This window comes from Streptomyces sp. A012304, assembly GCF_026008495.1.
Classification (GTDB): Bacteria; Actinomycetota; Actinomycetes; order Streptomycetales; family Streptomycetaceae; genus Streptomyces.
The window spans coordinates 1-56,249 of the sequence record NZ_BQUN01000092.1; the positions used below are offsets into that span (position 1 = coordinate 1).

52 protein-coding genes and 1 pseudogene (1 of these 53 running past the window's edge) are annotated in these 56,249 nt (G+C 72.1%); 23 read left to right on the forward strand and 30 right to left on the reverse strand.

What is annotated here, in order from left to right:
• Positions 1-128: 128 nt before the first annotated feature.
• The 3 genes from ALMP_RS19245 to ALMP_RS19255 form a co-directional block, all read right to left on the reverse strand.
• Positions 129-890, reverse strand: a complete 762-nt coding sequence (locus ALMP_RS19245) for a class I SAM-dependent methyltransferase (RefSeq protein WP_264929906.1) — start codon at positions 888-890, stop codon at positions 129-131.
• 238 nt (positions 891-1,128) lie between these two features.
• Complete coding sequence (locus ALMP_RS19250; protein WP_264929907.1) at positions 1,129-1,650, reverse strand: EamA/RhaT family transporter; 522 nt, start codon at positions 1,648-1,650, stop codon at positions 1,129-1,131.
• Between the two features lie 54 nt (positions 1,651-1,704).
• Positions 1,705-2,034, reverse strand: coding sequence for an SH3 domain-containing protein (locus tag ALMP_RS19255; RefSeq protein ID WP_264929909.1), 330 nt, complete (start codon positions 2,032-2,034; stop codon positions 1,705-1,707).
• Between the two features lie 181 nt (positions 2,035-2,215).
• Between ALMP_RS19255 and ALMP_RS19260 the strand changes: the two genes are divergently transcribed.
• A complete protein-coding gene (locus ALMP_RS19260) occupies positions 2,216-4,378 on the forward strand; it encodes a serine/threonine-protein kinase (protein WP_264929911.1) in 2,163 nt (720 codons plus the stop codon).
• A 44-nt stretch (positions 4,379-4,422) separates the two neighbouring features.
• Here ALMP_RS19260 and ilvD read toward each other — a convergent pair whose 3' ends face one another.
• From ilvD to ALMP_RS19280, 4 genes and pseudogenes are all read right to left on the reverse strand, one after another.
• Positions 4,423-6,276, reverse strand: a complete 1,854-nt coding sequence (gene ilvD / locus ALMP_RS19265) for a dihydroxy-acid dehydratase (protein WP_264929912.1) — start codon at positions 6,274-6,276, stop codon at positions 4,423-4,425.
• 197 nt (positions 6,277-6,473) lie between these two features.
• Positions 6,474-7,073, reverse strand: a pseudogene (locus ALMP_RS19270) (TetR family transcriptional regulator); the annotation flags it as partial.
• A gap of 176 nt (positions 7,074-7,249) precedes the next feature.
• Positions 7,250-8,074: a sugar phosphate isomerase/epimerase gene (locus ALMP_RS19275; RefSeq protein WP_264929914.1), complete on the reverse strand. Its 825-nt coding sequence runs from the start codon at positions 8,072-8,074 to the stop codon at positions 7,250-7,252.
• Positions 8,075-8,505: 431 nt separating this feature from the next.
• Positions 8,506-9,438, reverse strand: coding sequence for a Ppx/GppA phosphatase family protein (locus tag ALMP_RS19280; RefSeq protein WP_264929916.1), 933 nt, complete (start codon positions 9,436-9,438; stop codon positions 8,506-8,508).
• A 97-nt stretch (positions 9,439-9,535) separates the two neighbouring features.
• Between ALMP_RS19280 and ALMP_RS19285 the strand changes: the two genes are divergently transcribed.
• The gene (locus ALMP_RS19285; RefSeq protein WP_264929917.1) at positions 9,536-10,441 is read left to right on the forward strand and encodes a hypothetical protein; all 906 of its coding nucleotides are present in this window, start codon (positions 9,536-9,538) and stop codon (positions 10,439-10,441) included.
• Between the two features lie 363 nt (positions 10,442-10,804).
• Here the strand turns inward: ALMP_RS19285 and ALMP_RS19290 are convergent, their stop codons facing one another.
• Entirely contained in the window at positions 10,805-12,532 is a 1,728-nt protein-coding gene (locus ALMP_RS19290) for a hypothetical protein (RefSeq protein WP_264929919.1), read from the reverse strand.
• 229 nt (positions 12,533-12,761) lie between these two features.
• Here ALMP_RS19290 and radA point away from each other — a divergent pair, with 229 nt between their 5' ends.
• The gene (radA, locus tag ALMP_RS19295; protein ID WP_264929921.1) at positions 12,762-14,171 is read left to right on the forward strand and encodes a DNA repair protein RadA; all 1,410 of its coding nucleotides are present in this window, start codon (positions 12,762-12,764) and stop codon (positions 14,169-14,171) included.
• A gap of 81 nt (positions 14,172-14,252) precedes the next feature.
• Entirely contained in the window at positions 14,253-15,377 is a 1,125-nt protein-coding gene (gene disA, locus ALMP_RS19300; RefSeq protein WP_264929923.1) for a DNA integrity scanning diadenylate cyclase DisA, read from the forward strand.
• Between the two features lie 118 nt (positions 15,378-15,495).
• Here disA and ALMP_RS19305 read toward each other — a convergent pair whose 3' ends face one another.
• Complete coding sequence (locus tag ALMP_RS19305) at positions 15,496-16,326, reverse strand: hypothetical protein (RefSeq protein WP_264929925.1); 831 nt, start codon at positions 16,324-16,326, stop codon at positions 15,496-15,498.
• Positions 16,327-16,788: 462 nt separating this feature from the next.
• Here ALMP_RS19305 and ALMP_RS19310 point away from each other — a divergent pair, with 462 nt between their 5' ends.
• The 5 genes from ALMP_RS19310 to cseC all read left to right on the forward strand — a co-directional run bounded on the left by ALMP_RS19310 (position 16,789) and on the right by cseC (position 21,554).
• Positions 16,789-17,742 carry an A/G-specific adenine glycosylase gene (locus ALMP_RS19310; RefSeq protein ID WP_264929927.1) on the forward strand — a complete coding sequence of 318 codons (954 nt, stop codon included), beginning with the start codon at positions 16,789-16,791 and terminating at the stop codon, positions 17,740-17,742.
• 282 nt (positions 17,743-18,024) lie between these two features.
• Positions 18,025-18,567, forward strand: coding sequence for a SigE family RNA polymerase sigma factor (locus ALMP_RS19315; protein ID WP_264929930.1), 543 nt, complete (start codon positions 18,025-18,027; stop codon positions 18,565-18,567).
• Positions 18,552-19,214 (forward strand): hypothetical protein, encoded by a 663-nt coding sequence (locus ALMP_RS19320; RefSeq protein WP_264929932.1) that lies wholly within the window; start codon positions 18,552-18,554, stop codon positions 19,212-19,214. Before ALMP_RS19315 ends, ALMP_RS19320 begins: the two co-directional genes overlap by 16 nt.
• A gap of 279 nt (positions 19,215-19,493) precedes the next feature.
• Positions 19,494-20,195, forward strand: coding sequence for a two-component system response regulator CseB (gene cseB / locus ALMP_RS19325; RefSeq protein WP_264929934.1), 702 nt, complete (start codon positions 19,494-19,496; stop codon positions 20,193-20,195).
• Positions 20,196-20,210: 15 nt separating this feature from the next.
• The gene (cseC, locus tag ALMP_RS19330) at positions 20,211-21,554 is read left to right on the forward strand and encodes a two-component system sensor histidine kinase CseC (protein WP_264929936.1); all 1,344 of its coding nucleotides are present in this window, start codon (positions 20,211-20,213) and stop codon (positions 21,552-21,554) included.
• Between the two features lie 61 nt (positions 21,555-21,615).
• Here cseC and ALMP_RS19335 read toward each other — a convergent pair whose 3' ends face one another.
• Positions 21,616-23,205 carry an MDR family MFS transporter gene (locus ALMP_RS19335; RefSeq protein WP_264929938.1) on the reverse strand — a complete coding sequence of 530 codons (1,590 nt, stop codon included), beginning with the start codon at positions 23,203-23,205 and terminating at the stop codon, positions 21,616-21,618.
• 170 nt (positions 23,206-23,375) lie between these two features.
• Here ALMP_RS19335 and ALMP_RS19340 point away from each other — a divergent pair, with 170 nt between their 5' ends.
• The gene (locus ALMP_RS19340; protein ID WP_264929940.1) at positions 23,376-23,972 is read left to right on the forward strand and encodes a TetR/AcrR family transcriptional regulator; all 597 of its coding nucleotides are present in this window, start codon (positions 23,376-23,378) and stop codon (positions 23,970-23,972) included.
• A 25-nt stretch (positions 23,973-23,997) separates the two neighbouring features.
• Here ALMP_RS19340 and ALMP_RS19345 read toward each other — a convergent pair whose 3' ends face one another.
• The gene (locus ALMP_RS19345) at positions 23,998-24,609 is read right to left on the reverse strand and encodes a M23 family metallopeptidase (RefSeq protein ID WP_264929942.1); all 612 of its coding nucleotides are present in this window, start codon (positions 24,607-24,609) and stop codon (positions 23,998-24,000) included.
• 520 nt (positions 24,610-25,129) lie between these two features.
• On the opposite strand from ALMP_RS19345, the gene ALMP_RS19350 reads away from it, so the two are divergent.
• Complete coding sequence (locus tag ALMP_RS19350) at positions 25,130-25,771, forward strand: HAD family acid phosphatase (RefSeq protein WP_264929943.1); 642 nt, start codon at positions 25,130-25,132, stop codon at positions 25,769-25,771.
• 69 nt (positions 25,772-25,840) lie between these two features.
• Here the strand turns inward: ALMP_RS19350 and ALMP_RS19355 are convergent, their stop codons facing one another.
• On the reverse strand, positions 25,841-28,366 hold the full coding sequence (locus ALMP_RS19355) for an ATP-dependent Clp protease ATP-binding subunit (RefSeq protein ID WP_264929944.1): 2,526 nt from the start codon (positions 28,364-28,366) through the stop codon (positions 25,841-25,843).
• A gap of 430 nt (positions 28,367-28,796) precedes the next feature.
• Here ALMP_RS19355 and ALMP_RS19360 point away from each other — a divergent pair, with 430 nt between their 5' ends.
• Positions 28,797-29,420 (forward strand): SCO3374 family protein, encoded by a 624-nt coding sequence (locus ALMP_RS19360; RefSeq protein ID WP_264929946.1) that lies wholly within the window; start codon positions 28,797-28,799, stop codon positions 29,418-29,420.
• Here ALMP_RS19360 and ALMP_RS19365 read toward each other — a convergent pair.
• From ALMP_RS19365 to ALMP_RS19410, 10 genes are all read right to left on the reverse strand, one after another.
• A complete protein-coding gene (locus ALMP_RS19365) occupies positions 29,399-29,734 on the reverse strand; it encodes an Lsr2 family protein (RefSeq protein ID WP_264929948.1) in 336 nt (111 codons plus the stop codon). The genes ALMP_RS19360 and ALMP_RS19365 overlap by 22 nt on opposite strands.
• Before the next feature lie 226 nt (positions 29,735-29,960).
• On the reverse strand, positions 29,961-30,494 hold the full coding sequence (locus tag ALMP_RS19370; protein WP_264929950.1) for an amino-acid N-acetyltransferase: 534 nt from the start codon (positions 30,492-30,494) through the stop codon (positions 29,961-29,963).
• 9 nt (positions 30,495-30,503) lie between these two features.
• Positions 30,504-30,926, reverse strand: coding sequence for a BlaI/MecI/CopY family transcriptional regulator (locus tag ALMP_RS19375; RefSeq protein ID WP_264930161.1), 423 nt, complete (start codon positions 30,924-30,926; stop codon positions 30,504-30,506).
• Positions 30,927-31,069: 143 nt separating this feature from the next.
• Positions 31,070-31,249 carry a hypothetical protein gene (locus ALMP_RS19380; RefSeq protein ID WP_264929953.1) on the reverse strand — a complete coding sequence of 60 codons (180 nt, stop codon included), beginning with the start codon at positions 31,247-31,249 and terminating at the stop codon, positions 31,070-31,072.
• A 77-nt stretch (positions 31,250-31,326) separates the two neighbouring features.
• On the reverse strand, positions 31,327-32,013 hold the full coding sequence (locus ALMP_RS19385) for a hypothetical protein (protein WP_264930163.1): 687 nt from the start codon (positions 32,011-32,013) through the stop codon (positions 31,327-31,329).
• A gap of 130 nt (positions 32,014-32,143) precedes the next feature.
• Entirely contained in the window at positions 32,144-32,941 is a 798-nt protein-coding gene (locus ALMP_RS19390; protein WP_264929954.1) for a type III pantothenate kinase, read from the reverse strand.
• A gap of 15 nt (positions 32,942-32,956) precedes the next feature.
• Positions 32,957-33,955 (reverse strand): carboxylating nicotinate-nucleotide diphosphorylase, encoded by a 999-nt coding sequence (nadC, locus tag ALMP_RS19395; protein ID WP_264929955.1) that lies wholly within the window; start codon positions 33,953-33,955, stop codon positions 32,957-32,959.
• Between the two features lie 5 nt (positions 33,956-33,960).
• On the reverse strand, positions 33,961-35,676 hold the full coding sequence (locus ALMP_RS19400) for an L-aspartate oxidase (RefSeq protein WP_264929957.1): 1,716 nt from the start codon (positions 35,674-35,676) through the stop codon (positions 33,961-33,963).
• Positions 35,673-36,665, reverse strand: a complete 993-nt coding sequence (gene panC / locus ALMP_RS19405; protein WP_264929959.1) for a pantoate--beta-alanine ligase — start codon at positions 36,663-36,665, stop codon at positions 35,673-35,675. The genes ALMP_RS19400 and panC overlap by 4 nt, the downstream gene beginning before the upstream one ends.
• On the reverse strand, positions 36,662-37,591 hold the full coding sequence (locus tag ALMP_RS19410; RefSeq protein WP_264929960.1) for a Rossmann-like and DUF2520 domain-containing protein: 930 nt from the start codon (positions 37,589-37,591) through the stop codon (positions 36,662-36,664). Before ALMP_RS19410 ends, panC begins: the two co-directional genes overlap by 4 nt.
• A gap of 199 nt (positions 37,592-37,790) precedes the next feature.
• On the opposite strand from ALMP_RS19410, the gene ALMP_RS19415 reads away from it, so the two are divergent.
• Positions 37,791-38,996: a low specificity L-threonine aldolase gene (locus tag ALMP_RS19415; RefSeq protein WP_264929961.1), complete on the forward strand. Its 1,206-nt coding sequence runs from the start codon at positions 37,791-37,793 to the stop codon at positions 38,994-38,996.
• On the opposite strand, the gene ALMP_RS19420 is transcribed toward ALMP_RS19415, so the two are convergent.
• The gene (locus ALMP_RS19420; protein WP_264929963.1) at positions 38,956-39,171 is read right to left on the reverse strand and encodes a hypothetical protein; all 216 of its coding nucleotides are present in this window, start codon (positions 39,169-39,171) and stop codon (positions 38,956-38,958) included. The genes ALMP_RS19415 and ALMP_RS19420 overlap by 41 nt on opposite strands.
• Positions 39,172-39,331: 160 nt before the next feature.
• Between ALMP_RS19420 and ALMP_RS19425 the strand changes: the two genes are divergently transcribed.
• The gene (locus ALMP_RS19425) at positions 39,332-40,438 is read left to right on the forward strand and encodes a DUF5937 family protein (RefSeq protein ID WP_264929964.1); all 1,107 of its coding nucleotides are present in this window, start codon (positions 39,332-39,334) and stop codon (positions 40,436-40,438) included.
• A 20-nt stretch (positions 40,439-40,458) separates the two neighbouring features.
• Here the strand turns inward: ALMP_RS19425 and ALMP_RS19430 are convergent, their stop codons facing one another.
• The 3 genes from ALMP_RS19430 to ALMP_RS19440 form a co-directional block, all read right to left on the reverse strand.
• Positions 40,459-41,103: an AAA family ATPase gene (locus tag ALMP_RS19430; protein ID WP_264929965.1), complete on the reverse strand. Its 645-nt coding sequence runs from the start codon at positions 41,101-41,103 to the stop codon at positions 40,459-40,461.
• Between the two features lie 98 nt (positions 41,104-41,201).
• Entirely contained in the window at positions 41,202-41,870 is a 669-nt protein-coding gene (locus ALMP_RS19435; RefSeq protein WP_264930166.1) for a response regulator transcription factor, read from the reverse strand.
• A gap of 74 nt (positions 41,871-41,944) precedes the next feature.
• A complete protein-coding gene (locus ALMP_RS19440) occupies positions 41,945-43,147 on the reverse strand; it encodes a sensor histidine kinase (protein ID WP_264929967.1) in 1,203 nt (400 codons plus the stop codon).
• A 118-nt stretch (positions 43,148-43,265) separates the two neighbouring features.
• Here ALMP_RS19440 and ALMP_RS19445 point away from each other — a divergent pair, with 118 nt between their 5' ends.
• On the forward strand, positions 43,266-44,282 hold the full coding sequence (locus tag ALMP_RS19445) for an SAM-dependent methyltransferase (RefSeq protein WP_264929969.1): 1,017 nt from the start codon (positions 43,266-43,268) through the stop codon (positions 44,280-44,282).
• Between the two features lie 124 nt (positions 44,283-44,406).
• Here the strand turns inward: ALMP_RS19445 and ALMP_RS19450 are convergent, their stop codons facing one another.
• Positions 44,407-45,558, reverse strand: coding sequence for an NADH-quinone oxidoreductase subunit D (locus ALMP_RS19450; protein ID WP_264929971.1), 1,152 nt, complete (start codon positions 45,556-45,558; stop codon positions 44,407-44,409).
• 31 nt (positions 45,559-45,589) lie between these two features.
• Between ALMP_RS19450 and ALMP_RS19455 the strand changes: the two genes are divergently transcribed.
• Complete coding sequence (locus ALMP_RS19455; protein ID WP_264929972.1) at positions 45,590-46,108, forward strand: PH domain-containing protein; 519 nt, start codon at positions 45,590-45,592, stop codon at positions 46,106-46,108.
• A complete protein-coding gene (locus ALMP_RS19460; RefSeq protein WP_375803504.1) occupies positions 46,105-47,448 on the forward strand; it encodes a PH domain-containing protein in 1,344 nt (447 codons plus the stop codon). Before ALMP_RS19455 ends, ALMP_RS19460 begins: the two co-directional genes overlap by 4 nt.
• A gap of 1 nt (position 47,449) precedes the next feature.
• Here the strand turns inward: ALMP_RS19460 and ALMP_RS19465 are convergent, their stop codons facing one another.
• On the reverse strand, positions 47,450-49,000 hold the full coding sequence (locus ALMP_RS19465; protein ID WP_264929975.1) for a hypothetical protein: 1,551 nt from the start codon (positions 48,998-49,000) through the stop codon (positions 47,450-47,452).
• 244 nt (positions 49,001-49,244) lie between these two features.
• Complete coding sequence (locus ALMP_RS19470) at positions 49,245-50,369, reverse strand: esterase family protein (protein ID WP_264929977.1); 1,125 nt, start codon at positions 50,367-50,369, stop codon at positions 49,245-49,247.
• Between the two features lie 233 nt (positions 50,370-50,602).
• On the opposite strand from ALMP_RS19470, the gene ALMP_RS19475 reads away from it, so the two are divergent.
• The 6 genes from ALMP_RS19475 to ALMP_RS19500 all read left to right on the forward strand — a co-directional run bounded on the left by ALMP_RS19475 (position 50,603) and on the right by ALMP_RS19500 (position 55,779).
• Positions 50,603-52,414: a phosphatidylglycerol lysyltransferase domain-containing protein gene (locus ALMP_RS19475; RefSeq protein WP_264929979.1), complete on the forward strand. Its 1,812-nt coding sequence runs from the start codon at positions 50,603-50,605 to the stop codon at positions 52,412-52,414.
• Positions 52,415-52,472: 58 nt separating this feature from the next.
• Entirely contained in the window at positions 52,473-53,483 is a 1,011-nt protein-coding gene (folP, locus tag ALMP_RS19480) for a dihydropteroate synthase (protein ID WP_264929981.1), read from the forward strand.
• Positions 53,480-53,983, forward strand: coding sequence for a nuclear transport factor 2 family protein (locus ALMP_RS19485; RefSeq protein ID WP_264929982.1), 504 nt, complete (start codon positions 53,480-53,482; stop codon positions 53,981-53,983). Before folP ends, ALMP_RS19485 begins: the two co-directional genes overlap by 4 nt.
• A gap of 292 nt (positions 53,984-54,275) precedes the next feature.
• Positions 54,276-54,635, forward strand: a complete 360-nt coding sequence (folB, locus tag ALMP_RS19490) for a dihydroneopterin aldolase (RefSeq protein ID WP_264929984.1) — start codon at positions 54,276-54,278, stop codon at positions 54,633-54,635.
• Positions 54,632-55,243 (forward strand): 2-amino-4-hydroxy-6-hydroxymethyldihydropteridine diphosphokinase, encoded by a 612-nt coding sequence (gene folK / locus ALMP_RS19495; protein ID WP_264929986.1) that lies wholly within the window; start codon positions 54,632-54,634, stop codon positions 55,241-55,243. The genes folB and folK overlap by 4 nt, the downstream gene beginning before the upstream one ends.
• 47 nt (positions 55,244-55,290) lie before the next feature.
• Positions 55,291-55,779 (forward strand): DUF3180 domain-containing protein, encoded by a 489-nt coding sequence (locus tag ALMP_RS19500; RefSeq protein ID WP_264929988.1) that lies wholly within the window; start codon positions 55,291-55,293, stop codon positions 55,777-55,779.
• 46 nt (positions 55,780-55,825) lie between these two features.
• On the opposite strand, the gene folE is transcribed toward ALMP_RS19500, so the two are convergent.
• Positions 55,826-56,249 carry the 3' portion of a GTP cyclohydrolase I FolE gene (gene folE / locus ALMP_RS19505; RefSeq protein WP_264929990.1) on the reverse strand. 182 nt of this gene lie beyond the right edge of the window, so the window shows 424 of its 606 coding nt (coding positions 183-606); the start codon falls outside the window, past its right edge; it ends in the stop codon at positions 55,826-55,828.

Below are 56,249 nucleotides of genomic sequence, written 5' to 3' on the forward strand. Positions count from 1 at the left end.
CGGCCCGGGACTGGTGGAGGGTCGGGGGGTGGTGAGGGGTCGGGACTGTAATTCATCATGTGATGAATAGTCCTCCTGGGGGCGGGAGGGCGTCAAGTGGGGGGTGAGGGGGGCGAGGGGGTGCCTGGTCAGGGGCGGGTGGCGAGCAGGAGTTCCACGTCGTAGGTCTCCTCGACCGTGCCGTCGGGGAAGGCGGCCAGCAGGTGGTGGCGTTCCTCGGTGACGAAGGCGGCGGTGCGCTCCTCGCCGTGGACCAGGAAGATCGAGTGGCTGGTGATGTTGGCGAGGTGGGTGTCGAGGGGGACGCGACGGCTCCAGCGGACGCGGCGGCCGGTGAAGTCGAAGCCGCTGGTGGGGGCGGTGTGGGTGCCGTCGCCGTTGATGCGGACGACATTGTCGATGCCGAAGTGACGCTGGACGCGGGCGGTCTGCGCGGCGATCCACGGCACGTCGAGGGCGCTCGTGTTCCACCACAGCGCGAGGGCGCCGCCGGGACGCAGTACGCGCAGGGCCTCCGGGCTCGCGCGGGCCGGGTCGGTCCAGTGCCAGGACTGCGCGTAGGTGAGGAAGTCGAGGGAGGCGGTGGCGAGGGGGAGGTGGTTGCCGTCGCCGCGGACGATCGGCACCTCGGGGAGGGCGCGGCGGAACTGCGCCGCCATGCCGTCGCCGGGCTCCACGGCGACGACGTTCGCGCCGCGGGCGTGCAGGAGGGCGGTGGCGATGCCGGTCCCGGCCCCGACGTCGGCGACCCGCGCACCGGCGAGGGGGCGGCCGGCCATGTCCTCGATCGCGTCCAGGAGGGCGGACGGGTAGGAGGGGCGGTTGGTGGCGTACTGGGCGGCGGCGGAGTTGAAGGAGTGGGCCCGGGCGGCGTCGGAGGGGCGTGTCATGGGGTCATGATGGTGGGCGGGTGTGGGGAGGGGAATGGGACGGGGTGCGGGGGGCGGGGCCCGGGTGCGGGGCCCGGGTGCGGGGTGAATCCTCTGGTCCGCCGTCGGAGCAGCGGGGGCATCGTCATGGCCGGGAGGGCGGCGGGCCGCGCTGCGGGCGGCGGGGCCGACGGAGCCGGAAACAGGCAGGTCGGGCGGCGGGGCCGATGGAGCCGGAAACAAGCAGGTCGGGCGGCTCTCAGGTGCGGTGGCGCTTTTTGGCGGGGTTGCCGGTGCGGCGGGTGGTGCGGCGTTCGTGACGGGTGCGGGCCTCGTCGTACTCCTGGCGGTGGAGTTTCTCGCCGGGGGCCTCGGTGAGCGAGCGGAAGAAGTAGGCGAGGAGGGAGCCGACGAAACCGATGGCCAGCAGGCCGCGCAGGGAGGCCTGGCGGTCGGGGTCGGGGCGCCTGGAGAAACTGTCCCAGGTGTGCCGGAAGGCCAGCGCGCTGCAGATCGCGAACATGACGACGACCAGCACGGTCACGAAGCCGCCGATGTCGGCGATGGCCAGGCCCTGGTAGGCGAAGCGCAGGACCAGGCAGGAGACGGCCGCGGCGGCGAGCGAGCCGACGGCCACGGCGATGCGGCGGGCCGGGTAGCCGCCGTCGTGGTCGACCCAGGTGGTGCCGAAGAAGCGGAGGGGTTCGGGGCGCGGGCCCGTGGGGGTACCCGAGCCCGGGGAGCCCGCCGAGGTGTCCGAGGTGCCGTTTTCGTCGCTCACGGGACGATTATGGCTCCGGACGGAGGGCGGGCTCCCGGGTGGGTCGCGCGTGGGTCAGGCGCAGCGCGGTGCGATGTAGCCGTCGCTGCCGGTCTGCACGTACGCGTCCGAGACGAACTGGCTGTCGGCGATGTTGTCCCAGATGTTCGTCGTGCCGTACGGGCCGGACACCAAGGTGCCCGAGGTCTGGCAGAAGATCGGCACGCGCGTGCCCTCGGGCAGCACCTTGACGATCGGGTAGCTGGTGCCCGGACCGCTGCGGACGTTCAGCCGGACACCCGGTGCGATCGGGTAGTACGTCACCGCCACGGCCGCTGTCGTGGTGACGCCCGCCTGGGCCTCGTCGCCGTCGCCGGCGGTCTCTTCGACATGCTCGACAGACATGTTTGACCTCCCCCGTTGGACCCCATGACTGCCATGGGGCCACGTTGATTCCCCCGAACCGCGTCATGAAACACCTCTACGCGACTCGCACGCGGAGGCTAGCAAGCCGCCTCGGTCTCATACGAGTCATCGACTAGGCTCCGTGCGTCGCGCGCGCGGCGGAACAGCACGGGGGTGGTCCATGGCGCCACAGCGCAACACCGGAGCGAACGCGGAAGCGGAACTTCCGGATTACGCCGGCCACTACCGGTTGGAGTCCTGCCTGGGCTCCGGCGGCATGGGTGTGGTCCATCTGGCCCGCAGCACCTCCGGGATGAAGCTCGCGGTGAAGGTGGTGCACGCCGAGTTCGCGAAGGACCCCGAGTTCAGGGGCCGTTTCCGGCAGGAGGTGGCGGCCGCGCGTCGAGTGAGCGGCGCGTTCACGGCGCCCGTCGTCGACGCCGACCCGGAGGCCGAACGGCCTTGGATGGCCACCCTGTTCATTCCCGGCCCCACGCTGTCGGATCAGGTGAAGCGGAACGGGCCCATGAACGCGGGCGAGTTGCGGCGACTGATGGCCGGACTCGCGGAGGCGCTGCGCGACATCCACCGGGTGGGGGTCGTGCACCGGGACCTGAAGCCCAGCAACGTGCTGCTCGCCGAGGACGGTCCGAAGGTGATCGACTTCGGCATCTCCCGGCCGAAGGACAGCGAACTGCGCACCGAGACCGGCAAGTTGATCGGTACGCCGCCGTTCATGGCGCCGGAGCAGTTCCGGCGGCCGCGTGAGGTGGGGCCGGCCGCCGACATCTTCGCGCTCGGCTCGGTGCTGGTGCACGCGGCCACGGGACGCGGGCCGTTCGACTCGGACAGCCCGTACGTCGTCGCCTACCAGGTCGTGCATGACGAGCCGGACCTGACGGGCGTACCGCAGAGTCTCGCGCCGCTGGTGCTGCGGTGTCTGGCGAAGGAGCCCGAGGAGCGGCCGACGCCGGACGAGTTGATGCGCGAGCTGCGGTCGGTGGCGGCCTCGTACGACACGCAGGCGTTCATACCGGCGCAGCGGGAGATCGGCGGGGGCGGCGCGGCGGACGTGCCCGCGGCGGACGTGCCCGCGGCGGACGTACCGGAGGGAGGAGCGGTCTCGTCCGGACCGCTGCGGGACGGGGGTGCGCGGGCGGCTCGTAAGCGGCGGCGGCTCGCGCTCGCCGTGGGCGCGCTGGTGCTGGTCGCGGGTGGTGGGCTCGGCTCGCTGCTGTGGCTGGGCGGGGACGGCGCGGAGGGCGCCGGGCGGGATCCGGGCGGCGGATCTCGGTCGGCGGGCACGTTCACGCCCTGGGCGACGAAGCCCGTCGCCGGGGGCGTCGGCGGGGTTCCGCAGTGCGCGTACGACGCGAAGCGGCTGCTGTGCGCGCAACCTGGGCTCGTGTCGGCGCTCGACGCGTCGGACGGGCGCGTGCTGTGGCGGCACGCGCTCTCCCCCGGTGACCGGCCGGGCGAGGCGCCGGTCCTCGCGGGCGGGCTCGTGCACGTCCTCACCCACTCGGGCAAGCGCGTGCAGGCCCTGGACCCGGCGTCCGGTTCCCTGCGCTGGCAGCGGGACGTCTCGGCGTACCCGGGCATCCGGTACGCCGGCGGCACGCTGCTGCTGACCGCCGCCGACGGCGAGGTGACCGGTGTGGACGCCGCGTCGGGCCGTACCGAGTGGACGCGGCGGATCGCGGGGGCGGGCGAGGCGTTCTTCCTGTCGTTCCCGGAGGACCCGCTGGCCTATGCGACGAGCACGTCCGACGACGGGCGGACCCGCGTCACGGCCGTCGACCCGGCCACCGGGGAGGTGCGCTGGGACGAGCGGCTCGACGGCGAGCTGACGCTGGTGGGCACCGCGCGCGACAGCCTGGTGCTGCTGGCCGGGAGCGGCGAGTACGGCAAGGCCGACGCCGTGGTCCGCTTCCACCCCGGGACGAAGGTGACGCAGCGGGTGGCGCTGACCGTCGCGCTCCAGCAGACGCGCGTCGCCGTGCACGGGGACCGGGTGTACCTGCTGGCCCTCGACGGTGCGCTGGTGGCCGTCGACACGCGCGAGGGCGAGCGGCTGTGGTCGTTGCAGACGGCGGTGAGCCGGGGGTCGGTGCCGGCCGCCGACGGCCGGCATGTGTATTTCAGCGCCGCCGACGGCCGTCTCCTCGCCGTGGACACGGACGCGGGGAAGCTGGTCGGGCAGACCGCGCTGCGGCTCGGTGCGAACTCCGGCGAGGTCGTGACGGCGCTGCCCGCGCCGGGGGTGGCCGGCGGCCGGGTCTACGCGGGCGCACCCGACGGGACCGTCTTCGCGGTGGACGGACGGGACCCGTCGGGCTGGTGACCGGCGCAGGTTCGGCCTCGGGCCAGCCCAACTTCGGCCTCGGGTCAGCCCAGCTTCGACACGTCCCGCACCGCGCCCTTGTCGGCGCTCGTCGCCATCGCGGCGTAGGCGCGCAGTGCGGCGGAGACCTTCCGTTCGCGGTTCTTCGGGGCGTACACGCCGTTCAACGTCTCCTTGCGGCGTGCGAGTTCCGCGTCGTCGACGAGCAGCTCGATCGTGCGGTTCGGGATGTCGATGCGGATGCGGTCGCCGTCCTCGACGAGGGCGATGGTGCCGCCGGCGGCCGCCTCGGGGGAGGCGTGGCCGATGGACAGGCCCGAGGTGCCGCCGGAGAAGCGGCCGTCGGTGATCAGCGCGCAGGCCTTGCCCAGGCCGCGGCCCTTCAGGTACGAGGTCGGGTAGAGCATCTCCTGCATGCCGGGGCCGCCCTTGGGGCCCTCGTAGCGGATGACGACGACGTCGCCCTCCTTGACCTGCTGGGTCAGGATCTTCTGGACGGCCTCCTCCTGCGACTCGCAGACGACCGCGGGGCCCTCGAAGGTCCAGATCGACTCGTCGACGCCGGCCGTCTTCACCACGCAGCCGTCGACGGCGAGGTTCCCCTTGAGGACCGCGAGGCCGCCGTCCTTGGAGTAGGCGTGCTCGGCGGAGCGGATGCAGCCGCCCTCGGCGTCGTCGTCGAGGGCCTCCCAGCGCTCGGACTGGGAGAAGGCCTCGGCGGAGCGGACGCAGCCGGGGGCCGCGTGCCACAGCTCGACCGCCTCGGGGGACGGGGAGCCGCCGCGGACGTCCCAGGTCTTCAGCCAGTCGGCGAGGGATGGGCTGTGGACGGCGTGCACGTCCTCGTTCAGCAGGCCCGCGCGGTGCAGCTCGCCGAGGAGGGCGGGGATGCCGCCGGCGCGGTGCACGTCCTCCATGTAGTACGTGCGGTCCTTCGCGACGTTGGGCGCCACCTTGGCCAGGCACGGCACCCGGCGGGAGACGGCGTCGATCTCGTCGAGGCCGAAGGGGACGCCCGCCTCCTGGGCCGCCGCCAGCAGGTGCAGGATCGTGTTGGTCGAGCCGCCCATCGCGATGTCCAGCGCCATCGCGTTCTCGAACGCGGCGAACGTGGCGACGTTGCGGGGCAGGACCGTCTCGTCGTCCTGCTCGTAGTAGCGGCGGGTGATGTCCATGACCGTACGGGCCGCGTCGACGTACAGCTGCTTGCGCGCGGTGTGCGTGGCGAGGACCGAGCCGTTGCCGGGGAGGGACAGGCCGATGGCCTCGGTCAGGCAGTTCATCGAGTTGGCGGTGAACATGCCGGAGCAGCTGCCGCAGGTGGGACAGGCGTTCTCCTCGATGCGGAGGATGTCCTCGTCCGAGATCTTGTCGTTCACGGCGTCGGAGATCGCGTCGACCAGGTCGAGCGTGCGGACGGTGCCGTCGACGAGGGTGGCGCGGCCGGACTCCATCGGGCCGCCGGAGACGAAGACCGTGGGGATGTTCAGCCGCAGGGCGGCGTTGAGCATGCCCGGGGTGATCTTGTCGCAGTTGGAGATGCAGATCAGGGCGTCGGCGCAGTGGGCCTCGACCATGTACTCGACCGAGTCCGCGATGAGGTCGCGGGAGGGCAGGCTGTAGAGCATGCCGCCGTGGCCCATGGCGATGCCGTCGTCGACGGCGATCGTGTTGAACTCGCGCGGGATGCCGCCGGCCTCGACGATCGCCTCGCTGACGATCCGGCCGACCGGCTGGAGGTGCGTGTGGCCGGGCACGAACTCGGTGAAGCTGTTGGCCACGGCGATGATCGGCTTCCGGCCGATGTCCGCACCGGGTACACCGGAGGCGCGCATAAGGGCGCGGGCGCCCGCCATGTTGCGGCCGTGGGTGACTGTGCGGGACCTCAGCTCGGGCATCGTCGCTCGCTCCTTCAGACAGATCTGGCTGTTATTGAGCGTACGCCGGTCATCCAGGGGGCGGGACGAGGTGTCCGGTATGCGGGATGAGTGTCTCGCCGGGGGTGGGGACCGGGGGTGCGCTGGCGGGGACGGGGATGGGGAGTGTCGGGGGTCGAGAGTAGCGGGGCTCGGGAGTGGTGGGGTGGTGGGACCGGTCAGAGGCCGGTCAGGTGTCGTTGTACGACGGGCGCCACGCGCGCGATGATCTGCTCCGGGTCGGCCGACGCCAGCGGCTCCACCTTGATGACGTACCGGAGCATCGCGGTGCCGACCAGCTGCGCGGCGGCCAGTTCCGCGCGCAGTTCCGCGTCCGGGAGGTCGATCCGGGCGGAGATGCGGCGCAGCACCTGCGAGGCGATCAGGCGGCGGAAGACGGCGGCCGCGGTGTCGTTGTTGACCGCCGAGCGGATGATCGCCAGCACGGGTGTGCGGGTGGTCGGGTTCTCCCAGATGCCGAAGACGAAGCGGGTCAGGCGCTCGCCCACGCCCTCCAGCGGCCCGTCGGCGATCGCCTCGGGCGCGTTCAGCGCGGGCGCGAAGGCGACCTCGATGGCCGCCGCGAAGACCTGCTCCTTGGTGCCGAAGTAGTGGTGCACGAGCGCCGAGTCGACCCCGGCTGCCTTGGCGATGCCCCGCACGGACGTCTTCTCGTAGCCCCGCTGGGAGAACTCCGCGCGGGCGGCGGTGAGGATCCGGTCCCGGGTGTCCGAGGCTTCGGTGCGCGGGGGGCGGCCTCGACGGCGGGGGGTGGGGTCGGTGCCGGTGGGGTCCGGGTGGCTGGTGCCGACAGGGCCTGGCGCGGTCGGTGCGGGGCTGGTGCCGGTGGGGCCCGGGGCGGTCGGTGCGGGGCCGGCCGTGCCGTTGGTGTCCCTGTCCGCGGGCTCGGGGTCGCCGGGGCGGTCGTGGTCGTGGTGGCGGGTGCCGGGGTTCGTCACCTGCGGGGGACCTTGAGGGCGGAGGCCAGGTGGAGGCGGGTGAAGGCGAGGGCCTCCGCCAGGTCGGCCTCGCGTTCGACGCCGGACATGGCGCGTCGGGTGTTGACCTCGATGACGACATGGCCGTCGAAGCCGCTCAGCGCGAGCCGCTCCAGCAGCTCGGCGCAGGGCTGGGTGCCGCGGCCGGGCACCAGGTGCTCGTCCTTGTTGGAGCCCATGCCGTCGGCGAGGTGGACGTGGCCGAGGCGGTCGCCCATGCGGTCGAGCATCTGCATCGCGTCCGTACGGGCCGTCGCGGCATGGCTGAGGTCGATCGTGAAGTGCCGGTAGTCGTCCTTCGTCACGTCCCAGTCGGGCGCGTACGCGAGCATCTCGCGGTCCCGGTAGCGCCAGGGGTACATGTTCTCGACGGCGAACCGCACGTCCGTCTCGTCCGCCATCCGCCAGATCCCCCGCACGAAGTCGCGCGCGTACTGGCGCTGCCAGCGGAACGGCGGGTGGACGACGACGGTGGACGCCCCGAGCTTCTCGGCCGCCGCGCGGGCCCGCTGGAGCTTGACCCACGGGTCGGTCGACCACACCCGCTGCGTGATGAGCAGGCAGGGGGCGTGCACGGCCAGGATCGGAACCTGGTGGTAGTCGCTCAGCCTGCGCAGCGCGTCGATGTCCTGGCTGACCGGGTCGTTCCAGACCATGACCTCGACACCGTCGTACCCGAGGCGCGCGGCGATCTCGAAGGCCGTCGCCGTCGACTCCGGATAGACCGAGGCCGTCGACAGGGCGACCTTCGCATCCGGGATGCGCACCACTGGTTCTGCCACGAGGGACAGGGTACGGTCCTCCGCTTCCCACCGGGGGAGAGTGGCCGTGCCACTCCCGCGGGGGCGCGCCGGTCGGCCACGCGCGCGTGAGGAGCGGGGAGGACGCCGAGGGATGGCCATAACGGCCGATTGTGGTGCCTTACGGGCAGGTGAGGGCCGGGTGGAGACGCGCGGACGGCCACTCGGCGGCGGCGTCAACGATTCGTGCGGCGCGGTTGTTCAGGAACGAGGAGGTGGTGCACCTCACGCGATTCACGCGATCGGCGCGCACACCGGCGCACGGATCGACGCACGGACCGGCATATCGACGCGCGAACCGGAATGCGAGACTCCGGTGCACCGGAGCCCTACCGGCACACGGGGCTCAGCCGCACCGGAGCCCTACCGGCACGGGACTCAGCCGCACCGGAAGTCCCACCAGTACGCGGGCTTCAGTCCCCCACCATGTGATCCAGTCGCCGCAGGATCACGCCCTCCCGCAGGGCCCACGGGCAGATCTCCAGCGTCTCGACGCCGAACAGGTCCATCGCGCCCTCGGCGACCAGCGCGCCCGCCAGCAGCTGCCCCGCGCGGCCCTCGGAGACGCCCGGCAGCTCCGAGCGCTGGGCGGCGGTCATGCCGGCCAGGCGTGGCACCCAGGCCTCCAGGGACTCCCGCTTCAGCTCCCGCTGGACGTACAGGCCCTCGGTGGAGCGTGCGGCGCCGGCGATGCGGGCGAGTTGCTTGAACGTCTTCGACGTGGCGACGACGTGGTCGGGAGCACCGAAGCGGCTGAACTCGCCGACCGTACGGGCTATCTCCGTGCGCGCGTGGCGGCGCAGCGCGCGTATGTCCCCCGGGTCGGGCGGGTCGCCGGGAAGCCAGCCGGCCGTGAGCCGGCCCGCGCCGAGCGGGAGGGAGACGGCCGCGTCGGGCTCCTCGTCGATGCCGTAGGCGATCTCCAGGGAGCCGCCGCCGATGTCCAGGACCAGCAGCTTGCCGGCGGACCAGCCGAACCAGCGGCGGGCGGCGAGGAAGGTGAGCCGGGCCTCCTCCGCGCCGGTGAGGACCTGGAGCTCGACGCCGGTCTCCTCCTGCACGCGCGCGAGGACGTCGTCGGCGTTGCTCGCCTCGCGCACCGCGGAGGTCGCGAAGGGCAGCAGGTCCTCGACACCCTTGTCCTCGGCGGCCTGGAGCGCCTCGTGGACGACCCCGATCAGCCTGTCGACGCCCTCGGGGTGGATCGCCCCGTCTCCGTCGAGGAGTTGGGCGAGGCGCAGTTCCGCCTTGTGCGAGTGCGCGGGCAGCGGGCAGGCGCCGGGGTGCGCGTCGACCACCAGCAGGTGCACCGTGTTCGATCCCACGTCGAGGACACCGAGTCTCATGGACGGAACGCTACTGCCACCTGCGGCGTCCCCGGCCCGCCGGTGCGGATCCTGAGACGGTTCCCGCGTGCGGTCCGGGGCGACTTACCCTGGACGCGTGCCAAAGACGAAAAAGGCGAAGGACGAAAAGGCCGACAAGACCGCCAAGGTGGACAAGGTTCACATCGCGGTCACGCCCGAGACGGCTTCCTCGCAGGCGACGTCACCGTCATCGAAGAAGTCCCGCAAGGCCCTGGCGGACAAGACCCGGCCGGCCGACGAGAAGGGCCTCGACTTCGCGCGCGCGTGGGTGGAGTTTCCCGACCCCGCGGACGACGACCAGGTCTTCCGGTGCGATCTGACCTGGCTGACCTCCCGCTGGAACTGCATCTTCGGCAGCGGCTGCCAGGGCATCCAGGCCGGCCGCGCGGACGACGGATGCTGCACCCTGGGCGCCCACTTCTCCGACGAGGACGACGAGAAGCGGGTCGCCGAGCATGTGGCGCGGCTCACCCCCGACATCTGGCAGCACCACGACGAGGGCACACGCAACGGTTGGGTCTCGGAGGACGAGGAGGGTTCCCGGCAGACCCGCCCGTTCCAGGGCTCGTGCATCTTCCAGAACCGTGCCGGCTTCTCGGGCGGCGCCGGCTGCTCGCTGCACATCCTTGCTCTGAAGGAAGGCCGCGAGCCGCTGGAGACCAAGCCGGACGTCTGCTGGCAGCTTCCGATCCGGCGCACGTACGACTGGATCGACCGGCCCGACGACACCCGCGTGCTCCAGGTGTCGATCGGCGAGTACGACCGGCGCGGCTGGGGTCCGGGCGGCCACGACCTGCACTGGTGGTGCACCTCGGCCACCTCCGCGCACGGCGCGGGCGATCCCGTGTACGTCTCCTACCGGGCCGAGCTGACCGAGCTGATGGGCAAGGCCGGGTACGACCGTCTCGTCGAGCTGTGCGAGGAGCGGCTGGCCTCGCAGCTCCCGCTGTTGGCACCGCATCCGGCCGATCCGGTGGTCTGAGGGGCGGCGTCCCGTGGGCTGAGGGATGGTGTTCCGTGGACTGCGGGGGCGGCGTCCCGTGGCCTGACCGCTGACGTGCGGCCTGCCGGACGACCGTCCCGTGCCTGACCGCTGACGTGCCGCCTGACGGACGACCGTCCCGTGGCCTGACGACGGTCCCACGGCCTTACCACCGCCCCACGGCCTGACGACCGCGTCCCGTGGGCCTGACGGCCCCGCCGGGCCCTCCGACGCCCCCGAAGGCTCTTCGGGGGCGTCTACGGCCTTCCAGGGCCTCCCCACGGTCGTCCCGGCGCGCGCGGCCCTCCCATGGCGCCCTCCCACGGTCCTTCTGGGGCCGCCTCGCGCGGCCCCCGCCGCCCCCTATGGCACAGCCGGGCTGGGTTCCCCGCCGCCGCCCCCGGAGGGCGGTGCGGAGCCTCCCGGGTCGGACGGCGACGGGTCGCTGGGTGTGGGGTCCGGCTCGGGCGAGGTCGGCGGATCGCTCGGCGTGGGCTCGGTGGACGGCGAGGCGGTAGGGGTCGGCTCGGGCTCCGGGTCGGAGGAGGGCGGCGGGTCGCTGGGGCGGCTGGGGTCGGGGTCGGCAGGGCCGGGCGCGATGCCGTAGCCCTCGATGGTGACGACCGCGCCCGCCGGGGAGATCGCCACGTGCGCGTTCCAGTGCCGGGACGGCTCGCGCAGGTGGTCGACGTACACCTTGACGGTGACGGACTCGCCGGGCCGGAGCGTGCCCGCGGAACGGCTCAGGTAGAGCCAGGGGGCGCCGGTGGACGCCGACCAGTGGACCGGCTCGCCGGCGTTCGGGGAGGCGGTGAGGGTGATCAGGGTCGTGTCGCCGCTGTTGCCGGCCGTCACGGAGAGGCGGTCGGCGCCCTTGGTGTCGAGTCCGGTGACGCTGACGACCTCCACCGAGACGTCCGTCTCGTCGTCCTGGGCGGAGCCGGCGCCGGGCCGGATGCTGGCGTTGCCCGCGTTCTGGTAGCCGCTCGCGGCCTCGCCGCCGAGGCCGCCGGAGTCGTGCGTGTCGCTGGCGCTGGCCGAGCGGCCGTCGGCCCCGTCGGCGGTCGGTGTGCCCCGGTAGGCCGCCCACAGAGCAAGCACGGGCGCGGCGACGACGGTGGCGACGACGGTCGTGGTGACGGCACGCGCGCGGAAGCGGTCCCGGCGGGCGGCGTGGTCCTTGGGGTCCATCGGGAAGCCGCGCCGGTCGAAACGCGGCGCGGCGGCGCCACGCGCGCGTGGGAGGCGCGTCATGAGCCCGTGGAGTTCCGCGCGGGGCGCCTCCAGGACGGGCAGCTCGGCCGGGGTGACGCCGGCGCCGGGCCAACGGCCGGGGGCCGCGCGCCCGGCGGCCCGGCGGCAGCGCGGGCAGTCGTCGACGTGCCGGACGAGTTCGCGGCGCAGGGCGGCGCCGAGCACAAGCTGGTGGTCGCCGGTGAGACGGGCCACACCGGGACAGCCCCCGGTCTCCACGACGGCGAGGGCCGCGCGCGTGCGCTCGACCTCGCAGGCGGCGGAGGCCAGCAGTTCGCGCGCGGCGGCGTGGTCCATGCCGAGGACGGCGGCGATCTCCTGGGCGGTGAGGTGGTGGCGTACGGCGAGTTCCAGCGCCTCGCGCTGCTCCGGGGTTGTGCCGGCGGCCTCCGGCCAGGCGAGCAGGGCGAGTTCGCGCCGTCGGCGCTCCTGGTCCTCGTCGGAGACGGACGGGTCGGCGGACTTCGCGCCGTTCTCCCGGTGGCCGGGACGGCCCGCCGCGTGAGTGCGCTGACGTTTCTGCTTGGCCTCGGCCAGCTTGCGCAGGCACGCCCAGCGGGCCAGCGCGTACAGCCAGGCCCTGCGGTCGCCGGCGGCGTCCGGGATCCGCTGCCCGCGCCGCTCGGCGAGCGCGAGAACGTGCCCGAGGGCCGTCATGGCCGCGTCGTGGTCGCACAGGACGGAGAGGCAGTAGGTGAACAGGCCGTCCAGGTACGGCTCGTAGGGCGCGGGCGGGCGCTGCGCCAGAGTGCGCCCCGCAGCGCGGTCGCGCGCCTCCCGGTGTGCCCGGTGCGCGCCGGTCGTGCGGGTCGAGGTTTCCGGGCTGCTGCTTGTCACCCGTGCGACCGTAGGCGTCCCGGAACTGCCGCTTCTGCCCCGTTGAGCCCTTTTAATCCGTATGGGTGAAACGATCCCTCATACGGGGACAGGAACGGGGCGTTCCGTGGCTCGTTCGTGAGGGGGCGGCCGATTCACAGGGGGTGCCCCCCCTCTTCCCGGCGCCCGCGGGCCCCCGCTCGTCCACAGGCCCCGCCCGTTGTCGGTGGCGGCGGTTACGGTTTCTCCCATGGCTGCCCGTACGAAGACCACCAAGGACCGCCCGTCCTACCGCTGCACCGAATGCGGCTGGCAGACGGCGAAGTGGCTCGGCCGCTGCCCCGAGTGTCAGGCCTGGGGCACGGTCGAGGAGTACGGCGCGCCCGCGGTCCGTACGACGACGCCGGGGCGCGTCACCACCTCGGCGGTGCCCATCGGACAGGTGGACGGCCGTCAGGCCACCGCCCGCCCCACCGGCGTGCCCGAGCTGGACCGGGTCCTGGGCGGTGGGCTGGTGCCCGGCGCGGTCGTGCTGCTGGCCGGTGAGCCGGGTGTCGGCAAGTCGACGCTGCTGCTCGACGTGGCCGCCAAGTCCGCGAGTGACGAACACCGCACCCTCTATGTCACCGGTGAGGAGTCCGCGAGCCAGGTCCGGCTGCGCGCCGACCGCATCGGCGCGATCGACGACCACCTCTATCTGGCGGCGGAGACCGATCTGGCGGCCGTCCTCGGCCACTTGGACGCCGTGAAGCCGTCCCTGCTGATCCTCGACTCGGTACAGACGGTGGCCTCGCCCGAGATCGACGGGGCGCCCGGCGGCATGGCACAGGTCCGCGAGGTGGCCGGCGCCCTCATCCGCGCCTCCAAGGAGCGCGGCATGTCGACGCTGCTCGTGGGCCATGTCACCAAGGACGGCGCGATCGCCGGCCCGCGCCTGCTGGAACACCTCGTGGACGTCGTCCTGCATTTCGAGGGCGACCGGCACGCGCGCCTGCGGCTCGTCCGCGGCGTGAAGAACCGCTACGGCGCCACCGACGAGGTCGGCTGCTTCGAACTACACGACGAGGGCATCACGGGCCTTGCGGACCCAAGCGGACTTTTCCTGACCCGTCGTGACGAACCGGTACCGGGCACCTGCCTGACGGTGACGCTGGAGGGCCGCCGCCCCCTGGTCGCCGAGGTGCAGGCCCTGACGGTCGACTCGCAGATCCCCTCCCCCCGCCGTACGACGTCGGGTCTGGAGACGTCCCGGGTCTCGATGATGCTGGCGGTCCTGGAGCAACGCGGCCGTATCAGCGCCCTCGGCAAGCGGGACATCTACTCCGCGACGGTCGGCGGCGTGAAGCTCTCGGAGCCCGCGGCGGACCTGGCGATCGCCCTGGCCCTGGCCTCCGCGGCGAGCGACACCCCGCTGCCCAAGAACCTCGTCGCGATCGGTGAAGTGGGCCTCGCGGGCGAGGTCAGACGGGTCACGGGCGTGCAGCGCAGGCTCGCCGAGGCCCACCGTCTGGGCTTCACGCACGCGCTCGTACCGGGCGACCCCGGCAAGATCCCCGCCGGCATGAAGGTCCTGGAAGTCGCGGACATGGGGGACGCCCTGCGGGTCCTGCCGCGCTCCCGTCGCCGAGACGCCCCACGGGAGACGGAGGACCGCCGGTAGACTTTGCCCAGGTCTCGCCCGTCCGTACGAACCGAGTGCGCGAAACGGGAGCGCCCCAGAACCTGCGACCGGAGGAGTGCAGTGGCAGCCAACGACCGGGCGGCAGCTCCCGGAAAGTCCGGTGGGAGTTCCGGTGCCGACGGCCTGATGCGCGCCTCGCTGAGCGCGGTGGCTCCCGGCACGGCCCTGCGCGACGGCCTCGAGCGGGTGCTGCGCGGCAACACCGGCGGACTGATCGTGCTGGGCTCCGACAAGACGGTCGAGGCGATGTGCACGGGTGGCTTCGTCCTGGACGTGGAGTTCACGGCCACGCGCCTGCGCGAGCTGTGCAAGCTCGACGGCGGCATCGTGCTCTCCTCCGACCTGTCGAAGATTTTGCGGGCCGGCGTCCAGCTGGTGCCGGACCCGACCATCCCGACGGAGGAGACGGGCACCCGTCACCGCACCGCGGACCGGGTCAGCAAGCAGGTCGGCTTCCCGGTCGTCTCGGTCTCCCAGTCGATGCGCCTGATCGCCCTGTACGTCGACGGGCAGCGCCGCGTCCTGGAGGACTCGGCGGCCATCCTGTCCCGCGCGAACCAGGCCCTGGCGACCCTGGAGCGCTACAAGCTCCGCCTGGACGAGGTCGCGGGCACGCTGTCCGCGCTGGAGATCGAGGACCTGGTGACGGTCCGGGACGTCTCCGCGGTGGCGCAGCGCCTGGAGATGGTGCGCCGCATCGCCACCGAAATCGCCGAATACGTGGTCGAACTGGGCACCGACGGCCGTCTGCTCGCCCTCCAGCTCGACGAGTTGATCGCGGGCGTGGAGCCGGAGCGTGAACTGGTCGTACGGGACTACGTCCCCGAGCCCACGGCGAAGCGTTCCCGCACGGTCGACGAGGCGCTGTACGAGCTGGACGCGCTCAGCCACGCCGAGCTGCTCGAACTGTCCACGGTGGCCCGCGCGTTGGGTTACACCGGCTCCCCCGAGGCCCTCGACTCGGCGGTCTCCCCGCGCGGCTTCCGCCTGCTGGCCAAGGTGCCCCGCCTGCCCGGCGCGATCATCGACCGTCTCGTGGAGCACTTCGGCGGCCTGCAGAAGCTCCTCGCCGCGAGCGTCGACGACCTCCAGACGGTCGACGGCGTGGGCGAGGCGCGGGCCCGCAGCGTCCGCGAGGGGCTGTCGCGCCTGGCGGAGTCCTCGATCCTCGAGCGGTACGTCTGACACGTGGCCGGGACCGGCCGGGGTACGTCCTGCTCCTGACCGGACCGGTCGGCCGGCTTCGGGCCTGCGCTGCCGCGCGACCCGCCTGCCGACCGGTCGGCTTCCGGCCGGGGCGGCGTCAGTCGGCCTTCAGCACGAACGACGTCTGCGCCTTCGTGAACCCGGGCACCTTGGCCTCCACCAGGTACGTCCCGGCACCGGCGGTCCCCGCCGGAGGCGTCGCGCACTCCGAGGCGCTCGGCCTGCGGTCCCACTTCACGGTGTAGGTGAAGCTGTCCCCGCCCGGCACTCGGTACAGCAGGCTCCCCGACACCTTCGGGCAGTCGTCCGACGCCCAGTAGCTCTCCGCGCTGCCCGCCTGAGTGATCGTCAACACCGCGCTGTTCGGCCCGAGATCGACCTTGCAGTCGTTCGCGGAGGAGTTCTTCGCCGTCAGCTGGAAGGTGGGCGTCTGGTCGGGCGAGTAGGTGTTCCGCACACTGCGCAGGCTCAACGACACCACGCTCGCGGTGCAGTCGGGCAAGGTGCTCCCGGCCGGCAGGGTCGCCGCCGAACCGCCGCTGACAGAACCGTCACCGGCACCGCCGACCCCCGCCGTACCGCCACCGCTGCCCGTGCCGGCGCCCCCGGAGCCGCCGGACGCCGAGCCGTCGCCCGTTCCCGCGTCCGATCCGGAACCGGACCCGCCGGAGCCGCTGTCGTCCGACTCGTCGCGCCCGCCCGGGTTTTCACTGATCGCGGGGCCCGATCCGGACGGACCCGGCGTGATGGAGGAGGCGGGGTTCTTGCCGTCGGACCCCTCCGCGCCGTTCTTGTCGCCTCCCCCGCCGGAGGTGGCGATCCAGGTGATCAGCAACGCCAACAGGGCGACCACGGACACCAGTACGACCCTCCGTCGCCAGTAGATGGAGGAGGGAAGCGGCCCGACCGGATTGCGCAGAGATCCCACGGCGCAAACTGTACGAGAGATCGCCGTGTTCCCTGGCCCCACCCGCCGCCCGGAGCACAACTTTTCCGGATCATCATCCCGGAAACGGCGGCCCCGCCCCCGACTTGCCCCGCTCCCGCCCGAAGTGGTCGCAGGACGTGACGAGAAGGGCGCCCGTCGCCCACCGTCCGTGACCATGGCCGCCTTTCGCGATCGCATGCCTTGCACCTCTGGCCATGACTCGCACCGGGGTTGGCACACACGCGCGCCTCCCCGCCCCCGCCGCGCGACCCACGCGTGTACCCGCCGACCCCGCCGCGCGACCCACCCGTGTGCCCACCGACCCCGCCGCGCGGCGGCACACCGGTACACACGTATGCCCACCGACCCCGCCGGACGGCGGTACGCGCGTGTGCCGCCCGCCCAACGCCGGGTGGCGGTACGCGCGTGTGCCCCCATGCTCATGGCAGGATCGGAAGGGTCATGACTGCGCCCACGAAGCCCCCGCACAGCAGCCCCGCCGACGCCATCCCCGGCCCGCTCCTCGGTGAGCGGCCGCTCTCCGGCGAACATCTGCACTCCCCCGTCATCGACTGGTTCGACGACAACGCCCGGGACCTTCCCTGGCGGCGCCCCGAGGCGGGTGCGTGGGGCGTGATGGTCAGCGAGTTCATGCTCCAGCAGACGCCGGTCAACCGCGTCCTGCCGGTCTACGAGCAGTGGCTGGACCGCTGGCCGCGCCCCGCCGACCTGGCCGCGGAGGCCCCCGGAGAGGCCGTGCGCGCCTGGGGCCGGCTCGGCTACCCCCGTCGCGCCCTGCGGCTGCACGGAGCCGCGGTGGCCATAACGGAACGGCACGGCGGAGACGTACCGGCCGAGCACGCGCAGCTCCTGGCACTGCCCGGCATCGGCGAGTACACGGCGGCGGCCGTCGCCTCCTTCGCGTACGGCCAGCGGCACGCCGTCCTGGACACCAACGTCCGTCGCGTCTTCGCGCGCGCGGTGACCGGCGTGCAGTACCCGCCGAACGCCACCACAGCCGCCGAGCGCAAGCTGGCCCGCGCGCTGCTCCCCGACGACGAGCCGACCGCCGCCCGCTGGGCCGCCGCCTCCATGGAACTGGGCGCGCTCGTCTGCACGGCGAAGAACGAGACGTGCCACCGCTGCCCGATCGCCGCGCGGTGCGCCTGGCGGCTCGCGGGCAAGCCGGCGCATGACGGTCCGCCGCGCCGGGGGCAGACGTACGCCGGCACGGACCGTCAGGTGCGCGGCAAACTGCTCGCCGTCCTGCGGGAGGCGCACGCGCCCGTGCCGCAGGCGGCTCTGGACCGGGTGTGGCACGAGCCGGTGCAACGCGCGCGTGCGCTGGACGGCCTCGTCGCGGACGGTCTGGTGGAGCCGCTGCCGGGTGGTCTGTACCGCCTGCCGTCGGCCTGACACCACTCGCGCCGCCGAGACCGCCGGAGCGTTCGACACATTCCCCGGCCCGCGAACCACCCCAAAGCGGGCCAATTCGAACGGACTCCTTACCCCGAACGCCCTTCCGTTACACAACCGACGGACAGCCGAGCGCTAGCCGCAGGCTGCCTCGGACAGTGCCGTGACAACACCTCCGTAGCTTCTTTTCCGTGCCCGGCAGCGGCACGAGGGCTACAAACCACAAGCGGCACACCGGCGGACGACAAGCCCGCCGGCACGGGGATACGGAGGCGGTTGACCATGGCGCAGGGAGAGGTGCTCGAATTCGAGGAGTACGTTCGCACCCGGCAGGACGCGCTGCTGCGCAGCGCCCGTCGGCTGGTCCCGGACCCGGTCGACGCGCAGGACCTGCTCCAGACGGCGCTGGCGCGGACGTACGGCCGTTGGGAGGGCATCGCGGACAAGCGGCTCGCCGACGCCTACCTGCGCAGGGTCATGATCAACACGCGGACGGAGTGGTGGCGGGCCCGCAAGCTGGAGGAGGTCCCCACCGAGCAGCTCCCGGACGCCTGTGTGGACGACTCCACCGAGCAGCACGCCGACCGTGCCCTGCTGATGGACGCGATGAAAGTGCTGGCTCCGAAGCAGCGCAGCGTCGTTGTGCTGCGACACTGGGAGCAGATGTCCACGGAGGAGACGGCCGCCGCCCTCGGCATGTCGGCCGGAACGGTCAAGAGCACGCTGCACCGGGCGCTCGCCCGGCTCCGCGAGGAGCTGGAGGCCCGCGAACTGGACGCACGCGCGCTGGAGCGTGAGGAGCGGGAGCGTTGCGCGGCGGCCTGACCGAGGCCGGGCCCACACCGGCCCGAGGCACCATCCAGGCGGCGATCACGGCGGCGACCGTGCTCGCCGCCCTCGCCCTTTTCGTCTCCTCGTGCACGACCGGCGGGACCGGCGCCCGGGACGAGGGGCCGGCAGCCCACTCCGACGCGGTCGCGGGCGCCACGCCCTCGCCGTCCGCCACCCCCAGCGACACGCCCGACCGGGAGGACGCGGTCGCCCTCCTCAAGGACGACCCCGCCGTCTCGGCGGACGTCAAGCGCGAGCTGAAGCCGTGCGCGGGCGACGAGTACCCGGTCGACGTGTCGTACGGCGACCTCACCGGCGGCTCCGGCGACGACCTCGTGGTCAACGTGATGTCCTGCGGAGACTTGATGGGCGTCGGCGCGTACGTGTACCGGGAGAGCGACGGCCGCTTCGAGAACGTGTTCCGGACCGAGGAACCCCCGGTGTACGCGGAGATCGACCGCGGCGACCTGGTGGTGACCAAGCAGGTGTACGAGAAGGGCGACCCGGTCTCCAGCCCCTCCGGCGAGAATGTGACCACGTACCGCTGGGTCTCGGGCCGCTTCGTCCAGGAGTACAGCTGGCACAGCGACTACAGCAGCGTGGTCGGCGCGGACCCGACGCCGGTGCCCGACAGCGGATGACGAGAGCGGCGGACGCGGCGGCTGACGACGACCACGGACAGCGGATGACGAGAGCCGCGGACGCGGCGGCTGACGGCCACGGACGGCAGATGGCGGCGGAGGACGGCGGCCACGGACGGCGGAGGACGGCGGCTCCTCGCTTCCGCGAAAAAACTTTCCCGGCGCGTGAACCGATCGGGCCGCCCGGACCGATGAAGGAGTGAACGCACCACGCGCCGCGAGCGTCCCATCAAGGGACCCTTCGACACCGACACCACCACGAGGACTGAGAGCACCGGGATGGCAGACCAGACCCACGTCCTGTTCGTCGAGGACGACGACGTCATCCGCGAGGCCACCCAGCTCGCCCTGGAGCGGGACGGCTTCGCGGTCACCGCGATGCCCGACGGCCTGTCCGGCCTGGAGGCGTTCCGGGCCGACCGCCCCGACATCGCCCTGCTGGACGTCATGGTGCCCGGCCTGGACGGCGTGAGCCTGTGCCGGCGCATCCGTGACGAGTCCACCGTGCCGGTGATCATGCTCTCCGCGCGCGCCGACTCCATCGACGTCGTCCTCGGCCTGGAGGCCGGCGCCGACGACTACGTGACCAAGCCGTTCGACGGCGCCGTCCTGGTCGCCCGGATCCGCGCCGTCCTGCGCCGCTTCGGCCACGCCGGGGGCGGTGACCGTGGCGAGCCCGCGGCAGCCGCCACCGGCGGTGTGCTGACCTTCGGCGAGCTGGAGATCGACACCGAGGGCATGGAGGTGCGCCGGGCCGGGCAGCCGGTGGCCCTCACCCCGACCGAGATGCGCCTGCTGCTGGAGTTCTCCTCCGCGCCGGGCACGGTCCTCTCGCGCGACAAACTGCTGGAGCGCGTGTGGGACTACGGCTGGGGCGGTGACACCCGCGTCGTCGACGTCCATGTACAGCGGCTGCGCACGAAGATCGGCCAGGACCGCATCGAGACGGTCCGCGGCTTCGGCTACAAGCTGAAGGCCTGAGCGGGGGCAAGGGGTATGCGGGGGATGCTGCGGCACCTGGTTCCGGCCCGTGTGGAGCGTGCGGGCATCCGCACCGGCCTGCGGTGGAAGCTCAGCGCGGCCATCGCGCTGGTCGGCGCGCTGGTGGCGATCGCGCTCAGCCTGGTCGTGCACAACGCCGCCCGGGTCTCCATGCTGGACAACGCGCGCGACCTCGCGGACGAGCGGGTCCAGATCGCCCAGCGCAACTACGACGCCTCGGGGCGGCCCAACTTCCCCAGCGTCAAGATCGACGACCCGGACCTGCCGCCGGAGCTGCGGGAAAAGGTGAGGGAGGGCCGCCGGGCGACGTTCGTCTCCGACCGCCCGGGCGGCATGCCGGACATCTGGGCGGCCGTCCCGGTCAAGGACGGGCATGTGCTGTCCCTGCACACCGGCTTCACCGACCGCAGCACGGACATCCTCAACGACCTCGACCAGGCCCTGGTGATCGGCTCCATCGCGGTGGTCTTCGGCGGCAGCGCGCTCGGTGTGCTCATCGGCGGGCAGCTGTCGCGCCGGCTGCGCAAGGCGGCCACCGCGGCGAACCAGGTCGCCAAGGGCGAGCCGGACGTCCGGGTGCGGGACGCCATCGGCGGGGTCGTCCGGGACGAAACCGACGATCTGGCCAGCGCGGTGGACGCCATGGCGGACGCGCTCCAGCAGCGTCTGGAAGCCGAGCGCCGGGTCACCGCCGACATCGCGCACGAGCTGCGCACCCCCGTGACCGGGCTGCTGACGGCGGCCGAGCTGCTGCCGCCCGGCCGGCCGACGGAGCTGGTCCTGGACCGGGCGAAGGCCATGCGCACGCTCGTGGAGGACGTCCTGGAGGTGGCCCGTCTCGACGGCGCCTCGGAGCGCGCCGAGTTGCAGGACATCCTGCTGGGCGAGTTCGTGACCCGGCGGGTCGCGGCCAAGGACCCCGAGATCGAGGTGCGTGTGGTGCACGAGTCGATGGTCACCACCGATCCCCGGCGTCTGGAGCGCGTGCTGTTCAACCTGCTGGCCAACGCGGCGCGGCACGGCAAACCGCCCATCCAGGTCACCGTGGAGGGCCGGGTCATCCGGGTCCGCGACCATGGCCCCGGCTTCCCCGAGGACCTGCTCGCCGACGGCCCGAGCCGCTTCCGCACCGGCAGCACCGACCGGGCCGGGCACGGCCACGGGCTGGGTCTGACCATCGCGGCCGGCCAGGCCCGAGTCCTGGGCGCCCGCCTGACCTTCCGCAACGTGCGCCCCGCGGGGGCACCGGAGCACATACCCGCGGAGGGTGCCGTCGCCGTGCTGTGGCTGCCGGAGCACGCGCCGACGAACACGGGGAGCTATCCGATGCTGCCCTAGGCCCTGCACCGGAGAGGGCGGCGTGCTTCTCCAGCACACCGCCCCCTCACCCCGGGAGGAGTCAGACGGTCTCCGCCACGGATGCCTGCGGCGCGGTCGGCTCGTCCGTCGTCCGCGCCCGCTCGGGGCCGGCGCCGCGCAGCGGTACCTCCTTGACGAAGAAGGACGCCACCAGCACGATCACGACCACGCCGGCGCCGAGGAGGAAGGCCGCGTGCGTGCCGTCGGACACCGCGTACTGGTACGCCTCACGGGCCGCCGCCGGAAGCTTGGCGAGGCTGGCGGCGTCCAGTTGCGCCGACTGCTCGGTGACCTGGGAGCCCAGGGCGCCGGCCCGCTCGGCCATGACGTCCTGGACCCGGCTGTTGAACAGCGCGCCCATGATCGCGACACCGAAGGAGGAGCCGAGCGTACGGAAGAGGGTGGTCGACGAGGAGGCGACGCCCATGTCCTTCATCTCGACGCTGTTCTGCGCGACCAGCATGGAGATCTGCATCAGGCAGCCCAGACCGAGCCCGAGAACGGCCATGTACACCCCGGAGACGAGCCGGGAGGTGTCGGTGTCCATGGTCGACAGCAGGTACATCCCGACGACCATCAGGACGCCGCCGAGGATCGGGAAGATCTTGTAGCGGCCGCTGCTGGTGGTGACCCGGCCCGCGACCATCGAGGTCACGAGCATCGCGCCGAGCATCGGCAGGAGCAGCAGCCCGGAGTTGGTCGCGGAGGCCCCCTGCACGGACTGCTGGTACAGCGGCAGGAAGAGGGTCGCGCCAAACATCACGAAGCCGGTGATGAACCCGATGACGGACATCAGCGTGAAGTTGCGGCTGCGGAAGATGTGCAGCGGCACGATGGGCTCGGCGGCGCGGGTCTGCCAGAACACGAACCCGACGAGCGTGGCGACACCGATGCCGATCAGCTCCATGATCCGCGCGGAGCCCCAGGCGTACTCCGTGCCACCCCAAGTGGTGACCAGGACGATGGAGGTGATGCCGACGGTCAGCAGCGTGGCGCCCAGGTAGTCGATGCGTGCCTGGGACCGCTTCTTCGGCAGGTGCAGGACGGCCGTGATGAGGCCGAGGGCGACCACGCCGAGCGGCAGGTTGATGTAGAAGGCCCAGCGCCAGCCCCAGTGGTCGGTGATGGTGCCGCCGACGAGCGGTCCGCCGATCATCGCGATCGCCATCACGCCGGCCATCATGCCCTGGTACTTGCCGCGCTCCCGTGGCGGAACCAGGTCACCGATGATCGCCATGACGCCGACCATCAGACCGCCGGCGCCCAGGCCCTGGACGGCGCGGAACGCGATCAGCTGACCCATGTCCTGGGCCATGCCGCTCAGCGCCGACCCGACCAGGAAGAGCACGATCGAGCTGAGGAAGACGCCCTTGCGTCCGTACATGTCGCCGAGCTTGCCCCAGATCGGAGTGGAGGCGGCGGTCGCGAGGGTGTATGCCGTCACCACCCACGAAAGGTGCTCCAGCCCGCCGAGCTCACCCACGATCGTCGGCATCGCCGTGCCCACGATCATGTTGTCGAGCATCGCGAGCATCATCGTGATCATCAGCGCGAGAATCACGACCCGCAGGCTTTTGGCCTGTGCGTCAGGTGTTTCGGTGTCCGTGTCGTTCGTACGCGAATCCGCCATCGTCCCCACTCCCCCAAGGCGCCTACTTACTTGCCGCCCGGCTAGTTCACTACACTTGGGAAAGTAGACCGGTAACTAGCCGGGCGTCAAGTAAGTTCTGGCCGGGCGGCAGGTAAGTTTTTCTTACCGAACGGCAGGGGATTTCCCCCGGAGGCCCGAGGAGTACGAGGATGGACGTCACCATGGACGGCACGAAGCAGCAGCGCCGCGGCAACACCCGCCAGCGCATCCAGGACGTGGCGCTCGAACTCTTCGCCGAGCAGGGCTACGAGAAGACCTCGCTGCGTGAGATCGCGGAGCGCCTGGAAGTCACCAAGGCGGCCCTGTACTACCACTTCAAGACCAAGGAAGAGATCATCGTCAGCCTCTTCGCGGATCTGACGCAGCCGATCAAGGACCTGATCGAGTGGGGCAAGGGCCAGCCGCACACCCTGGAGAACAAGCAGGAGCTCCTACGGCGCTACAGCCAGGCCCTCTCCGAGGCCGCCCCGCTCTACCGCTTCATGCAGGAGAACCAGGCAACCGTCCGGGAACTGCGCATCGGCGAATCCTTCAAGGACCGCATCAAGGACCTGCGGGACATCATCGTCGACCCCGACGCCTCCCTGGCCGACCAGGTCCGCTGCGCCAGCGCCATCTTCACGCTGCACGCCGGCGTGCACTTCCTCCAGGACCTCGAAGGCGACCCCGAGAAGAAGCGCGAAGCCGTCCTCGAGGTCGCCGTCGATCTGATCACCCAGGCACACCAGGGTTCGCAGCCGTCCTAGGGACGACCGTCACACACATCCGTCGTCAGACGGTCACGCCCTTGGAGCGCAGGAACTTCACCGGGTCGATCGCGGAGCCGTAGCTGGCGGTGGTCCGGATCTCGAAGTGCAGGTGCGGGCCGCTGGAGTTGCCGGTGTTGCCGGACAGGGCGATGCGCTGACCGGTCTTGACGATCTGGCCGACCTTCACGTCGATGTGCGAGAGGTGGGCGTACTGCGAGTAGACGCCGTTGGAGTGCTTGATGACGACGGCGTTGCCGTAGGCCGGGCCGTCACCGGCGCCGTTGCCGCCGGCCTTGACCACCTTGCCGCCGTGGGCGGCCTTGACCTTCGTACCGCTCGGGACGGCGAAGTCCTGGCCGCTGTGAGTGGACTGCCACATGTTGCCGGACTGGGCGAAGCTGGCGGACAGCTTGTACTTGGCCACCGGGTCGACCCAGGAGGCGGCCTTGGCTGCCTTGGCCGCCTTCGCCGCGGTCGCGACGGCGGGCTGGGCCGCGGGTGCGGCGGCCGCCGCGGTGGCGGACGCCACTCCGCTTCCCAGCACGACCGAGGCGCCCAGAGTGGCGGCCCCGACGGCCACGCGGGTGCGAAGCAGGGACGTACGGGAAGAACGGAACGTGACGCGCTGGAACATCGAAACCTCATGGGGACGGGGGCAGAGAAAACCACCCGGCGCACGGACGTCCGCCGAATGGGCCATTCCTTGGTAACCCCGAGGCCCGTTGAGCCCCAAACGTGTGACCTACGACGGTAGCTAGTATTTCGCACCGGAAAACTGCACTTCTTGACAGTCCTCCCCTTCAGTCCCTTTTTGCCGCAACTCCATGCCAGAGGCCTGCGTTGAGCGGGCAACTCGGGACCTAAAGTCCCTTTTGCACACATACGCACTTCCACTATTCCGTCTAGTAACGGACAAATCGCCTGTGCGGCATGTCACCGGCCGTCCGATTCAAGGGACTTCGCCATGTGACGGGGGCTACTCGCCTTTCGCGGATGACACTTGTGGCCCGCGTCACGAAGCGTGCACAAGGGTGTGACCGGGCTCTCACCCTCATCTACCGTCCAGTAACCCGCTGGTTCCCCTCAAGCCATCCCCAGCAATGAGCATGCTCACGACATCGGCAGCGCATCGACGCGAGAGGACCCCCACCCCCATGACCAGAGGCACCTGGACGCGCCGCATAGCCATGACCGCCGCGGCAACGGCCGCCGTCACCGCGATGGCCGTCCCGGCCGGCGCCCAGGCCGCGACGGCCACCAGCACCTCCACCGTCGCCTCAGCCACCGCCACCGCCGCGGAGGACGTCGACTACGCCACCTGGCAGGCGGACTGCCAGGCCGTGATGAACCAGGCCCTGCCGTACCTCAAGCAGCGCATCGCCGCCACCAAGCCGGGCGAGAAGCAGGCGATCGTCCTCGACATCGACAACACCACTCTGGAGACCGACTTCGGCTTCAGCTACCCGCAGCCGGCCAACAAGCCGGTCCTCGACATCGCCAAGTACGCCCAGGAGCGCGGCGTCTCCCTGTTCTTCGTCACCGCCCGCCCGGGCATCATCTCCGGCGTGACCGACTACAACCTCAAGTACGTCGGCTACCGCGTCTCCGGGCTGTACGTGCGCGGCTTCCTCGACCTCTTCAAAGACGTCGCCGCCTACAAGACCGCCCAGCGCGTCGACATCGAGAACAAGGGCTACACGATCATCGCGAACATCGGGAACAGCGCCACCGACCTCTCCGGCGGCCACGCCGAGAAAACGTTCAAGCTGCCCGACTACGACGGGCAGCTCTCGTAGTCCAGGGCATGCGAAAGGGGCCGGTGCTCAACAGCACCGGCCCCTTTCTTCGGCTCTCACCCCGGAGGGTCAGGCCTCCTTGCTCAGGTTCGGCCCGGCACCGCCGGCCGCCTGCTCGATCGGCGGGACGTCCGGCAGAGCGGACTTCTCCTCACCCCGGAAGGTGAAGGTCTTGCTCTCGCCCTCGCCCTCGGTGTCCACGACCACGATGTGACCGGGGCGCAGCTCGCCGAAGAGGATCTTCTCCGACAGCGTGTCCTCGATCTCGCGCTGGATGGTGCGACGCAGCGGACGCGCACCCAGCACCGGGTCGTAACCCTTCTTGGACAGCAGCTCCTTGGCGGACTGGGAGAGCTCGATGCCCATGTCCCGGTCCTTCAGGCGCTCGTCCACCTTGCTGATCATCAGGTCGACGATCCGCAGGATGTCCTCCTGCGTCAGCTGCGGGAAGACGACCACGTCGTCGACGCGGTTGAGGAACTCGGGCCGGAAGTGCTGCTTGAGCTCGTCCGAGACCTTGTTCTTCATGCGCTCGTAGTTGGACTTGGTGTCGCCCGCGGCCGCGAAGCCGAGGTTGAAGCCCTTGGAGATGTCCCGGGTGCCGAGGTTGGTCGTCATGATGATGACCGTGTTCTTGAAGTCCACGACCCGGCCCTGGGAGTCGGTCAGACGACCGTCCTCCAGGATCTGCAGCAGCGAGTTGAAGATGTCCGGGTGGGCCTTCTCGACCTCGTCGAAGAGGACGACGGAGAACGGCTTGCGGCGGACCTTCTCGGTCAGCTGGCCGCCCTCTTCGTAACCCACGTATCCGGGCGGGGAACCGAAGAGACGCGACACCGTGTGCTTCTCGCTGAACTCCGACATGTCGAGGGAGATCAGCGCGTCCTCGTCACCGAAGAGGAACTCGGCGAGCGCCTTGGACAGCTCGGTCTTACCGACACCGGACGGGCCGGCGAAGATGAACGAACCACCGGGACGCTTCGGGTCCTTCAGACCGGCGCGGGTACGACGGATCGCCTTCGACAGCGCCTTGACGGCGTCGTTCTGGCCGATGACCCGCTTGTGCAGCTCCTCCTCCATGCGGAGCAGGCGGCTGGACTCCTCCTCGGTCAGCTTGAAGACCGGGATGCCGGTGGCCGTGGCGAGGACCTCGGCGATCAGCTCGCCGTCGACCTCGGCGACGACGTCCATGTCGCCGGCCTTCCACTCCTTCTCCCGCTTGGCCTTGGCGGCCAGGAGCTGCTTCTCCTTGTCGCGCAGGGAGGCGGCCTTCTCGAAGTCCTGCGAGTCGATCGCGGACTCCTTGTCGCGGCGGACGCCGGCGATCTTCTCGTCGAACTCGCGCAGGTCCGGCGGAGCGGTCATCCGGCGGATGCGCATCCGCGAGCCGGCCTCGTCGATCAGGTCGATCGCCTTGTCCGGCAGGAAGCGGTCGGAGATGTACCGGTCGGCCAGGGTGGCGGCCTGGACCAGCGCCTCGTCGGTGATGGAGACGCGGTGGTGCGCCTCGTACCGGTCGCGCAGGCCCTTGAGGATCTCGATCGTGTGCGGCAGGGACGGCTCCGCCACCTGGATGGGCTGGAAGCGGCGCTCCAGGGCCGCGTCCTTCTCCAGGTGCTTGCGGTACTCGTCCAGCGTCGTCGCACCGATGGTCTGGAGCTCACCGCGGGCCAGCATCGGCTTGAGGATGCTCGCCGCGTCGATGGCGCCCTCGGCGGCACCCGCACCGACCAGCGTGTGCAGCTCGTCGATGAACAGGATGATGTCGCCGCGGGTGCGGATCTCCTTGAGCACCTTCTTCAGGCGCTCCTCGAAGTCACCGCGGTAGCGGGAGCCGGCGACCAGCGCGCCGAGGTCCAGGGTGTAGAGGTGCTTGTCCTTGAGGGTCTCGGGCACCTCGCCCTTGACGATGGCCTGGGCGAGGCCCTCGACGACCGCGGTCTTGCCGACGCCGGGCTCACCGATCAGGACCGGGTTGTTCTTGGTACGGCGGGACAGCACCTGCATGACCCGCTCGATCTCCTTCTCGCGCCCGATGACCGGGTCGAGCTTGGACTCACGAGCGGCCTGGGTGAGGTTCCGGCCGAACTGGTCGAGGACCAGGGACGTCGAGGGCGTGCCCTCGGCAGGCCCGCCGGCGGTGGCGGTCTCCTTGCCCTGGTAACCGGAGAGCAGCTGGATCACCTGCTGCCGCACGCGGTTGAGATCTGCGCCCAGCTTGACCAGGACCTGGGCGGCGACGCCCTCGCCCTCGCGGATCAGGCCGAGCAGGATGTGCTCCGTGCCGATGTAGTTGTGGCCCAGCTGAAGGGCCTCGCGGAGCGACAGCTCCAGGACCTTCTTGGCACGGGGGGTGAAGGGGATGTGCCCGGACGGGGCCTGCTGGCCCTGGCCGATGATCTCCTCCACCTGCTGGCGGACCGCCTCGAGCGAAATCCCGAGGCTCTCAAGGGCCTTGGCGGCGACACCCTCACCCTCGTGGATCAGGCCCAGGAGGATGTGCTCGGTGCCGATGTAGTTGTGGTTGAGCATCCGGGCTTCTTCCTGAGCCAGGACGACAACCCGCCGCGCGCGGTCGGTGAACCTCTCGAACATCGTTAATCGCTCCTCAGAGCGGTCAGGCAGTGGGGGGAACTTCCCCTCCCTGTCCTTCCGCAGCTTAGTCCCGCAAGCGGGGACCGCTCATTCCAACTGCCGACACCGTCGATGGCCTCCTGACCCCGAACGCCGACATCTGCTCCAACCCGATGGTGCGAGACGATGTTCCCGCAGGCCAGACAGTTACCCTCATCGCCAGTACGCCGATGGCGAACGTGAGACGGCCTTTCCTGCGTGTCGCCCCCTCCCACTAGGGATGTCTTACCCGCCGGCACCGACAGTCCATGCCGAGCGCACCGGTTCCCTCCGCTATGGGCGAACAACCTTGCGCCCCCCGGCACCCCCACACGCCCCCATTTTCGTCACTCTGCGCACTCGAACCGATACCCATCGTAACTCTCGGGGATTGTCGGCCGTTGCGCTTGGCATGGTTGGCCCAGTCCCGTCGGCGGCGGACCCCGCGGTCGCTGCGCGCATCACCGTCCCCCTCCCCCGCCGTCCGCTCCGGGCAGCGGATCTCGCCGATCCGTCCGACCGCTTGCGCGGCTGGTACGAGAACGAACTGGGGTGGGCGACGGTGCCCGGGGAGCCGGTACGACTTTCGACCGGTCTGCGCTTCGACGTCCTGGACGTGCCGGCCGAGGCCGGTCACGCGGCGCTGCGGCGCCTTGCGCCGGGCTCGCCGGTGGCGGCGCGGGGCGACCGGATGCGGCTGCTGGTGGCCGCGGGGAGCGCGGAGGAGCTGCCGGGGATCCTGCGGTGGCTGGAGTGGGGTGCGCTGCCGCTGGATCTGACGGCGATCGGCGCGGGCGGCGCCGTCGAGGCGCCCTCACTTCCCGGCCGGGAAGTCCCGGGATCGGTGCAGGGGGCCGCCGTGTGGGTGCGGCCCCCCGTCGCGGGGTGCGAGGTCGAGGCCTCGCTGCCGACGGTGTCGGCGTTGGGGGGCGGTGGGGGCGCCCCCGATCTGGTGAGGCTGGTGGACACGCTGGCGACGCACTGTCACCGTGTCCGGCTGCGGCGCCGCTGCGCTCAGCCGTTGGCCTGCTCGTAGGCCGCGCGGATCGTCGCGGGCACTCGGCCGCGGTCGTTGACCTCGTAACCGTTCTCCTTCGCCCACGCGCGGATCTGCGCGGTGTCCTGGCTGCCGCCGGACGTGGCACGCGCCTTTCCACGCCCACCCGAAGCACGGCCTCCGGTACGACGGCCGCCCTTCACATACGGGTCGAGAAGACCGCGCAGCTTGTCCGCATTGGCAGTCGTGAGATCGATCTCGTACGTCTTGCCGTCCAGCGCAAACGTCACGGTCTCGTCCGCCTCGCCGCCGTCGAGGTCGTCGACAAGAAGGACCTGAACCTTCTGTGCCACCGGATTTCCTTTCATCGATAAGGTGAGGGCCGGGGGTCTGCGGCGTCCGCCGTTTCGCCGCCCCCTGTTATATGCAGTACTGCAGTACGTCGGAAAGCAAACCGCTTTTCCTGGAAAAACACAAACCCCTGGGAGAGACCCGCAGCCCGCCCCACACCCGGAAACGTACGCGTTTCGGACATAGGGCACCGGGGCAAGGGGCGGTCGGCCGGAATGGACTCGGCGATCACAGATGCAGAAGCATCCGGCTGTTGCCCAAGGTGTTCGGTTTCACTCGTTCGAGTCCGAGGAACTCCGCGACGCCCTCGTCATAGGAACGCAGCAGCTCCGCGTAGACATCGGTGTCGACGGGCGTCTCGCCGATCTCCACGAAGCCGTGCTTGCTGAAGAAGTCCACTTCGAAGGTCAGGCAGAAAACGCGGCGAACGCCGAGCCAGCGGGCGGTGTGCAGCAACTTCTCCAACAACTGGTGACCCACGCCGGCGCCCTTGAGGCCGGGCTTCACCGCGAGAGTGCGCACTTCCGCGAGGTCTTCCCACATCACGTGCAGGGCGCCGCAGCCGACGACCTCGGCGTTGTCGTCCCGTTCGGCGACCCAGAACTCCTGGATGTCCTCGTAAAGCGTCACCGTCGCTTTGTCGAGCAGGATGCGGTCGCGGACGTAGGCGTCAAGCAGACGGCGCACCGCGGGGACATCGCTGGTCCGGGCCCGGCGGACGGTGATGGCTTTAGCGCTGACTTCGGGGCTCTGTGCTGACATGTTCGGACGCTATCGCCCACCGGTCTCCGTTGCTGAGCCGGGGTTCTCCTCGGCACTGGGCGCTTCTGCGGGTTCGGATGTTTCCGGTCCTTGGACGATGCGTACCGCGTCGCGGAGTGCCAGGCGCTGTTCGTCGCTCATCATCCCGAAGAAGGCGACGAGAGCGGCGGCGGGGTTGTCGCTCTGCGCCCAGGCGTCGTTCATCAGGGCGGCGGCGTAGGCGGCGCGGGTGGAGACCGCCTCATATCGATAGGCCCGGCCTTCCGCCTCACGACGCACCCAGCCCTTCTGATGGAGATTGTCCAAAACGGTCATCACCGTGGTGTACGCGATCGACCGTTCCCGTTGAAGGTCTTCCAGGACTTCTCGAACGGTCACCGGGCGGTTCCACTTCCACACCCGCGTCATGACCGCGTCTTCGAGTTCTCCCAATGGGCGAGGCACGTTCAGAACAATAGTGGGAGATCTCGCCAATCGCGTCCCGGACGGGCACATCATCGGCGAACGGGAACAAAAAGGGCGTACGACTCCCGGGGCGGGGAGCCGCACGCCGCTGGGGCCGTGGTGGCCGGAGGTCAGGCGTCGGTGTTGGCGGAGGTCTGGCGGGCGCCCTCCGCGCGCGCGAGAGCGGCGTCGACGGCCGCGTCCTCCTTGGCCTTGTTGGCGCCGCCCTGGGTCTTCACGATCACCCTGATCAGGCCGATGAAGAACACCGCCATGACGACGGGGGGCACGAGCGCGGAGACATAGTCCATGGATCCAGGGTAGCCAGGGAGGAAGCGGACACGGGGGCGGGGTCGGGGGTGTCGGACGGCGCGCGGGTGGCGGGCGCTCAGCCGGCCGCGAGCCGCTCCTGGGGCCCGCCCGGCGGCGGGGTGGGCTTGCGGCGCGGGAAGACCTCGCCCGGCGTGGGGACGGGCCGGCGCGCGGGCTCGGGGGCGGGCTTCACGGGGACGGGCCCGGGGCCGGGCGCGGGCGGCTTCTCGGCGGGCTTCTTCCGGGGTTCCTCGGCCGGCTCTTCCGTGAGCACCGCGATCCGCGCGGCCGTGTCGTCCCGGGGCACCGCGGAGCGGCCGCCGGGAAGGGCCGTGAGGGGTGTGCGCGACGCCGGGACCAGCGGGACCGTAGCCGGGCCCCTGCGGGCCGTACGGCGGGCGAGACGGGCCCGTACGTCCTGCTCGGCGACGATCTGGCAGCGGGCCAGGAGGGCGGCGGCGGCCGGATTGCCCCGCAGGGCGCGGAGTGCGGCGAGGTCGTCGGGGGCGGGGCGGTGACCGGCGGCCAGCACCTCCTCCAGGAGGGTGAGGTAGCCGGTCACGGCGCCCGGGAGCGCGGCACGGTAGCGGGCGAGGTCGGCCACCAGGAAGGCCCGCAGCCGGGCGGCCTCGCGCATCGCCTCGTCGAGGGACTCGGCTAGCCGGTGGCAGTCCTGGACGTCCTCGGCGGACGCGGGGCCGGGGTGGAGGGCGAGGGCGAGAGCGCGGCGGAGCACACGCAGCTCCTCCGCGCCGAACGCCATGCCGCCGCGGGATCCGTATGGCGTGGGCATGCGGCGACGATACGCGCTAATCAGACAAATTTGACATAAGGGGCCGGTGTGGCGCGGGTGATTCCACCGCGCGGCCCGCACCCGTCACCCGCCCGCGCCCTCACATGCGTGCCACGTTCCGCTCGTACACCAGCCGCAGTCCGATCAGCGTGAGCCACGGCTCGTGCTCGTCGATGACCGAGGACTCGCCCAGGACCATCGGGGCCAGTCCGCCCGTGGCGATCACCGTCACGTCATCCGGGTCGTCCGACAGCTCGCGTGCCATGCGGCTGACGACGCCGTCGACCTGGCCCGCGAAGCCGTAGACGATGCCGGCCTGCATCGCCTCCACCGTGTTCTTGCCGATGACGCTGCGGGGGCGGGCCACCTCGATCTTGCGCAGCTGGGCCGCCTTGACGCCGAGTGCCTCGACGGAGATCTCGATGCCCGGGGCGATGACACCGCCGACGTACTCCCCGCGCGCGCTGATCGCGTCGAACGTCGTCGCCGTGCCGAAGTCGACGACGACCGCGGGGCCGCCGTAGAGCTCGTTGGCGGCGACCGCGTTGATGATGCGGTCGGCGCCGACCTCCTTGGGGTTGTCGAAGAGGATCGGCACGCCCGTCTTCACGCCGGGCTCGACGAGGACGGCGGGCACGTCGCCGTAGTAGCGGCGGGTGACCTCGCGCAGCTCGTGCAGCACGGACGGGACGGTCGCGCAGATCGCGATGCCGTCGATGCCGTCGCCCAGCTCCACCCCGAGCAGCGGGTGCATGCCCATCAGGCCCTGGAGGAGGACCGCCAGCTCGTCGGCCGTACGGCGGGCGTCCGTCGAGATGCGCCAGTGCTCGACGATGTCCTCACCGTCGAACAGGCCGAGCACGGTGTGCGTGTTCCCCACGTCGATCGTCAGCAGCATGGCCGGTTCCCGCTCCTACTCCGCCGCTCGCAGGTCCAGGCCGATGTCGAGGATCGGCGAGGAGTGGGTCAGGGCGCCCACCGCCAGGAAGTCGACACCGGTGTCGGCGTACGCCTTGGCGTTGTCGAGGGTGAGCCGGCCGGAGGCCTCCAGCAGGGCCCGCCCGCCGACGATGCCGACGGCCTCGGAGCACTCCCCGGGCGTGAAGTTGTCCAGCAGGATCAGGTCGGCGCCGGCCTCCACCACTTCGCGCAGCTGGTGCAGGGTGTCGACCTCGACCTCGATCGGCACGTCCGGGAAGGCCTCCCGTACGGCCTGGAAGGCCTGGGCGACGCCGCCCGCGGCGACCACGTGGTTGTCCTTGACGAGGGCCGCGTCGGACAGCGACATGCGGTGGTTGACCCCGCCGCCGCAGCGGACGGCGAACTTCTCCAGGGCGCGCAGGCCCGGCGTCGTCTTGCGGGTGTCCCGCACGCGTGCCTTGGTGCCCTCCAGGACGTCCGCCCACGCGCGCGTGGCGGTGGCGATGCCCGACAGCCGGCACAGCAGGTTCAGGGCGCTGCGCTCCGCGGTGAGCAGGTCACGCGTGCGCGTGGTGACCGACAGCAGCTTCTGGCCGGCCTCCACGCGGTCGCCGTCCTCCACGTGCCGCTCGACCTCGAACTCGTCCGAGCAGACCACCGAGATCACCGCCTCGGCGACTCTGAGGCCCGCCACCACGCCCGCCTCGCGGGCGGTGAAGTCGGCGGTGGCGACCGCCTCCGCGGGAATGGTCGCGACCGTCGTCACGTCCACGCCGTGGTCCAGGTCCTCCTGGATGGCGACGTTGGCGATGTCCTCGACCTCGACGGGGTCGAGCCCGGCGTCGGTCAGGAGCTGGGCGAGCGCGGGGTCCAGCCCGCACTCGGCGTACTCGGCGTACTCGGCGTACTCCTCGTCGCCGTCGGCGCCACAGGCACAGCCGTCGCCGCAGCCGCCGCTCTGGACGAGGGGAAGGTCCTCGGGGGTGCTCACTTGTGTCACTGCTCCTGCTGGTGCTGCCGGGTCGGGGGGAAGTCTGCGGTATCGGTGGTATGTACGGCGAGGGTGCGGTCCGGATTCAGTCGCACGACGATGTGGCGGCGCCAATGGGTGTCGTCGCGCTCGGCGTGGTCCTCGCGCCAGTGGCAGCCCCGGGTCTCCTCGCGCTGCCGGGCGGCGGCGACCAGGACGCGGGCCACGCACAGGAGGTTGGTGGCCTCCCAGGTGTCGACACCGGGCTCGGCGGTCTTGCCGTTCTCGGCGAGGGCGTCACGGGCCTCCGCGTGCAGCCGCTGGAGCTGGTCGGCGGCCGTCGCCAGCGACTCGGCGGAGCGCAGGACACCCGCGCCCTCGGTCATGATCCGCTGGATCGCGAAGCGGGCCTCGGGACCGAGGAGCGGGTGCGCGGGCTTGTCGGGCTGCTCGACGGGGGCGGGCACACGCGCGTGGAGCCCGGCCGCGGCCCCGCTGTCGGCGATGTCGGCGGCGATGCGCTCGGCGTAGACCAGGCCCTCCAGGAGGGAGTTCGAGGCGAGCCGGTTCGCGCCGTGCACGCCGGTGCAGGCCACCTCGCCGCACGCGTACAGGCCGGGCACGGTGGTCCGGCCGTGGGAGTCGGTGCGCACGCCTCCGGAGGCGTAGTGGGCGGCCGGGGCGACCGGGACGGGCTCGGTCACCGGGTCGATGCCGTTCGCCCGGCAGGCGGCCAGGATCGTCGGGAAGCGGTGCTCCCACATGTCGGCGCCGAAGTGGCGGGCGTCGAGGAACATGTGCTCGGCGTCCTGCTCCTGCATACGGCGCATGATGCCCTTGGCGACGATGTCCCGCGGCGCCAGCTCGGCCAGCTCGTGCTGCCCCACCATGAAGCGCACGCCGTCGGCGTCGACCAGGTGGGCGCCCTCGCCGCGCACCGCCTCGGAGACGAGGGGCTGCTGGCCCTCCGCGTCGGGGCCGAGGAACAGCACGGTCGGGTGGAACTGGACGAACTCCAGGTCGCTGACCTCCGCGCCCGCGCGCAGGGCGAGCGCCACGCCGTCGCCGGTGGACACGGACGGGTTGGTGGTCGCGGAGAAGACCTGACCCATGCCGCCGGTGGCGAGGACCACCGCGGGGGCGTGCACGGCACCCACGCCGTCGTGCTGGCCCTCGTCCATCACGTGCAGGGTGACGCCCGCCGTACGGCCCTCGGCGTCGGTGAGCAGGTCCAGGACGAGCGCGTTCTCGATCGTGCGCACGCCACGCGCGCGTACCGCCTCGACGAGCGCGCGGGAGATCTCCGCGCCGGTCGCGTCACCGCCGGCGTGCGCGATACGGCGGCGGTGGTGGCCGCCCTCGCGGGTGAGCTGGATGCCGCCCTCGTCGTCGGTGTCGAAGTGGGCGCCGGTGGAGATCAGCCGCCGTACGGCGTCGGGGCCCTCGGTGACCAGGATCCGCACCGCGTCCTCGTCGCACAGGCCCGCGCCCGCGACCAGCGTGTCGTCCAGGTGCTGTTCGGGGGTGTCGCCCTCGCCGAGGGCCGCGGCGATGCCGCCCTGCGCCCAGCGCGTGGAGCCGTCGTCCAGGCGGGCCTTGGTGACGACGACCGTCGTCAGGCCGGCGGCCTCGCAGCGCAGGGCGGCGGTCAGGCCGGCGACTCCGGAGCCGACGACCACGACGTCCGCGGAGATGGACCACCCGGGCGCGGGCGCGTGCAGTCGTATGCCTGTGCTGGTCACGAGGCGGCTCCGAAGGTGAGGGGAAGGTTGTCGATCAGCCGGGTCGTCCCGACCCGGGCGGCGACGGCGAGAACGGCCTCGCCGGTGAAGTCGTCCCCGATCTCGGTGAAGTCGGACGGGTCGACGAGCGCGAGGTAGTCCAGCTCCAGCGGCGGGTCCAGCCGGGCGGCCTCGTCGAGGACGAGGCGGGCGGCCGCGCGGACGGCCGCGGCGGCACCCGGGACGGCCGTGGCGACGGCGTGCGCGTCGGCCGCCGCGCGGGACTCGCCTATGGCGCTGAGCGCCTCGGCACGCGCGTGCGTGGCGGGCACCTCACGCGCGCGTGCCCGCAGCGCCTCCTGGGCGGCGTGCCGGTCACGGCCGGCGAACAGCGCCTGGGAGAGCGCGAGCGCGGTGCGCCGCTCGGCCGGGGAGAGGTAGCGGTTGCGGCTGGACAGGGCCAGTCCGTCGTCCTCGCGCACGGTCGGTACGGCGACGATCTCGACGCCGAAGTTCAGGTCCCGCACCATGCGGCGGATCAGGGCGAGCTGCTGGGCGTCCTTCTGCCCGTACAGGGCCACGTCGGGCCGGGTGAGGTGCAGCAGCTTGGCGACGACGGTGAGCATGCCGTCGAAGTGGCCGGGTCGGGAGGCGCCCTCCAGGCGCTCTCCCATGGGGCCCGCGGCGATGCGGACCTGGGGCGCTCCGCCGGGGTAGACCTCGTCGACGGACGGGGCGAACACGACGTCCGCGCCCGCCTCCTCGGCGATCTTCAGGTCGGCGTCCAGGGTGCGCGGGTAGCGGTCGAGGTCCTCGCCCGCGCCGAACTGCAGCGGATTGACGAAGACGGTGACGACGACCTCGCCGTCCGGCCCGGCGATCTCGCGGGCGGTGCGGACGAGGGTGGCGTGGCCCTCGTGCAGGGCGCCCATGGTCATCACGACGGCGCGGCGGCCCGCACGCGTGCGTGCGTGCAGTTCGTCGGCGGTGCGCAGCAGGGTCGTGGTCATCCGGCATCTCCCTCGGCGCCGTTGGTCCCGTTGGCGAGTACCCCGAGAAGGTCCTCGGCGAGTTCCGGCTTGAGCAGTCCGTGGGCGAGCGCGCGGTCGGCGGTCGCCCGGGCCATCGCCAGGTAGCCGCTCACGGTCTGCGGGGCGTGCTTGCGCAGCTCCAGGACGTGCGCGGCGACGGTGCCCGCGTCCCCGCGCGCGACGGGGCCGGTGAGCGCCGCGTCGCCGGAGCGCAGCGCGTTGTCCAGGGCGGCGCCGAGCAGCGGGCCGAGCATCCGGTCGGGCGCCTCGACGCCCGCCGTGCGCAGCAGCTCCATGGACTGCGCGACCAGGGTGACCAGGTGGTTGGCGCCCAGGGCGAGGGCCGCGTGGTAGAGCGCCCGGTTCTCCTCGGCGATCCACTCCGGTTCGCCGCCCATCTCGATGACGAGGGCCTCGGCGGCCAGCCGCAGCTCCTCGGGCGCGGTCACGCCGAAGGAGCAGCCCGCCAGCCGCTGCACGTCCACGGGCGTGCCGGTGAAGGTCATCGCCGGGTGCAGGGCCAGCGGCAGCGCGCCCGCGCGCAGGGCGGGGTCGAGGACCTTCGCGCCGTACCGGCCGGAGGTGTGCACGAGCAGCTGCCCGGGGCGGACGGCGCCGGTCTCGGCGAGGCCTTCGACGAGTCCGGGCAAGGCGTCGTCGGGCACGGTCAGCAGGACCAGGTCGGCGCGCTGGAGCACCTCGGCGGGCGGGACCAGGGGCACGTCGGGCAGCAGCTCGGCGGCGCGTCGCCGGGAGGCGTCGGAGACGCCGGAGACGGCCACCGGGCGGTGTCCGGCGAGTTGCAGGGACGCCGCGAGCGCGGGGCCCACGCGGCCGGCGCCGACGACGCCGACGGTGAGCCGCGCGGGGCGGTCCTGGGGGTCTGGCTGGTGGACTGTACTCACGCGACGGCGGCCTTCCCGTTCCAGTCCGCTCTGGGTACCGGACGATTTCTCGTCATGTTAACGCGATCGGTTCCCGCAGCCCCCGGTCGTCCACAGGCTGTGGGTTTTCCAACAGTGGGTTTCCGACCGCGGCGGGGGCGAAAACCCAGGCGTGAAACGCGGGTGCCCGAGCGGTCCGGCACGCGGCATGATCGCGAGCATGACGGACACGGACGAGCGCGGCGGCGAGGCGTCGGCGCGGCAGCGGCTGCGGGAGCGGCGGGCGGCCGCCCATCGGAAGGCGGAGCGCGTCCTGTCGCGCCCTGGCTTCCTGGGCACCCTGCGCGAACGGCTCACGCTGCTGCACGACACGGCACCGGGCGTGTACGACCTGGACGAGCCGGCGGACATCTACGGCAACGGCGTGGTGGAGGCCCTGGAGGAGCGCGTGGCCGCCCTGCTGGGCACGGAGGCCGCCGTGTTCTTCCCGACCGGCACGATGGCCCAGCAGGTCGCGCTGCGCTGCTGGGCGGGCCGCACCGGCAACCCCGCGGTCGCCCTGCACGCGCTGGCCCATCCCGAGGTGCACGAGCGGGGCGCGTTCACCGCCGTCAGCGGGCTGCGCCCGGTCCGGGTCACCGGCGAGCCCCGGCTGCCGACGGCGGACGAGGTGCGTGCCGTCGAGGAGCCCTTCGGGGCGCTGATGCTGGAGCTGCCCCTCAGGGACGCCGGGTTCGTGCTGCCGTCCTGGGAGGAGCTCACCGAGGTGGTGGAGGCGGCGCGCGAGCGCGACGCGGTGGTGCATTTCGACGGCGCGCGCCTGTGGGAGTGCACCGTCCACTTCGGCCGCTCCCTGGACGAGATCGCGGGCCTGGCGGACAGCGTGTACGTGTCGTTCTACAAGTCCCTCGACGGCTTCGGCGGTGCCGCGCTCGCCGGGCCCCGGGCGCTGGTGGAGGAGGCGCGGGCCTGGCGGCACCGGTACGGCGGCATGGTCTTCCAGCAGTTCCCGACGGCGCTGTCGGCGCTCGCCGGTCTGGAGCGGGAGCTGCCCCGGCTGCCTCGGTACGTCGCCCACGCGCGCGTGGTGGCCGGCGCGCTGCGCGAGGGGTTCGCCGGGGCGGGTGTGCCGTGGGCGCGGGTGCACCCCGAGGTACCGCACACCCACGAGTTCCAGGTGTGGCTGCCGTACGAGCCGGACGTCCTCGCCGAGGCGGCCGCGCTCCAGGCCGAGGAGACGGGGACGATGCTCTTCGCCGCCGCCTGGGACCGGGGCGGTCCGGGTCTGTCCTTCACCGAGGTCACCGTCCGCGCCGCCGGCCTGGAGTGGTCGACGGACGACGTACGGGCGGCGGTGGCGGAGTTCGTGACGCGGCTGGCGCGGGTCAGCGGCCGGCCGCCGGCCGATGGCGCAGCAGGCGGTTGAGGGCGCGGCGCAGCCGGCCCCGGGCGGGGCGGCCCGCGAGGACGGCGTGGAACTGCCGGCGGTCCTGGAGTTCGCGGACCAGCTGCCAGTCGTGGGCGCCGGGCGCGGGCGGGGCGTGCTCACCGTGGCGCAGGGCGCGGTGCAGGTCGAGGGCGTACTGCTGCGTGATGCTCATGGCTGGGTGCCCCTTCGGGACGTGGGATCAGGGATCCGGAAGGCTCCGCGGCTGCCTCGGAGTCCCCAGGTTGCGCACGGGCGGCGCGCCGCGTCGCGTCGATTGACGGCTGCCGTCAATCGAGGGCCGCGTTGTCGGTGGCGGGGTGCACCATGAGGGCATGAGCGTGAGCATCGACATCGCGGGGCTGCGGCCGGAGAGGATCGCCGTCGTGCCCTCCCCCCTGGCCGAGCTCGGCATGGCGCTGCACGCGCTGTCCGAGCCGGGTCACCATCCGGGCCTCCAGGGCTGGGTGACGAGCGTCACCGCGCGCCTGGACTCGCACCTGGCCGACCGGATGTGCGAGGCCGACTTCCTGTGGCGGACGACGTTCTCGGACATCTTCCTGCCCTACGCGGGCGTGCCGGGCCGCGGCACGCTCCCGGGCGCCACGCTCGCCGAGGAGCTGGCCCTCCTGGACAAGCTCACCGACGAGCAGTTCGTGGACGCGGCCCTGGAGTTCACGTGCGTGATGACGCAGGACGCACCGACGCCGGTCGACCTGTCGGACCCCGGCCTGCGCAGCCGGGCCCTTGAGGTGGCGGCCTCCCGCGGCCCTCAGCAGGTGCGGTTCACCCAGCGGCTGCTGGACGATCCGCCGAGCGTGCGCGCGTGGCTGCGGCGATTTCTGGAGGACTGCGACGAGGCGTTCTTCGCGGAGGCCTGGTCGCGGCTCAGCCACCAGCTGGCGGCGGACGCCCGGCACAAGACGGAGCTGCTGCGCCACCGTGGCCTGGCGGAGGCGCTGGCGGCGGTCTCTCCCGCGGTGAGACTGGACGAGGCGGCCGGGCGGATCGTCGTCGACAAGCTGCTCGAGGGCCACACCGCCACCGCCGGCGGCGGCCTGCTCCTCGTCCCGACCAGTTTCGGCTGGCCGCATCTGACCGTGCTGCACCGCCACGGCTGGCAGCCACTGCTGCACTACCCGGTCGGCTCCCCCGAGCTGGCCTCACCACCGTCGGTCGAGCAGCTCACGTTGCGGATGACGGCCCTGTCCCACCCCGTACGGATGCGGATCTGCCGCCATCTGGCCCGCAGCGCGTACACCACCACCGAGCTGGCCCAGGTGCACGGCATGACGGCGCCCGAGATATCCCGGCACCTCGGTGTGCTGAAGAAGGCGGGGCTGGTGGTGACGCGCCGGCGCGGCAGGTACGTGCTGCACCAGCTCGACGTGACGCGGGTGGCCCGGCTGGGCAGCGACTTCCTGGAGGGCATCCTCCGGTAGGCCGCCGCGCGGGTGGGCCGTCAGTCGAAGCGGATGTGCGCGACGCCCACCCGGGCCTGGCGCAGCCGGGTGCGCAGTCGGCCCTCGGTGTTCGGCCTCAGCGTCAGCCCGGCCAGGACGGCGATGCGGTCCGCCGTCTTCGGCACGGTTGACTGGTCCGTCCACAGATGCTCGGCGAACTCCTCCTCGCGCAGCCGCTCCAGACAGTGGTCGAGCTGCTGAAGAGCCCAGCTCTCCCGGCGCGGACCGGCGTTGCGCCCGGATCGTCTCCCGGCCAGGTGCGGAAGGAGATGCCCGAGGCCGCGCTCGCGCAGCCGCTCCACGACGGTCTCGCGCTCGGCGAGGAGCGTGAAGTGCCGTACGTCGTGGCCGAGTTCCCGCAGTCTGCCGACCGTCTCGGCGAAGTAGCGGGAGTCGGTGACCGTCATGGGGGCGATCACCACGCCGTCGTGCCGGGTGAGCGCCAGGTCCAGGACCTCGACGACGCCCTGCCGCCAGGACACCAGGTCCTGGAAGTTCCCGCGCAGTTCGGGCGGCAGCATGCGGCGCAGACCGAAGCCGGCGTGCTCGGGGTCGCAGACGACACTGCCGGGCAGGCGACGCCGTATCTCGTACGCGGTCTGGGTCTTGCCGCCCCCGAAGGGCCCGTTGATCCACAGCAGCATGCCGCGCACCTTAGTGGCCGCCGGTTACGGGTGGTGCGAAACCTTGACCTCATCTGCTCGCGCCACAGATACGTCGCAGGTGGAGGAGGACTGTCCTCTCAGCGCCCGCCGGCCCGCACCAGACCCGTCTCGTACGCGAGGACGACCACCTGTACCCGGTCCCGCAGGCCGAGCTTGGTCAGGATGCGGCCGACATGGGTCTTGACCGTCGCCTCGGACAGCACCAGCCGGGCCGCGATCTCCCCGTTGGACAGGCCCTGGGCGACCAGCACCATGACCTCGCGTTCCCGCTCGGTGAGCCGCTCCAGTTCCCGGTGCTGGGGTTCCTTGCCGGTGCTGGGCAGCATCGGCGCGAACCGGTCGAGGAGCCGGCGGGTGGTGGAGGGGGCGACCACCGCGTCGCCGCTGTCCACGGACCGGATGGCGGCGAGCAGCTCGCCGGGCGGCACGTCCTTGAGCATGAAGCCGGAGGCGCCCGCCTTCAGCGCGGAGAAGGCGTACTCGTCGAGATCGAAGGTGGTGAGGATCAGCACCTTCGGCGGGTTCGGCTCCGCGCAGATGCGCCGGGTGGCCTCCACGCCGTCCAGCTTCGGCATGCGCACGTCCATCAGCACGACGTCGACCGCCGTGGAACGCACCACCTGGAGGGCCTCGACGCCGTCGCCCGCCTCCGCCACGACCTCCATGTCCGGCTGGGCGGCGAGCACCATCCGGAACCCGGTGCGCAGCAGCACCTGGTCGTCGACGAGCATCACGCGGATCGTCATCGGGTCCTCTTCCATGGGGTCGTGTCTGGCGGGATGGGGGCGTGACAGGTGTCAACCAGCGGCGCGCGTCGGCGTCAATGCGCCGGTTTGAGCGGGAGCAGGGCGCTGATGCGGAATCCTCCGCCCGGACGCGGGCCCGCGTCCAGGGTGCCGCCGACCATGCCGACCCGCTCGCGCATGCCGATCAGCCCGTGTCCCTGGCCGTCGACGCCGCCCTCCTCGTACAGCTCGTGCGGAGCGCCCTTGCCGTCGTCCTCCACGAGCAGGCCGAGGCCGTCGTCGAAGTAGACCAGGCGCACACTCGCCCCCGCGTTCGGCCCGCCGTGCTTGCGCGTGTTGGTCAGCGCCTCCTGCACGATGCGGTACGCGGTCAGCTCGACGCCGCTGGGCAGTGGGCGCGGGGTGCCCTCGACCTTGAAGTCCACGGGCAGGCCCGAGCCACGGCACTGCTCGACGAGGTCCTCGATCTGCTCGACGTCCGGCTGCGGCACGTACTCCCCGCCCTCCTGGTGCTCGCCGGTGCGCAGCACACCCAGCAGGCGGCGCATCTCGGCGAGGGCCTGGCGGCCGGTGGAGGAGATCGTCTCCAGGGCCTTCTTCGCCTGGTCGGGGGCGGCGTCGAGGACGTAGGCGGCGCCGTCGGCCTGGACCACCATCACCGAGACGTTGTGCGCCACGACGTCGTGCAGCTCGCGCGCGATACGGGCGCGCTCGGCGGCGACGGCGACCTTCGCCTGCGCCTCGCGCTCCTTCTCCAAGCGGGCGGCGCGCTCCTCCAGCTGCGCGAAGTAGGCGCGGCGGGTGCGTATCGAGTCGCCGAGCACCCAGGCCAGGGCGAACGGCACCGTCAGCAGGACGCAGATCACGATGCTGCCGGCGATCGTCGAGTCCCGCTCCGGCCAGCGCAGCTGCGCCACGGTCGCCGCGCTCAGGCCCATGCCCAGCGCGAGCCGGGAGGCCCAGCGGGCGCCGGTCGCGGCGACCGTGTAGACGATCACCAGCAGGGCGAAGTCGGCGGGGCCCGTGGAGATGTTCAGCACCAGTTGCGCGAGGCCTACGGCGCAGGCGAGCAGCAGCATCTTCTCGGGCATGCGGCGGCGCAGCGCGATCACCAGGCACAGCAGCAGCGTGACCGGGACGATCAGCGCCGGGGCGTCCGTGCCCGTGGCCTCCTGGCGTGTCGCCTCCGCCATGAGCGAGATCCCGAACAGGACGACGGCCCAGAAGCCGTCGACCCCGGTCGGGTGCGTGCGGAGGAAGTCATAGAGGCGCTGCACGTAACCCAGCGTAGGGAAGCGCGATGCGTGCAGGGGTCAACCGGAGGATCGATCCGGTGACGATGTGCGTACTCCGCAAGGTGGAGGACGTGATCACCTGTGCGCCTAGTCTGGCCGGATGGCGGACACGACGACGGGCTCGGGCGAGTGGCGCGGCTGGCGGGCGGCGACCGAGGCCGCCCTGTACGGGACGGACGGTTTCTACCGGCGCCCCGAGGGCCCGGCGGGCCACTTCCGTACGTCGGTCCACGCGTCGTCGCTGTTCGCCGGGGCGGTGGCGCGACTGCTGTGCCGGGTCGACGAGGCGCTGGGCCGGCCCGCGTCGCTCGACTTCATCGACATGGCCGCCGGGCGCGGCGAGCTCGTCACGGGGGTGCTGGCCGCGCTCCCCGCCGAGGTGGCCGCCCGCACGCGCGCGTACGCCGTCGACATCGCCGTCCGCCCCGAGGGGCTCCCTCACCGGATCGAGTGGCTGCGCGAGCCCCCGCCGGGGATCACCGGGCTGCTGTTCGCCAACGAGTGGCTGGACAACGTGCCCGTCGAGGTCGCCGAGGTGGACTCCGCCGGCGTACCCCGCCTGGTCCTGGTCCGCGCCGACGGCACCGAGCGGCTCGGGGAGCCCGTGTCCGGCGCGGAGGCCGATTGGCTGGCCCGCTGGTGGCCGCTGCCGCCCGAGGAGGGGCTGCGCGCCGAGGTCGGCCTGCCCAGGGACACCGCCTGGGCCGCCGCCGTCGCCTGCGTCGCGCGGGGTCTCGCGGTCGCCGTGGACTACGCGCACACGGCGGACGGGCGCCCTCCGTTCGGCACGCTCACCGCCTTCCGGGAGGGCCGGGAGACGAGCCCCGTCCCCGACGGGTCGTGCGACATCACCGCGCATGTGGCGCTGGACGCGTGCGCGGCGGCGGGCGCCGCGCACGCGGCCCGGCTCCTCCCCCAGCGCGACGCCCTGCGCGCCCTCGGCATCACCGGCGCGCGCCCCCCGCTCGCGCTCGCCTCCACTGACCCCTCCGCGTACGTACGCGCCCTCGCGAGCGCCGGGGAGGCCGCCGAGCTCACCGCGCCCGGCGGACTGGGCGACTTCGGGTGGCTGCTCCAGTCGGTTGGAATTCCGAACCCACTCGGGCCGAGCGACTGACAGGCCGAGCGACTGACGGGCTGAGCGAGCGCGTGGCCGACTGCCTGAGCGACCGCGTGAGCGGAGCACTGAGCCACCGCCCGACTGAAGCGCCGAGCGCCAGCGTGGCTCCTCGCCGTCCCGGCTACTTGTCGATGTCCCCGACCACGAAGAACATCGACCCCAGGATCGCCACCATGTCCGCGACCAGCGTCCCCGGCAGCAGCTCGGTGAGCGCCTGGATGTTGTTGTACGACGCGGACCGCAGCTTCAGCCGGTACGGCGTCTTCTCGCCCTTGCTGACGAGGTAGTAGCCGTTGATGCCGAGGGGGTTCTCGGTCCACGCGTACGTGTGACCCTCGGGCGCTTTCAGCACCTTCGGGAGCCGCTGGTTGATCGGGCCGGGCGGGAGGTCGGCGAGGCGGTCCAGGCAGGCGTCCGCGAGGTCGAGCGCGTTGTGGCTCTGCTCCAGGAGGCACTCGAAGCGGGCCAGGCAGTCACCCTCGGTGCGGGTCACCACCTTCAGGGTGTCCTGAAGCTCCCCGTACGCCAGGTACGGCTCGTCGCGGCGCAGGTCGAAGTCGACGCCCGAGGCGCGCCCGATCGGCCCGCTCACGCCGTACGCGTGCACGGCCGCCGGGGTGAGCGTGCCCACGCCGCGCGTCCGCCCCCGGAAGATCTCGTTGCCGAGCACCAGGTCGTCGAAGACGTCCATCCGCGAGCGGACGGCGGCGACCGCGCCACGCGCGCGTGCGGCCCAGCCCGCCGGCAGGTCCTCCTTGAGGCCGCCGACGCGGTTGAACATGTAGTGCATGCGCCCGCCGGAGACCTCCTCCATCACGTTCTGGAGGACCTCGCGCTCGCGGAAGGCGTAGAAGACCGGCGTGATGCCGCCGAGCTCCAGCGGATACGACCCCAGGAACATCAGGTGGTTGAGGATCCGGTTCAGCTCCGCGAGCAGCGTGCGCGTCCACACCGCGCGCTCGGGGACCTCCATGCCGAGCATCCGCTCCACGGCGAGGACCACGCCCAGCTCGTTCGAGAAGGCCGACAGCCAGTCGTGGCGGTTGGCCAGCATGACGATCTGGCGGTAGTCACGCGCCTCGAACAGCTTCTCCGCGCCCCGGTGCATGTAGCCGATCACCGGCTCCGCGCGCGTGATGCGCTCGCCGTCCAGCACGAGCCGCAGCCGCAGCACACCGTGCGTGGAGGGGTGCTGGGGGCCGATGTTGAGCACCATGTCGGTGCTCTCCGCGGCACCGCCGATCCCGACCGTGGTCTCCGTCGTAGGAGTCATGGACCCAGTCTCCCCTACGTACGCTGGCCGTATGGAAACGGGGAGCCCGGGGGGCGCCGGGACGACGGAGGCGGGGGCGGGGGCGGGCGAGCCGGTGTGGACGGGGCTGCCTCCGGGACTGCTGCGGATGCGTCGGCTGTTGCTGGTGGTGTGGCTGGGACTGGCCGCTCTCGGCGCCGGGCTGCCGCTCTGGCTGCTGGTCGGGCCGGCCTGGTCCGCGTTCGCCCTGCTGCCGCTGGCCGCGATCGGCGCGGGCTGGGTCATGCTCGGCCGCAACTGGCGCTCCTGGCGCTACGCCGAGCGCGCCGACGACCTGCTGATCAGCCGTGGTGTGCTGTGGCGCGAGGAGACGGTCGTGCCGTACGGGCGCATGCAGCTGGTGGAGGTGACCTCGGGCCCCGTCGAGCGGCACTTCGGGCTGGCCAGCGTGCAGCTGCACACCGCGGCCGCCGCGACCGACGCGACGATCCCGGGCCTGGACCCGGCCGAGGCGGAGCGGCTGCGCGACCGGCTCACCGCGCTCGGCGAGGCCCGATCGGCGGGGCTGTGACCATGCCGGGCGTCGAGGACGCCGTGGCCGACGGACGGGCGCGGCAGGTCGTCGTCGAGCGGCGGCTGCATCCGGTGACACCGTTCCGGCGGGCGTGGGCGCCCGTCGCGGTGGTCGCCGGCTGGGCGGTGCACGACCCGAACCAGGCGCAGGAGCAGCTGACGCGGCTGACCACCACGATGCTGCTGATCGTGCTCGCCGTCGTCGTGCCGGGCGCCGCCCTCTACGGGTTCCTGTCCTGGTGGTTCACCCACTTCGCGGTGACCGACAGCGAACTGCGCATACGCACCGGCCTGTTCTTCCGGCGCACCGCGCACATCCGGCTGGAGCGCATCCAGGCGATCGACGTCACCCAGCCGCTGCTCGCGCGGATCGCGGGTGTCGCCAAGCTCCGGCTGGACGTCGTCGGCGCCGACAAGAAGGACGAGCTCGCCTTCCTCGGCGAGGGCGAGGCACGCGCGCTGCGGGCCGAACTCCTCGCGCGCGCGGCGGGCTTCGCGCCCGAGACGGCGCACGAGGTGGGCGAGGCGCCGGCGCGCGAACTGTTGCGCGTGCCGGCGCGCGAGCTGGCGATCGCGCTGGCGCTGACCGGCGCGACCTGGGGCGCGCTGGCCGCCGCGCTCGTCGTCCCGCCGGTGCTGTGGCTGGCCACCCACAGCGTGTGGACGGTCCTCGCGACCGGCGTGCCGCTGCTCGGCGCGGCGGGCGCGAGCAGCGCGGGCAGGTTCGTCGGCGAGTACGACTGGACGGTCGGCGAGTCGCCGGACGGGCTGCGCATCGACCACGGCCTGCTGGACCGCGCGCACGAGACGGTGCCGCCCGGCCGGGTGCAGACCGTGCGGATCGTCGAGCCGCTGCTGTGGCGGCGGCGCGACTGGGTGCGGGTCGAGCTGGACGTGGCCGGCTCGGCCAACTCGGTGCTCGTGCCGGTCGCTCCGCGCGCGGCCGCCGAGGCCGTCATCGCGCGCGTGCTGCCCGGAGCGACCGTCCCGGCCAGGGCCGCGCTGTCCCGCCCGCCGCGCCGGGCCGGACGGTGCGCCCCGCTGTGGTGGCGCGGCTACGGGATCGCCGTCACGGACACGGTGTTCGCCGCCCGCCACGGCCTGCTGCGCCGCAACCTGGCCCTCGTACCGCACGCCAAGGTCCAGAGCGTACGGCTGACGCAGGGGCCCTGGCAGCGGCTGTGGCGCGTCGCCGACGTACGCGTGGACACCGGGGCCGACAAGACGGTCACAGCGCGTCTGAGGGACGCTCAGGAGGCCGCGGAGCTGCTGCGCGGTCAGGCGGAACGGTCACGGACCGGGCGCCGTGACGCCCGGCCCGACCGGTGGATGGCTTAGTTCAGGAAACCGCGCTGCGCAGTCGCTGGAGGTCGATCTGCTCGGTCTCGTCGTGGGCGGTCAGGTCGATCACCTGGCCCGCACCGCGCGACTCCTCGTCCGCCGGCTTGAACTCCGCCTCGGCCTCGGCCTTGTGCAGCGCGAGCGCCTCCTGGCCGACGACGTCGGCGAGGTCCTCGTTCTGCACGGCCTCCAGCGCGTCGGACGTCGACGGCTTCTGCGTACCGAAGAAGTCGAACCCACCTCGGGCCGTCGGAGGCCGCACCGGCTGCGCGGCCGGTACGACGGCCACGGCGGTCGGCACCGTGAAGTGCCCGGAGGGGCGCTGCACGGGGGCGGGGGCGGCGGAGCGGGGGACGAGCGCGCCGGCGTCGGAGCCTACGGCCTGGGCGTCGGCGGGCTCCGCTTCGGTGGGCGTCGCCGCTGCGGTCGGCTCCGGATCGGTGGGCGGCTCCCCATCCGACTGATCTTCCTGGGCTTCCGGGCCTTTCGCGGTGTCGGCTGCGGTTTCGGCGTCCGCGGCGTCCGCGGCGCCGGAGTCCCCGGCGTCCCCGGCGTCCTCGTGTTCGGCGTCGGTGTCGGCGTCCGCTGCGGCCAGGGCATCAGCGGCCTCCGCGTCCTCGGCCTCCGCGTCGTCCGTCCGGCCGGTGTCGGCGGTGGGCTCCTGCGAGGCCGTGTCCTCGGCCGGGGTCTCGTTCTCCTCGGCGGCCGGGTGGGGGGCGGCCGCGCGCGTGTGCTCGTCGACCGCCTCGGGCTTCCCCTTCGCCTCGTCCTCCTGAACGGCCTCCGCCTCGCCGTCGGCGTCGGCGGAGTCGGCCCGGGCGGGCTCCGTCCCGGCGGGCGGCTCGTCGCCCCGCGCCGGCTCAGCGACGTCGGTGCCGAACCGGGCGAGCGCGGCCTGCGCGCGCAGGAACAGCTGGGAGCCCTCCGGGGAGAAGACGGAAGGAATCTTCGGCTGGTTTTCGCCCTCGGCCTCAGCAGCCCCGGCGGCCTCACCGGTCTCGGCGGTCGCCTCAGCAGTGTCAGCCAGCTTCTGCGTGCTCCGCGCCGGCATCAGCTCACGCGCGGAGGACGAAGGAGCCGAGGAGGACGGGCCCGTGTTCTCTATCTCGAGCAGACGGCGGCCCTCCAGGGCGGTCGCCCGCTCGGTCTCGGCCGTGGCGTAACGGCGCAGCAAGGCCGCGTGCTCGTTGCGCAGCCCGGCCAGCTCGGCGCGCTTGGCCCGCAGGCGCTGCTCCAGCTTGACGCGCAGCTCGCGCGATTCCTCGAGGTCGCTCTCCAGCTCGGCGACACGTTCCTCGAACCGCCACTCGTCGCCCGCACGCGCGCGCGTGAGGTCGGCGACCTGCTTGCCGGCCTGGATGTCCCAGCGGCGCATCACGACCGCGCCGAGGACCGCCGTCACCGCGGCGGCCCCGGCGAGCACCCGGAGCACGAGTTGCTCCGTGAACACCCAGGGGCCCAGGGCGCAGACGACCGAAACGCCTGCGATCGCCGACGGGGGCAGCAGCCTGTGCAATGGCGGGGAATGGCGGTGACGTCCACGTGGCATGGCCAGAAACTTACCGCGCGTAGGCGAATGTTGGTGCCCCACCCCGTAAAAACACAGCCATCCCGAAGCCTTCACAAGGGATCAGGAAGGCATTGCCGGAACAGCACTGCCGCCGAATTCGACAACAGACAAGATCATTTCCGGTCGGGGCCGCCGCGGAGTCTCCCCACAGCCGCCATAGCGGCCTCCGCGGCGGACGCAAGGCCGCCTTCGGCCGACGTCACGGCCCTTCCTTCGGCCGAGGTCACCGGCCGCTCAGCCGCCCGCTGATCCACTCCAGCGTCGGCGGGATCTCCCGCCGCCAGGTGTTGAAGTTGTGTCCGCCGGTGTCGAGTGTGATCGACGAGATCCTCGTCTTCTTCGTCGCTTTCACCTCGTCGATGAACTTCAACGTGGCCTTGTAGTTGGATTCTCCGACCCTGCTGCTGGTGACGAGCAACGAGGTGGCGGGCGCGGGCCGGTGCTTGATGAACCACCGCAGGTCCGCCTCGTTCCGCAACGTCTCGTCACCCTGGAAGAGATCACCGGTGGTCGGGTCGATCGGCGCCTTGTAGTACGCCGACAGGCCGGCGCCCGCCGCGAACACGTCCGGGTGGTGCATCGCCAGCTTCAGCGCGCAGTAGCCGCCCGTGGAGTTGCCGATGATGCCCCAGCTGCCGGGCTTCTTGCTCACCCGGTACTGGGCGCCGATGGCCTCGGGCAGGTCCTTGGCGAAGAACGACTCGGTCTGCGGTCCGCCCGGGATGTCCACGCACTCCGTGTCGCGCGGCGGCGCCACCGTCGGCCGCAGCATCACCAGGATCATCGGCCGCATCCGGCCGTCCGCGGCGAGCTCGCGGGCCGTGCGCGGGTAGTGCAGCTTCTCCACCAGCGCCTCCGCCGTACCGGGATAACCCGTGAGGACGACGGCCGCCGGGAACGTACGCGTGCGCTGGCCCGGATCGAAGTACTCCGGCGGCAGATACACGAACGCGGGCGTGGCGATGCGCGTCGTACGGCCACTGATGGCGACCTTCTGTATCTGCCCGGTGACCTGCGGCCGGCCCGCGCTCCCGCCCGACACGCGCCGCGTGTCGACCACCCGGAGGGCACCCGCCGGTCCGCCGCCCGCGTGGTCGACGACGACGCCCTGGTCGTCCTCCTGGCCGAACAGGTCCGACCAGCTCGCGTAGAACCCGAACGCCTGGTTGGCGGCGAGCCCGACCGCCGCGAAGAGGGCCAACTGGGTGGCGAACAGCAGGCCCACGCGTCCGCTGACGGCACGCCAGCCACGCCCCGCCAGCCGTGGCCACAGCCACACCGTGCCGATGAACAGCGCCACGGCACACAGGACCGACAGCAGCAGCACTTTGTTGCTCGTGAGACCCATGAGGTGCTCCAGCCTCCGCTCTCCGCCCGGACTCCCGCACTCCCCCACGACCTTCGCGAGGCTTTGTCCCGGACTTTCCTTCGCCTTTTCAACGGCTTTGAGGAGTCGAGTGAACCTCTCCCCCCGAGACACCGTCCTAGAGGGCGCAATGTCGCCGGATGCCCGAATCGGCACCGGGTCCAAGGTCTCTCGCGGAACTACGGGATGCGATGTCTGTCAGGGAAGATGCGGAAATGTCGGGCGGGGTTCCTAGCCGATCAAGCCGGATGCGGAAGCTGATCCGGGGCCCGCGCCCCGAGTCCGTACCCGCCCTCGTCGGCCGGGCCTGTGCCCTCGTGGGACTGCTGGATGTCGCCGCAGGCGTCTTCCCGCGGTTCCGGCACAGCCGCATGCACACGCTCGCCGAAGTGCTGCCCGGCGCGTTCGGCCCGTTCGCCGCCGCGCTCTCGCTCAGCGCCGGCATCCTGCTGCTCCTCCTCGCGCACGGCCTCAAGCGGGGCAAGCGGCGCGCGTGGCGCGCGGCGGTGGCACTGCTCCCGGCGGGCGCCGTCGCGCAGTTCACCTACCGGCACTCCTTCGTCGGCGTGCTGATATCCCTCGCGCTGCTGGTGCCGCTGATCGTCCACCGCGACCAGTTCCGGGCCCTGCCCGACCCGCGCAGCCGTTGGCGCGCACTCGCCAACTTCGTCCTCATGGGCGCCGGTTCGCTCGTCCTGGGCCTGGTCATCGTCAGCGCCCACCCCGGCCGCCTGATCGGCGACCCGAGCATGGCCGACCGCATCACCCACGTCGTCTACGGCCTCTTCGGCTTCGAGGGCCCCGTCGACTACCAGGGGGACGCCTCCTGGACCGTCGCCTTCTCCCTCGGCGCCCTCGGCTGGATCACCGCCGTCACCACGATCTACCTCGCCTTCCGCCCCGAACACCCGGCCGCCCGCCTCACCGAGGAGGACGAGGCCCGGCTGCGCGCCCTGCTGGACAAGCACGGCGGCCGCGACTCCCTCGGCCACTTCGCCCTGCGTCGCGACAAGGCCGTCGTCTTCTCCCCCAGCGGCAAGGCCGCCGTGACCTACCGCGTCGTCTCGGGCGTGATGCTCGCCAGCGGCGATCCCATCGGGGACGTCGAGGCCTGGCCCGGCGCCATCGAGCGCTTCATGGACGAGGCCAAGGCCCACTCCTGGACCCCCGCCGTCATGGGCTGCTCGGAGACGGGCGGCGAGGTGTGGACCCGGGAGACCGGCCTCGACGCCCTCGAACTCGGCGACGAGGCGGTGGTGGACGTCGCGGATTTCTCGCTCGCCGGCCGCGCGATGCGCAACGTGCGTCAGATGGTCAAGCGCATCGAGCGCGCCGGTTACGAGACCCGGGTACGTCGTATCCGTGACCTCGGCGAAGGCGAACTGGAGCGCATCCGGCAGGCCGCGGAGGACTGGCGCGGCACCGACACCGAGCGCGGCTTCTCCATGGCCCTCGGCCGGGTCGGCGACCCCTCCGACGGCGACTGCCTCATCGCCACCGCCCACAAGGCCGACCCCGAACCCGGCCCCTACGGCGACCTGAAGGCGATCCTCCACTTCGTGCCCTGGGGCACCGACGGCGTCTCCCTGGACCTGATGCGCCGCGACCGCGCGGCCGACCCCGGCATGAACGAACTGCTCATCGTCGCCGCCCTCCAGGCCGCCCCGAAATTCGGCATCACGCGCGTGTCGCTGAACTTCGCGATGTTCCGCTCGGCCCTGGCGCGCGGCGAGAAGATCGGCGCCGGCCCGGTGCTGCGCGCCTGGCGCGGGCTGCTGGTGTTCCTCTCGCGCTGGTTCCAGATCGAGTCGCTGTACAAGTTCAACGCCAAGTTCCAGCCCCGCTGGGAACCCCGCTTCGTCGTCTACCGGGCCTCCGCCGACCTCCCCCGCATCGGCCTGGCCGCCATGCAGGCCGAGGGCTTCGTCAACCTGGCCCTCCCCCTCCCGCGCTTCCTGCGCCGCCGCTCGACCACCGCACGCGTGTGCGCGCACGCCGTGGCGGAGCGGGACATGCGGGCCGCCTAGGCCGCGGGTGCCCGGGCCGCGCGGCGGCGGGGCACCCGCCTGGGCCTACGCTGAACATATGAGCAAGCAGAGCGGACGCGGGCACGTCGACGGCCTTCCGGCGTGGGACCGCTGCGCGGTCATGGGGGTCGTCAACGTCACCCCGGACTCCTTCTCCGACGGCGGCCGCTGGTTCGACCCGACGGCCGCCGTCAAGCACGGCCTCCACCTGGTCGCCGAGGGCGCCGACCTCGTCGACGTCGGCGGCGAGTCCACCCGCCCCGGCGCCACCCGCGTCGACGAGGCCGAGGAACTGCGCCGCGTCGTCCCCGTCGTCCGCGACCTCGCCTCCGAGGGCGTCGTCGTCTCCGTCGACACCATGCGCGCCTCCGTCGCCGCCCAGGCCCTCGCCGCCGGCGCCGCCCTCGTCAACGATGTCAGCGGCGGCCTCGCCGACCCCGAGATGATCCCGGTCGTCGCCGACGCCGGCGCGCCCTTCGTCGTCATGCACTGGCGCGGGTTCCTCGCGGGCGGCAACGTCAAGGGCGCCTACGACGACGTCGTCCGCGAGGTCGTCGACGAACTCCACGCGCGCGTGGACGCCGTCCTGGCCGGCGGCATCGCCCCGGACCGCCTCGTCGTCGACCCCGGCCTCGGCTTCTCCAAGAACGCCGAGCACGACCTCGCCCTGCTCGCCCACCTCGACCGGTTGCTCGCCCTCGGCCACCCGTTGCTCGTCGCCGCCTCCCGCAAGCGCTTCCTCGGCCGCGTCCTGGCAGGCCCCGAGAGCGCGCCGCCGCCCGCGCGCGAGCGCGACGCCGCCACGGCCGCCGTCTCCGCCCTCGCCGCGCACGCCGGCGCATGGGCGGTGCGCGTCCACGAGGTACGCGCGACAGCGGACGCCGTACGGGTCGCACGCGCCGTGGAAGAGGCCCGCGCAACGGACGCCACGCCGGGCGCGAACACGCAGCACCAGGCGCGGCCCGACACGAACGCGCCCGCGCGTGACGCGCAGACCGCGGCAGACGTACCCGCCGCGCGCCCTGCCTCCCTCCCGCACCACCCCGGCGGCGCGGAAGGAGCCCGGTGAGCGCCCCCCACACCGACGTCGAACAGGTCGAGGCCGCCAACACCGCCTTCTACGAGGCGATGGAGCGGGGTGACTTCGAGGAGGTGTCCTCGCTCTGGCTCAGCCCCTCCGACCTGGGCGTCGACGAGTCGTACCACGACCCGGCGGACGTGGGCGTGATCTCCTGCGTGCACCCCGGCTGGCCCGTCCTCACCGGCCGCGGCGAGGTGCTGCGGTCGTACGCGCTGATCATGGCGCACACCGACTACATCCAGTTCTTCCTCACCGACGTGCACGTGTCCGTCACCGGCGACACCGCCCTGGTGACCTGCACCGAGAACATCCTCAGCGGCGGGCCCGCCCCGCGGGCCGGTGAGGATCTGGGGCCGCTCGTGGGCCAGCTGGTGGTGGCGACGAACGTCTTCCGCCGCACCGCCGACGGCTGGAAGCTCTGGTCCCACCACGCCTCCCCCGTCCTGGCCGAAACCGACGAGGACGAGGACGAGGAGACGCCTTCCTGACGCCCAGCGGGTAGGTGACAAGGGACCGTACGGCCCACCCGGACGAGGACGGATGGCCCACACGAACCAAAGAAGTGGTTGGAATCACGAACCCGCGGGTAGGGGCGGCTACCAACCCGTGAGCCACCGGATTCTCCAGGGGAAACGCAGGGTGAAACATCCCGCCCCCGGCCGGGCCGCGGCCCCCGTGGCCCGGCCCCGTCCGTGCTCGCAGGTAGATTCTTTCGAGGCCGGTGTGCCGCCCGCACACGGTACGCACCGGCTGGGACCGACGATTGCAGGAGTGATTCGCGTGGATCGTGTCGCGCTGCGCGGCCTGAGGGCCCGCGGGCACCACGGCGTGTTCCCCGAGGAACGCGAGGAGGGCCAGACCTTCGTCGTGGACCTCGTCCTGGGCCTGGACACCCGTCCGGCCGCGGCCGACGACGACCTGGCGAAGACCGTGCACTACGGCATCGTGGCGGAGGAGGTCGTGGCCGTCGTCGAGGGCGAGCCGGTCAACCTCATCGAGACGCTCGCCGAGCGCATCGCCCAGGCCTGTCTGAAGCACGAAGGGGTCCAGGAGGTCGACGTGTGCGTCCACAAACCGAACGCACCGATCACCGTCCCCTTCGACGACGTGACCGTCACCATCACCCGGAGGCGAGTATGACCGCGTTCTTCACCGAGGGTCACAGCGACCCGACCGTACAGCCGGTGCCCGCCTCCGTCGTCGAGAAGGTCGACGCCGCCGACACCACCCTCCACAACCCCAAACGGGCCGTCATCTCCCTCGGCTCCAACCTCGGCAACCGCCTGGAGAACCTCCAGGGCGCCATCGACGCCCTGGAGGACACGCCCGGTGTCCGCGTCAAGGCGGTCTCCCCCGTCTACGAGACCGCGCCCTGGGGCGTGGCACCCGACAGCCAGCCCTCGTACTTCAACGCGGTGGTCGTCCTGAAGACCACCCTCCCGCCGTCCTCCCTGCTGGAGCGGGCCCACGCCGTCGAGGAGGCCTTCCACCGCGTACGGGACGAACGCTGGGGCGCACGCACCCTGGACGTCGACATCGTCGCGTACGCCGACGTCGTCTCCGACGACCCGCAGCTCACGCTCCCCCACCCGCGCGCCCACGAACGCGCCTTCGTCCTCGTCCCGTGGCACGACGTGGAGCCCGGCGCCCAGCTGCCCGGGCGGGGCGCGGTCTCCGACCTCCTCGACACCGTCACCCGCGAGGGCGTCGAAGCCCGCAAGGATCTGGAACTCCGGCTGCCCGAGTAGTCGTTAAGGTCAACACGACCACACTCCGGGGAAGTCGAAGGGACACCGTGAGAGAGCTGCGCATCAGGATGCTGGCCGGCGTCTTCGTCGTCGCCGGCGTCCTGTCCTGGGCGGGCGCCCGCCTCTGGAACTCGATCGGGACCCTCCCCAGCGTCCCGCTGGCCGCCCCCATCGTCCTCGCCGTGATCGCCGCGATCCTGCTGGCGACGGCGCTCTCGCTGCGCTCACGCCTCAAGGCCCAGCGCGAGCGCCGCCCCGAGGCCAAGGGCGTCGACCCGCTCATGGCGGCCCGCGCGGTCGTCTTCGGCCAGTCCAGCGCCCTGGTCGCCGCCCTCGTCTCCGGCATGTACGGCGGCGCCGGCGTCTTCCTCCTGGAATCCCTCGACATCCCCGCCCGCCGCGACCAGGCCATCTACGCCGGCTTCTCGGTCCTCGCCGGCATCGCCGTCATAGCGGCAGCCCTCTTCCTGGAACGAGTCTGCAAGCTCCCGGAAGACGACGAACACAACGGAGCGGGCACAGCTCCGGCGGCGTGAGGCCGCCACCGGTACGGGGAGCGGAGCGACAGCGCTCCCCACGGCGTCAGCGCGCCATGATCAGGCTCATCGCCTCGTTGCGCGTCGCCGCGTCCCGCAACTGCCCGCGCACCGCCGAGGTGATGGTCTTGGCGCCGGGCTTGCGGATGCCCCGCATCGACATGCACATGTGCTCGCACTCCACCACGACGATGACGCCCCGCGGCTCAAGGATCTTCATCAGGGAGTCCGCGATCTGCGTGGTGAGTCGTTCCTGCACCTGCGGGCGGCGCGCGAAGACATCCACGAGACGGGCCAGTTTGGACAGTCCGGTGATCTTGCCGCTGGTGGACGGGATGTAGCCGACGTGCGCGACCCCCCTGAACGGCACGAGATGATGCTCACAGGTCGAGTACACCTCGATGTCCTTCACGAGCACCATCTCGTCGTGTCCCAGATCGAACGTGGTCGTCAGCACGTCCTCGGGCTGT

Coding starts and splice junctions, on each gene's coding strand:
- ALMP_RS19245 (WP_264929906.1), bottom strand. CDS start 890: ATGACACGCCCCTCCGACGCCGCCCGGGCCCACTCCTTCAACTCCGCC.
- ALMP_RS19255 (WP_264929909.1), bottom strand. CDS start 2,034: ATGTCTGTCGAGCATGTCGAAGAGACCGCCGGCGACGGCGACGAGGCC.
- ALMP_RS19260 (WP_264929911.1), top strand. CDS start 2,216: ATGGCGCCACAGCGCAACACCGGAGCGAACGCGGAAGCGGAACTTCCG.
- ilvD (WP_264929912.1), bottom strand. CDS start 6,276: ATGCCCGAGCTGAGGTCCCGCACAGTCACCCACGGCCGCAACATGGCG.
- ALMP_RS19280 (WP_264929916.1), bottom strand. CDS start 9,438: ATGAGACTCGGTGTCCTCGACGTGGGATCGAACACGGTGCACCTGCTG.
- radA (WP_264929921.1), top strand. CDS start 12,762: ATGGCTGCCCGTACGAAGACCACCAAGGACCGCCCGTCCTACCGCTGC.
- ALMP_RS19310 (WP_264929927.1), top strand. CDS start 16,789: ATGACTGCGCCCACGAAGCCCCCGCACAGCAGCCCCGCCGACGCCATC.
- ALMP_RS19315 (WP_264929930.1), top strand. CDS start 18,025: ATGGCGCAGGGAGAGGTGCTCGAATTCGAGGAGTACGTTCGCACCCGG.
- cseB (WP_264929934.1), top strand. CDS start 19,494: ATGGCAGACCAGACCCACGTCCTGTTCGTCGAGGACGACGACGTCATC.
- cseC (WP_264929936.1), top strand. CDS start 20,211: ATGCGGGGGATGCTGCGGCACCTGGTTCCGGCCCGTGTGGAGCGTGCG.
- ALMP_RS19335 (WP_264929938.1), bottom strand. CDS start 23,205: ATGGCGGATTCGCGTACGAACGACACGGACACCGAAACACCTGACGCA.
- ALMP_RS19340 (WP_264929940.1), top strand. CDS start 23,376: ATGGACGTCACCATGGACGGCACGAAGCAGCAGCGCCGCGGCAACACC.
- ALMP_RS19345 (WP_264929942.1), bottom strand. CDS start 24,609: ATGTTCCAGCGCGTCACGTTCCGTTCTTCCCGTACGTCCCTGCTTCGC.
- ALMP_RS19350 (WP_264929943.1), top strand. CDS start 25,130: ATGACCAGAGGCACCTGGACGCGCCGCATAGCCATGACCGCCGCGGCA.
- ALMP_RS19355 (WP_264929944.1), bottom strand. CDS start 28,366: ATGTTCGAGAGGTTCACCGACCGCGCGCGGCGGGTTGTCGTCCTGGCT.
- ALMP_RS19360 (WP_264929946.1), top strand. CDS start 28,797: ATGGTTGGCCCAGTCCCGTCGGCGGCGGACCCCGCGGTCGCTGCGCGC.
- ALMP_RS19370 (WP_264929950.1), bottom strand. CDS start 30,494: ATGTCAGCACAGAGCCCCGAAGTCAGCGCTAAAGCCATCACCGTCCGC.
- ALMP_RS19380 (WP_264929953.1), bottom strand. CDS start 31,249: ATGGACTATGTCTCCGCGCTCGTGCCCCCCGTCGTCATGGCGGTGTTC.
- ALMP_RS19385 (WP_264930163.1), bottom strand. CDS start 32,013: ATGGCGTTCGGCGCGGAGGAGCTGCGTGTGCTCCGCCGCGCTCTCGCC.
- ALMP_RS19390 (WP_264929954.1), bottom strand. CDS start 32,941: ATGCTGCTGACGATCGACGTGGGGAACACGCACACCGTGCTCGGCCTG.
- panC (WP_264929959.1), bottom strand. CDS start 36,665: ATGACCACGACCCTGCTGCGCACCGCCGACGAACTGCACGCACGCACG.
- ALMP_RS19415 (WP_264929961.1), top strand. CDS start 37,791: ATGACGGACACGGACGAGCGCGGCGGCGAGGCGTCGGCGCGGCAGCGG.
- ALMP_RS19420 (WP_264929963.1), bottom strand. CDS start 39,171: ATGAGCATCACGCAGCAGTACGCCCTCGACCTGCACCGCGCCCTGCGC.
- ALMP_RS19425 (WP_264929964.1), top strand. CDS start 39,332: ATGAGCGTGAGCATCGACATCGCGGGGCTGCGGCCGGAGAGGATCGCC.
- ALMP_RS19430 (WP_264929965.1), bottom strand. CDS start 41,103: ATGCTGCTGTGGATCAACGGGCCCTTCGGGGGCGGCAAGACCCAGACC.
- ALMP_RS19435 (WP_264930166.1), bottom strand. CDS start 41,870: ATGACGATCCGCGTGATGCTCGTCGACGACCAGGTGCTGCTGCGCACC.
- ALMP_RS19445 (WP_264929969.1), top strand. CDS start 43,266: ATGGCGGACACGACGACGGGCTCGGGCGAGTGGCGCGGCTGGCGGGCG.
- ALMP_RS19450 (WP_264929971.1), bottom strand. CDS start 45,558: ATGACTCCTACGACGGAGACCACGGTCGGGATCGGCGGTGCCGCGGAG.
- ALMP_RS19455 (WP_264929972.1), top strand. CDS start 45,590: ATGGAAACGGGGAGCCCGGGGGGCGCCGGGACGACGGAGGCGGGGGCG.
- ALMP_RS19465 (WP_264929975.1), bottom strand. CDS start 49,000: ATGCCACGTGGACGTCACCGCCATTCCCCGCCATTGCACAGGCTGCTG.
- ALMP_RS19470 (WP_264929977.1), bottom strand. CDS start 50,369: ATGGGTCTCACGAGCAACAAAGTGCTGCTGCTGTCGGTCCTGTGTGCC.
- ALMP_RS19475 (WP_264929979.1), top strand. CDS start 50,603: ATGTCGGGCGGGGTTCCTAGCCGATCAAGCCGGATGCGGAAGCTGATC.
- folP (WP_264929981.1), top strand. CDS start 52,473: ATGAGCAAGCAGAGCGGACGCGGGCACGTCGACGGCCTTCCGGCGTGG.
- folK (WP_264929986.1), top strand. CDS start 54,632: ATGACCGCGTTCTTCACCGAGGGTCACAGCGACCCGACCGTACAGCCG.